The sequence below is a fragment of the Streptomyces sp. SAS_270 genome, from assembly GCF_052543295.1.
Genome location: NZ_JBMNDS010000049.1, coordinates 23,590 through 76,456, shown reverse-complemented (window position 1 = coordinate 76,456; position 52,867 = coordinate 23,590). Strand labels below are relative to the sequence as shown.

At 70.1% G+C, this 52,867-nt stretch carries 45 protein-coding genes; 28 read left to right on the top strand and 17 right to left on the bottom strand.

Annotation, left to right across the window (positions count from 1 at the left end; translation table 11 throughout):
* Positions 1 to 1,267, bottom strand: a 1,267-nt coding sequence (locus ACN6LB_RS28390; RefSeq protein ID WP_445028364.1) for a hydrolase, incomplete at its 3' end; no start/stop codon positions are given.
* A gap of 232 nt (positions 1,268 to 1,499) precedes the next feature.
* Here ACN6LB_RS28390 and ACN6LB_RS28385 point away from each other — a divergent pair.
* Entirely contained in the window at positions 1,500 to 1,763 is a 264-nt protein-coding gene (locus ACN6LB_RS28385; protein WP_356135466.1) for a GlsB/YeaQ/YmgE family stress response membrane protein, read from the top strand.
* Positions 1,764 to 2,068: 305 nt separating this feature from the next.
* Positions 2,069 to 2,950 (top strand): GNAT family N-acetyltransferase, encoded by an 882-nt coding sequence (locus ACN6LB_RS28380; protein WP_445028363.1) that lies wholly within the window; start codon positions 2,069 to 2,071, stop codon positions 2,948 to 2,950.
* Positions 2,951 to 3,407: 457 nt separating this feature from the next.
* Here the strand turns inward: ACN6LB_RS28380 and ACN6LB_RS28375 are convergent, their stop codons facing one another.
* From ACN6LB_RS28375 to ACN6LB_RS28350, 6 genes are all read right to left on the bottom strand, one after another.
* Positions 3,408 to 3,881: an HflX-like GTP-binding protein gene (locus ACN6LB_RS28375; RefSeq protein WP_445028362.1), complete on the bottom strand. Its 474-nt coding sequence runs from the start codon at positions 3,879 to 3,881 to the stop codon at positions 3,408 to 3,410.
* Between the two features lie 58 nt (positions 3,882 to 3,939).
* Positions 3,940 to 4,350, bottom strand: a complete 411-nt coding sequence (locus tag ACN6LB_RS28370; protein WP_356135472.1) for a VOC family protein — start codon at positions 4,348 to 4,350, stop codon at positions 3,940 to 3,942.
* A 91-nt stretch (positions 4,351 to 4,441) separates the two neighbouring features.
* Positions 4,442 to 4,801, bottom strand: a complete 360-nt coding sequence (locus ACN6LB_RS28365; protein ID WP_356135474.1) for a helix-turn-helix transcriptional regulator — start codon at positions 4,799 to 4,801, stop codon at positions 4,442 to 4,444.
* 84 nt (positions 4,802 to 4,885) lie between these two features.
* Positions 4,886 to 5,797, bottom strand: a complete 912-nt coding sequence (locus ACN6LB_RS28360; RefSeq protein WP_445028361.1) for an NAD-dependent epimerase/dehydratase family protein — start codon at positions 5,795 to 5,797, stop codon at positions 4,886 to 4,888.
* An 82-nt stretch (positions 5,798 to 5,879) separates the two neighbouring features.
* On the bottom strand, positions 5,880 to 6,665 hold the full coding sequence (locus ACN6LB_RS28355; RefSeq protein ID WP_445028360.1) for a GNAT family N-acetyltransferase: 786 nt from the start codon (positions 6,663 to 6,665) through the stop codon (positions 5,880 to 5,882).
* 103 nt (positions 6,666 to 6,768) lie between these two features.
* Positions 6,769 to 8,775 carry an RICIN domain-containing protein gene (locus tag ACN6LB_RS28350; RefSeq protein ID WP_445028359.1) on the bottom strand — a complete coding sequence of 669 codons (2,007 nt, stop codon included), beginning with the start codon at positions 8,773 to 8,775 and terminating at the stop codon, positions 6,769 to 6,771.
* A 286-nt stretch (positions 8,776 to 9,061) separates the two neighbouring features.
* Between ACN6LB_RS28350 and ACN6LB_RS28345 the strand changes: the two genes are divergently transcribed.
* Positions 9,062 to 9,811, top strand: coding sequence for an MBL fold metallo-hydrolase (locus tag ACN6LB_RS28345; RefSeq protein WP_445028358.1), 750 nt, complete (start codon positions 9,062 to 9,064; stop codon positions 9,809 to 9,811).
* Here the strand turns inward: ACN6LB_RS28345 and ACN6LB_RS28340 are convergent.
* The gene (locus ACN6LB_RS28340) at positions 9,804 to 10,193 is read right to left on the bottom strand and encodes a MerR family transcriptional regulator (RefSeq protein WP_356135484.1); all 390 of its coding nucleotides are present in this window, start codon (positions 10,191 to 10,193) and stop codon (positions 9,804 to 9,806) included. The two genes, ACN6LB_RS28345 and ACN6LB_RS28340, sit on opposite strands and share 8 nt — an antisense overlap.
* A gap of 77 nt (positions 10,194 to 10,270) precedes the next feature.
* Between ACN6LB_RS28340 and ACN6LB_RS28335 the strand changes: the two genes are divergently transcribed.
* The 5 genes from ACN6LB_RS28335 to ACN6LB_RS28315 all read left to right on the top strand — a co-directional run bounded on the left by ACN6LB_RS28335 (position 10,271) and on the right by ACN6LB_RS28315 (position 18,214).
* Positions 10,271 to 11,590, top strand: coding sequence for an MFS transporter (locus tag ACN6LB_RS28335; RefSeq protein WP_445028357.1), 1,320 nt, complete (start codon positions 10,271 to 10,273; stop codon positions 11,588 to 11,590).
* Positions 11,591 to 11,646: 56 nt separating this feature from the next.
* Positions 11,647 to 11,886, top strand: coding sequence for a hypothetical protein (locus ACN6LB_RS28330; RefSeq protein ID WP_445028356.1), 240 nt, complete (start codon positions 11,647 to 11,649; stop codon positions 11,884 to 11,886).
* A gap of 14 nt (positions 11,887 to 11,900) precedes the next feature.
* Positions 11,901 to 12,986, top strand: coding sequence for a UDP-glucose 4-epimerase GalE (gene galE, locus ACN6LB_RS28325; protein WP_445028355.1), 1,086 nt, complete (start codon positions 11,901 to 11,903; stop codon positions 12,984 to 12,986).
* A gap of 139 nt (positions 12,987 to 13,125) precedes the next feature.
* Positions 13,126 to 17,463, top strand: coding sequence for an aminotransferase class I/II-fold pyridoxal phosphate-dependent enzyme (locus ACN6LB_RS28320; RefSeq protein ID WP_445028366.1), 4,338 nt, complete (start codon positions 13,126 to 13,128; stop codon positions 17,461 to 17,463).
* Positions 17,464 to 17,470: 7 nt separating this feature from the next.
* Complete coding sequence (locus tag ACN6LB_RS28315) at positions 17,471 to 18,214, top strand: class I SAM-dependent methyltransferase (RefSeq protein WP_445028354.1); 744 nt, start codon at positions 17,471 to 17,473, stop codon at positions 18,212 to 18,214.
* On the opposite strand, the gene ACN6LB_RS28310 is transcribed toward ACN6LB_RS28315, so the two are convergent.
* Both ACN6LB_RS28310 and ACN6LB_RS28305 read right to left on the bottom strand, forming a co-directional pair.
* On the bottom strand, positions 18,180 to 19,955 hold the full coding sequence (locus ACN6LB_RS28310) for a glycoside hydrolase family 15 protein (protein ID WP_445028353.1): 1,776 nt from the start codon (positions 19,953 to 19,955) through the stop codon (positions 18,180 to 18,182). The two genes, ACN6LB_RS28315 and ACN6LB_RS28310, sit on opposite strands and share 35 nt — an antisense overlap.
* Positions 19,956 to 20,084: 129 nt before the next feature.
* Positions 20,085 to 20,819 (bottom strand): TetR/AcrR family transcriptional regulator, encoded by a 735-nt coding sequence (locus ACN6LB_RS28305; protein WP_445028352.1) that lies wholly within the window; start codon positions 20,817 to 20,819, stop codon positions 20,085 to 20,087.
* 189 nt (positions 20,820 to 21,008) lie between these two features.
* Between ACN6LB_RS28305 and ACN6LB_RS28300 the strand changes: the two genes are divergently transcribed.
* The 4 genes from ACN6LB_RS28300 (at position 21,009) to ACN6LB_RS28285 (ending at position 27,442) form a co-directional block, all read left to right on the top strand.
* Entirely contained in the window at positions 21,009 to 23,681 is a 2,673-nt protein-coding gene (locus ACN6LB_RS28300; RefSeq protein WP_445028351.1) for a polysaccharide biosynthesis protein, read from the top strand.
* A gap of 74 nt (positions 23,682 to 23,755) precedes the next feature.
* Positions 23,756 to 24,715, top strand: coding sequence for an LCP family protein (locus ACN6LB_RS28295; protein ID WP_445028350.1), 960 nt, complete (start codon positions 23,756 to 23,758; stop codon positions 24,713 to 24,715).
* Positions 24,712 to 25,935 (top strand): hypothetical protein, encoded by a 1,224-nt coding sequence (locus ACN6LB_RS28290; RefSeq protein ID WP_445028349.1) that lies wholly within the window; start codon positions 24,712 to 24,714, stop codon positions 25,933 to 25,935. The genes ACN6LB_RS28295 and ACN6LB_RS28290 overlap by 4 nt, the downstream gene beginning before the upstream one ends.
* A gap of 1 nt (position 25,936) precedes the next feature.
* Entirely contained in the window at positions 25,937 to 27,442 is a 1,506-nt protein-coding gene (locus tag ACN6LB_RS28285) for an oligosaccharide flippase family protein (protein ID WP_445028348.1), read from the top strand.
* Here the strand turns inward: ACN6LB_RS28285 and ACN6LB_RS28280 are convergent.
* On the bottom strand, positions 27,394 to 28,491 hold the full coding sequence (locus ACN6LB_RS28280; protein ID WP_445028347.1) for a glycosyltransferase: 1,098 nt from the start codon (positions 28,489 to 28,491) through the stop codon (positions 27,394 to 27,396). The two genes, ACN6LB_RS28285 and ACN6LB_RS28280, sit on opposite strands and share 49 nt — an antisense overlap.
* Positions 28,492 to 28,841: 350 nt before the next feature.
* Between ACN6LB_RS28280 and ACN6LB_RS28275 the strand changes: the two genes are divergently transcribed.
* The 3 genes from ACN6LB_RS28275 to ACN6LB_RS28265 all read left to right on the top strand — a co-directional run bounded on the left by ACN6LB_RS28275 (position 28,842) and on the right by ACN6LB_RS28265 (position 31,794).
* A complete protein-coding gene (locus ACN6LB_RS28275) occupies positions 28,842 to 30,284 on the top strand; it encodes an O-antigen ligase family protein (protein WP_445028346.1) in 1,443 nt (480 codons plus the stop codon).
* A gap of 144 nt (positions 30,285 to 30,428) precedes the next feature.
* Positions 30,429 to 31,157 (top strand): ATP-binding cassette domain-containing protein, encoded by a 729-nt coding sequence (locus ACN6LB_RS28270; protein ID WP_445028345.1) that lies wholly within the window; start codon positions 30,429 to 30,431, stop codon positions 31,155 to 31,157.
* A gap of 124 nt (positions 31,158 to 31,281) precedes the next feature.
* Entirely contained in the window at positions 31,282 to 31,794 is a 513-nt protein-coding gene (locus ACN6LB_RS28265) for an ABC transporter permease (RefSeq protein WP_445028344.1), read from the top strand.
* A gap of 109 nt (positions 31,795 to 31,903) precedes the next feature.
* Here ACN6LB_RS28265 and ACN6LB_RS28260 read toward each other — a convergent pair whose 3' ends face one another.
* Positions 31,904 to 33,322 carry a Wzz/FepE/Etk N-terminal domain-containing protein gene (locus ACN6LB_RS28260; protein WP_445028343.1) on the bottom strand — a complete coding sequence of 473 codons (1,419 nt, stop codon included), beginning with the start codon at positions 33,320 to 33,322 and terminating at the stop codon, positions 31,904 to 31,906.
* A gap of 114 nt (positions 33,323 to 33,436) precedes the next feature.
* On the opposite strand from ACN6LB_RS28260, the gene ACN6LB_RS28255 reads away from it, so the two are divergent.
* From ACN6LB_RS28255 to ACN6LB_RS28240, 4 genes are read left to right on the top strand one after another with little or no spacing between them, the layout of a single operon-like run.
* Complete coding sequence (locus ACN6LB_RS28255; protein WP_445028342.1) at positions 33,437 to 34,498, top strand: glycosyltransferase family 4 protein; 1,062 nt, start codon at positions 33,437 to 33,439, stop codon at positions 34,496 to 34,498.
* A complete protein-coding gene (locus ACN6LB_RS28250) occupies positions 34,498 to 35,667 on the top strand; it encodes a glycosyltransferase family 2 protein (RefSeq protein ID WP_445028341.1) in 1,170 nt (389 codons plus the stop codon). The genes ACN6LB_RS28255 and ACN6LB_RS28250 overlap by 1 nt, the downstream gene beginning before the upstream one ends.
* A complete protein-coding gene (locus ACN6LB_RS28245) occupies positions 35,585 to 36,166 on the top strand; it encodes a sugar transferase (RefSeq protein WP_445028340.1) in 582 nt (193 codons plus the stop codon). The genes ACN6LB_RS28250 and ACN6LB_RS28245 overlap by 83 nt, the downstream gene beginning before the upstream one ends.
* The gene (locus tag ACN6LB_RS28240; protein ID WP_445028339.1) at positions 36,154 to 37,101 is read left to right on the top strand and encodes an NAD-dependent epimerase/dehydratase family protein; all 948 of its coding nucleotides are present in this window, start codon (positions 36,154 to 36,156) and stop codon (positions 37,099 to 37,101) included. Before ACN6LB_RS28245 ends, ACN6LB_RS28240 begins: the two co-directional genes overlap by 13 nt.
* Positions 37,102 to 37,118: 17 nt before the next feature.
* Here the strand turns inward: ACN6LB_RS28240 and ACN6LB_RS28235 are convergent, their stop codons facing one another.
* Positions 37,119 to 38,093 carry a methyltransferase domain-containing protein gene (locus tag ACN6LB_RS28235; RefSeq protein WP_445028338.1) on the bottom strand — a complete coding sequence of 325 codons (975 nt, stop codon included), beginning with the start codon at positions 38,091 to 38,093 and terminating at the stop codon, positions 37,119 to 37,121.
* Positions 38,094 to 38,201: 108 nt separating this feature from the next.
* Between ACN6LB_RS28235 and ACN6LB_RS28230 the strand changes: the two genes are divergently transcribed.
* The 4 genes from ACN6LB_RS28230 to ACN6LB_RS28215 are packed head-to-tail and all read left to right on the top strand — an operon-like array spanning position 38,202 to position 42,871.
* Positions 38,202 to 39,482, top strand: coding sequence for a glycosyltransferase family 4 protein (locus ACN6LB_RS28230; protein WP_445028337.1), 1,281 nt, complete (start codon positions 38,202 to 38,204; stop codon positions 39,480 to 39,482).
* The gene (locus ACN6LB_RS28225) at positions 39,473 to 40,816 is read left to right on the top strand and encodes a UDP-glucose dehydrogenase family protein (RefSeq protein WP_445028336.1); all 1,344 of its coding nucleotides are present in this window, start codon (positions 39,473 to 39,475) and stop codon (positions 40,814 to 40,816) included. The genes ACN6LB_RS28230 and ACN6LB_RS28225 overlap by 10 nt, the downstream gene beginning before the upstream one ends.
* A gap of 13 nt (positions 40,817 to 40,829) precedes the next feature.
* Positions 40,830 to 41,807 carry a UDP-glucuronic acid decarboxylase family protein gene (locus ACN6LB_RS28220; protein ID WP_445028335.1) on the top strand — a complete coding sequence of 326 codons (978 nt, stop codon included), beginning with the start codon at positions 40,830 to 40,832 and terminating at the stop codon, positions 41,805 to 41,807.
* Complete coding sequence (locus ACN6LB_RS28215) at positions 41,804 to 42,871, top strand: glucose-1-phosphate thymidylyltransferase (RefSeq protein WP_445028334.1); 1,068 nt, start codon at positions 41,804 to 41,806, stop codon at positions 42,869 to 42,871. The genes ACN6LB_RS28220 and ACN6LB_RS28215 overlap by 4 nt, the downstream gene beginning before the upstream one ends.
* 171 nt (positions 42,872 to 43,042) lie before the next feature.
* Here ACN6LB_RS28215 and ACN6LB_RS28210 read toward each other — a convergent pair whose 3' ends face one another.
* Complete coding sequence (locus tag ACN6LB_RS28210) at positions 43,043 to 43,897, bottom strand: GNAT family N-acetyltransferase (protein ID WP_445028333.1); 855 nt, start codon at positions 43,895 to 43,897, stop codon at positions 43,043 to 43,045.
* Positions 43,898 to 44,070: 173 nt separating this feature from the next.
* On the opposite strand from ACN6LB_RS28210, the gene ACN6LB_RS28205 reads away from it, so the two are divergent.
* The 3 genes from ACN6LB_RS28205 to ACN6LB_RS28195 are packed head-to-tail and all read left to right on the top strand — an operon-like array spanning position 44,071 to position 46,208.
* Complete coding sequence (locus ACN6LB_RS28205; protein WP_356135532.1) at positions 44,071 to 44,616, top strand: GNAT family N-acetyltransferase; 546 nt, start codon at positions 44,071 to 44,073, stop codon at positions 44,614 to 44,616.
* Positions 44,617 to 44,655: 39 nt separating this feature from the next.
* Entirely contained in the window at positions 44,656 to 45,594 is a 939-nt protein-coding gene (locus ACN6LB_RS28200) for a sigma-70 family RNA polymerase sigma factor (protein ID WP_445028332.1), read from the top strand.
* 56 nt (positions 45,595 to 45,650) lie between these two features.
* Positions 45,651 to 46,208: a dihydrofolate reductase family protein gene (locus ACN6LB_RS28195; RefSeq protein ID WP_445028331.1), complete on the top strand. Its 558-nt coding sequence runs from the start codon at positions 45,651 to 45,653 to the stop codon at positions 46,206 to 46,208.
* A 19-nt stretch (positions 46,209 to 46,227) separates the two neighbouring features.
* On the opposite strand, the gene ACN6LB_RS28190 is transcribed toward ACN6LB_RS28195, so the two are convergent.
* From ACN6LB_RS28190 to ACN6LB_RS28180, 3 genes are all read right to left on the bottom strand, one after another.
* Positions 46,228 to 48,315: a SpoIIE family protein phosphatase gene (locus tag ACN6LB_RS28190; RefSeq protein WP_356135538.1), complete on the bottom strand. Its 2,088-nt coding sequence runs from the start codon at positions 48,313 to 48,315 to the stop codon at positions 46,228 to 46,230.
* A 418-nt stretch (positions 48,316 to 48,733) separates the two neighbouring features.
* Positions 48,734 to 48,946: a hypothetical protein gene (locus ACN6LB_RS28185; RefSeq protein ID WP_445028330.1), complete on the bottom strand. Its 213-nt coding sequence runs from the start codon at positions 48,944 to 48,946 to the stop codon at positions 48,734 to 48,736.
* A gap of 399 nt (positions 48,947 to 49,345) precedes the next feature.
* Positions 49,346 to 50,035, bottom strand: a complete 690-nt coding sequence (locus tag ACN6LB_RS28180; protein ID WP_445028365.1) for a FadR/GntR family transcriptional regulator — start codon at positions 50,033 to 50,035, stop codon at positions 49,346 to 49,348.
* A 184-nt stretch (positions 50,036 to 50,219) separates the two neighbouring features.
* On the opposite strand from ACN6LB_RS28180, the gene leuA reads away from it, so the two are divergent.
* Both leuA and ACN6LB_RS28170 read left to right on the top strand, forming a co-directional pair.
* A complete protein-coding gene (leuA, locus tag ACN6LB_RS28175; protein ID WP_445028329.1) occupies positions 50,220 to 52,016 on the top strand; it encodes a 2-isopropylmalate synthase in 1,797 nt (598 codons plus the stop codon).
* Position 52,017: 1 nt separating this feature from the next.
* On the top strand, positions 52,018 to 52,827 hold the full coding sequence (locus ACN6LB_RS28170) for an ABC transporter ATP-binding protein (RefSeq protein WP_445028328.1): 810 nt from the start codon (positions 52,018 to 52,020) through the stop codon (positions 52,825 to 52,827).
* Positions 52,828 to 52,867 lie beyond the last annotated feature (40 nt).

Genomic DNA, 52,867 nt, shown 5'->3' with positions numbered 1-52,867 from the left:
CGCTGCTGTTGAGTACCTGCGCCTTCAAGGTGTCGTACGCCGTACTCGTGGTCGTCTCGGCCGTGTCGACGTGGAGATAGAAGGTGAGGGCGGCGCTCGTGCAACCGGCCGGGATGGTCACCGACTGGGCGACGGTGTCGGTGTGGGCGGAACCGTAGCCGTTCAGCCAGGCCTTGTAGGCGCCGGTGCGGGCGGCCTCGCCGGTGTCGTTGGTGATGACACCACTGGTCGTGGTCCACGAGGTGCTGCCCGACTCGAAGCCGGGGTTGGCGAGGAGCTGGGCCGCGGTGCAGGTGCCGCCGCCGCCCCCTCCGCCATCACTGCCGCCTGCGCCCGCGAGCCACTCGGTGGCATTGAGGGCGAGGGCGGCATTGGTGGCACCGGTGTCGTTCCAGCCGTCGTAGAGCGTGTTGCCGGACTGGCCCGTGCCGTCGTCGATCGGCGAACTGTCGCCCCAGAACGCCACCCGGCCGCTGCCGAAGGTGCTGGTGGCGAAGAACGCCCCCGTGTTGCCCGAGTAACCGCTGCGGTAGAGCAGGCCCTTGACCGCCGAGTTGTCGGCGGGCTTCAGCGTGGCCGTGGTGCCACTGGCGATCAGGCTCTTGGTGACCGTGCCGAACGAACCGTGCAACACCGCGTTCGTACTGTCCGAGATCGCCGCGGGGTATCCCGAACTGATGCTGAGCGAGTCGATGGAGAACCCGAACGGATCGCTGCTGTCGACGCTGTTGTTCGACATCAGGTCGTTGAGGATCTCGACCGCGTCCTCGCCGTCGTTGTTGCGGTCGGCACCGGTGTGATCGGAGATCATGAACAGGCCGCCGCCGTTCTTCACGAACGTCATGATGGCCGTCTTCTCGGCCGTCGTGAACAGCGTGTTCGGCTCCGGAAGCACCAGCGTGTCGAAGTTCGACAGATCCGTCGCCGTCGAGCCGCCATAGGCCAGACTTGAACCCGAAGGCAGCGTCTTGAGGCTGTAATCGCCTGTCTTCTGCAGGGCCACACCCCACGAGGACAGCGCACCGGTCCAGTCCGTCTCCGCGGACGGCGAGGAGTCCTGACCCAGCGGATCGGGCTGACTCGTGGAGACGATCCAGTCCGCGTTGCCCGCCGTCTCGGCATGCGCGTTGTCGAACAGGACACGATGCGTGGCCGCCGCACGCGCCGGAGCCGCAGCGGCCCCCTGAACGGCAGCGCCCGTGGCGAGCAGACCGAACACAGCCAGAGCGGTGGAGAGTCTGTGGCGGGATCTTCTGAATCCGTGCATCCGACGTACCTCCGTGAGGGGTGGGGAGAGGTCTTGCGGGCGCCAAGTCTCCGCGCGTAGAACGACAGTTGGCCGTCCTCAGGGCGACAGATTGTTGAACTGTACATGGCAGAACGAGCCCTGAACAGGAGCTGAACGCGCCCCATACCGAACCGTGGAAGGCGCAACGGACTGGCTTCGCGCCACGGGGGCACCCTCTTAGCTGCGGGGAACCTGACGAAGAGGGGTGGAAATGGAGATCTCGGGCATCATCAGTGCCATCGTCATCGGCATCATCATCGGTGTCCTCGGCCGACTCGTCGTGCCGGGGCGTCAGCGCATCGGCATCCTCTGGACGATCGTCGTAGGCATCGTGGCCGCGTTCATCGGCGCGGGCATCGCGGCCGCGTTCGGCGTGGCCGACACCAAGGGCATCGACTGGATCGAGTGGCTCATCCAGATCGGCCTGGCCGCACTGGGTGTCGCCGCCCTGGACCGCTCGAAGGCGCGCCGCTGACGGGCGGGGCCTGACCTGACGGATTGTGTCACCGACGAGCCGGGACGGAGGGGTGCGCCGCTGGTGGGGCGGTGCGGGACGGCACAGGACGCAAAACGAGTCGGCACGGCGGACCGGATGGGCTGGGTCTCGGGTCGGACGGAGGTGGGTGCGCCGCGCGAGGGGCGGTGCGCCGTGCGCGTCGGTGCACCGTCCTCGGTGGTGCGGCACCCGGGGTGGTGCGGCGTTAATTCTCTTGCCGGTCGTACGGCGATGCCGCTAGGTTCTGCGGGTTTCGCCCCGCAGCCCAGCCACTCGGAGACACCTTGCCACTGCGCATCACACCGCTGACCGATCCCGACGCCGCACCCTCCAGCCGCCGCCTGGCATGGCTGGCGTCCGGCACGGAGGGCGTTCCCGTCGGCTCCGCCTTTCTGCGGTTGTTCATGAAGGAAGGGCAGGAGCATCTCGCCGAGGTGGAAATCGCCGTACACCCGGCCGAACGACGGCAGGGCGTGGGCGGCCGGCTTCTGGACGCGGCCGTCGCCGTAGCCCGCGACGAGGCTCGGCGATCACTCGTCGCGCAGGCCGAAAAGGACTCCCCCGGCGATCTGTTCCTGGCTGCGCGCGGCTTTCGCAGGGTGCTGGCGCTGACGTACAGCCGCCTGCCGCTGCCCGAGGCCGATCTCGCCCGGATCGAGCAGATCGCCGAACACCCGCACCCCGGCTACGCGTTGACGCAGTGGGACGGCACCGTGCCGCCCGAACTCGCGCAGACCTTCGCCGACTCACGTCGCGCCATGGACGACATGCCGATGGAGGGGACCGACTACGGGACGGTCGTGTGGGACGTGGAGCGTGTCGTGTCGGCAGCCGAAGCCGTCGCGAAGCGCGGGGAGTTGCTTCACGTCATCGCCGCCGTGGACACCTCCGACGGCTCGATCGTGGGTTTCTCCGAGCTCGTCGTGCCGGGCGACGGCAAGGGCGACGGTCAGCACTACGGCACCGGGGTGCTGCCCGAGCACCGCGGCCACGGCCTGGGGCTGTGGATGAAGGCGGAGTCCATCCGCCGCGCCCGGCAGCAGCACCCCGAACTCGGCGGCCTGCTCACCGACACCGCCGACAGCAACGCCCCCATGCGCGGCATCAACGACACGCTCGGCTATCTGCCCACGTACAACGCGGTGGAGTACCAGCTCGACCTGTGACCCGGGCGAAGGCCCCGGTGCCGCACTGGCTGTAGGCGGAGCCGGCATTCCGCCTACAGCCTCCGGTCCTGTCGTGGAGGCTGCCCCCCGTTCAGGCCCGCCGACGCGGCTCCCCTCGGCAATCGGCGGGCCTGCCGCCTCCTCCGTGCGCCGGGCGCGGGAGTAACTGGCGCGACGGGAGGCAGTCCCCCTGGGGTGGCTTGTGCTGATGACCTCAGCATGACAGCACGCCACCCCGCGGAGCGGGGGCCGACCGGCCCACAACCGCGGCCCGTTCGGCCCCGGTTGGGGGCGAGCCGCAGGACGGCAACAGCCCGGCCGCCCTACCAATGGTGGCCAGGCGGCCGCCTGCGGCAAGCGCCGCGGTTCCGGCAACCCACTTGGACCCCCAAGCGACGGGTACCCGACTCAGGGGCCGGTCGGCGTCCGCCGCGCCCGCAGTCGAGTCGGCGGCTCCTCAGACGCGGCCATCACCTTGGCCGATGGACGATCCCGTATCCGCAGGGCAGATCTCCGTCAGACTCCAAACGGGCCGCCCGAAGTCCTCTGCCAGTAACCGATGTTGACGTTCCGTCAGGTCGATCAGGAAGACCACGGCGTCGGCGCCGGTCTCTTCGCATGTCGCGGCGACTTCCCGGACCTTTCCGCGGCTCAGGACTGTCCGCGAGGAGTACGGCAGGTGCATCTTCTTCGCCCCGCCGTTGGAGACACCTCGGCGCTGCACCACTCGTGCCAGTACCCGGGCACCACGCGCCGCCAGCAGGACGGCGGCCGCGTCCATGAGCGCGCCGAAGTCCTTCTGCTTGGCGGAGAAGTAGCCCACGACCACCACCCCGGCACCCGCGATCTCCACGGCCGCGGCGGACTGTTCGGCGCGCACCACGGGTGCGCGCCGGGTGGGCCGGCGCTCCCGTCTGCGGTTCCGGTGCATGCCGACACCGTAGACGTGCCGCTCCGGCGGTCACAGCTGTTTACCTGTGCGGCAGGGCTCAGGTCTTCGGCTGGGTGAAGCGGATGCTGTTGCCGAAGGGATCGCGCAGACCGCAGTCGATTCCGTACGGGCGCTCGGTGGGCTCCTCGGTGAACTCGACGCCCCGGCCCAGCAGGGTCTCGTACGTCTTGCGGCAGTCGTCCGTGCTGAAGATGAGCGAGCCGCCCGTGGCACCCTTGGTCACCAGCTCGCGGACCTGCTGTGCCGTCTCCTCCGACATCGCCGGAGGGCCCGGCTTCTCCAGCAGGATCTGGCGCTCCGGGTGTCCCGGGATGCTGATGGTGAGCCAGCGCATGAAGCCCATGTCGACGTCGGCGCTGACCTCCAGGCCGAGCTTGCCGACATAGAAGTCGAGGGCTTCGTCCTGGTCGAGGACGTAGATCTGTGAGTGTGTGATGGCGTTGAACATGTGCCTCACGCTACTGGCCGGACCGGACGAAAACTTATCCAAAACTGCTCAGCCGACGCATGTCGACGGGCGATGGCCGAGGCGCGGATGGTCAGGCTCTCGGTCGCATCCACGCCATCGTGAAGCACGTCGGGACGTCCGCGGCCGCCGCTTGCCTGCGGTATGTCCTCGGCGACCGGCCGACGATGTCGCGGAAGGTGCGGCTGAAGGTCCCCGGACTGCCGAAGCCCACCTCGTAGCAGATGTCCGTCACACTGCGGTCGGTCTCCCGCAGGAGGAACATCGCCCGCTCGACGCGCCTGCGCTGCAAGTAGCGGTGCGGTGTCTCGCCGAACGTGGACCGGAACGTGCGAGCGAAGTGCGCCGCCGACACATGGGCGATCCGCGCGAGCGCCGGAACGTCCAGCGGCTCCCGGTAGGCGCGATCCATCACGTCCCGTGCCCGAAGCATGCGGCGATTGGTCTCTTCCACGGCGCGGCTCACAGCGCCATCACACCACGGTTCCCCGCCCGTCGCGGCCCGCCCGGAACCCTCTCACCGATCGCCGGCCATCGCGGCCAGGCCGTCGTACGTGGACGGATACGCCGGGGACCAGCCCAGCTCGCGTTCGGCCTTCGCCGAGGAGACGCGCATGGTCGTGGTCATCATGGTGTGGGCGTACGACATGGGTTTCGTCAGCCACAGGGGGACGGTCATCGGCTTGGGCTGGCCGAACTGCCGGGCCACGGCGTGGACATGGGCGGCGAAACCCAGGGGTGTGCGGTCGGTGACGTTGTACGCCTGACCGGGGCGACCGTGGTCGACGGCGGCGGCCACCGCGCGCGCCGCGTCGGTGAGGTCGATCCACGGCAGGACGCGGCCGCGGTCGGCAGGCGCGGGGAGCTGCCGCTTGCGCAGCATCGGCAGGAGGGCGTCGGTGCCGCCCGGACCGTAGAAGAGGCCGAAGCGCAGCGCGATTCCTTCCAGTCCTTCGGCTGAGAAGGTGAGCTCCTCTTTGATGCGCATGCCCTCGATGTGCCGTTCGAGTTCGGCCGTGGTGCCGTGCGGGCCGAAGGCGTCGGTCTCCGTGAGGACGTGGTCACCGTGATCGCCGTATCCGTAGCCGAAGACCATCGACTCCGCGACGAAGCGTCGTGCGCCGGTGGCGCGGGCTGCCTCGATGAGGTGGGCGGTGCCCTCGATGCGCAGGACGTTGGTGGCGTGCATGTCGCGGTGGCGCATGGGCGCCTTGCGCAGGGCGGTGGCCGCGTGGATGACCGTGTCGAAGTGCTGCCCGTCGACGGCGCGCAGAGTTGCGTCGCGGTCCATCAGGTCGGCCTGGACGCCGTTGCCCGGGCCCCGGCCGAGACCGGTGACCTTGTGGCCCGCTTCGGTCAGGGCGTGGGTGATGTGGGTGCCGAGGACGCCGGTCGCGCCCGCGAGGAGGATGCTCTGGTTCGTCGTCATACCTGTGCGACGGAACGAGCGGCACGGGATGTGACATCGGGTCGCGCAAAGGTGCGCACAGATCCACCGACAGTGCAGCCGCCTAGGGGGCTTCGGGCGTGCGTACGTACGGCGTCGTGGTCGTCAGGGGTGCGAAGCCCAGGCGGGCCAGGATCGGGCGGCTCTGGTGGGAGGCGTCGACCTGGACGTAGCGGTAGCCGCGGTCCACGGCGACGCGGGCGCGGTGGGCGACGAGGGCGCGGTAGATGCCGCGGCCGCGCCAGGCTTCGACGGTTCCGCCGCCCCACAGACCGGCGAAGCGGGTGCCGGGTACGAGTTCCATGCGGGCCGCGCTGACCGGTGTGTCACCGGCGAGGGCCACGACGGCGACTACGTTGTCATCGTCGCCGGTGAGCTGGGCGAGCAGCTGGTGGCGCAGCCGGGTGCTGTCCGTGCCGAAGGCTTTCTCGTGGACGTCGGCCACGAGGTCGACGCCCGCGCGGTCGGTGACGGGCAGGAGGCTCACGCCGTCCGGCGGTTCGACGTCAAGTGTCAGGTCGCCCACCTCGGCGACCATCACCGTCTCCTCCGGTTCGGCGGTGAACCCGGCCGCCCGCAGGCGCCGCCCGAGGTCCTCCGGCTGGTCGTGCCCGTACAGCTTCCATTCGAACTCACGCCCGAGGTCGGCGTAGTACCGGATCTGCTCGGCGATCGCCGCGTCGGCGCCCGCCTCGTCCAGGTCGGACCAGACCACCCCGTTCCAGCCGTGCTCGGCGCCGACCTGGCGCACCACCTTGTCGACCCGCTCGATCCGGGCACCGGGCCCGTCGGGCCGGGCACCTTCTCGCATGTCCCGATCGAACAGAGCCAGTACCGCTACGTGATCCATGCGCTCACTCCACCATCAGTGGACGCGCACGGCAATGGCATTGCGCCGGGGCGGTGCCGCCCGACCGGCCCCGCCCCCTGCGTCACCCCAGGTCAGGAGCGGGTCAGTTGCGGGTCCACTGCTGGTTGGATCCGCCGTTGCACGACCACAGGTCGATCGCCGTTCCGTTCGCCGTGCCGTGGTTCACGGCGTCCAGGCACAGCCCGGAGATGTTGTTGGTGATGGTCCCGTTGGTGTTGACGGTCCACTTCTGGTTGGTGCCGCCGTTGCAGTCCCACAGGACCGCCTTGGTGCCGTTGGCGGTGCCGCTGTTGTAGGCGTCCAGGCACTTGTTGCCGTAGACGACCAGTTCACCGCGCGCGGTGGAGGTGAAGGTCTGGTTCTGGCCGCCGCCGCAGTCCCAGAGTTCGGCCTGGGTGTTGTTGGTGATGGTGTTCTGGAAGAAGTCGAGGCAGCGCCCCGAGCCGGTGCCGACGATCGCCGTCCCGTTGGTGCCCGGGACGGCACGGACGGCCACCGCGTCGATGTCGGGCGCGGTGCCGGTCGCGGTCCCGAAGGTCACCGTGTTCGCCCCCTTGGCGAGATGGGCGAGGACGGAGACGGTGCGGTACGTGCTCGACGAACCCGTGGGCGGGAAGGCGAGCGTCTGCGTGTACTGGCCGTTGACCTTGAGTGTCGCCTGGCGGGCGGACGTGCCTGCGTTGGCGTAGGTGATGTCGAGGAGCTTCGTCCCCGCGGCGGAGGCGGAGACGCCGGTGAACGTCGGCGTCGTCGCGGTGGTGGTGTCCTCGTACGTCGTCCCGGAGCCCTCGGTGCCGGAGACGGTGAGCAGCACGCCTTCACCGGCGGGCACGGCGGCGGTGTAACTCGTCGCGTAGGAGCCGACGTTGGAGGCGGACCAGAGGTTGCGCACGGCGGCGGAAGCGGTGGTCAGCCCCATGTCCTGCCAGCGGGCGGTGATGTTGGCGGCGGCGGAGGTGCGGTTGAGCAGCAGGACCGCGCGTTTGCCGGTACCGGAGAGGATCTTGCTGTAGACCTGCAGGCCTCTGCTGTCCTCGGCGACCTTGACGCCCTGCAGTCCGCGCGCGTCCTGGTCGACGGCGATGACCTCGGAGTTGGTGAGGATCGAGGCGGTCGACGCGCTCATGGTGGCGAGGTTGTTGCCGGCGAGCAGCGGGGCGCCGGAGATGGCCCACAGGCCCATGTGGGTGCGGTTCTGGGCGGCACTGAGCCCGCTCATGCCGACGGTCATCATGTCCGGGTCGTTGTAGTAGCCGGTGTGCTGGGCGGCCGGGTGCAGCGCCTTGTCGAAGTTGGCCAGGATGTTGGACATCGTGGGGTTGCTGGGCCAGTAGACGATGTCGGTGCTCGTGCGCCACATGGCGCCTGTGCCCGCGGCCCAGTTCCACGGCTTGCCCGTGCCCCACTCGCACAGCGACAGGACGAGCGGACGTCCGGTGACGGCGGTCGCGGCGGTGTTGGCGTCGCGGATCGCCTTGTACGTCGACTCCTGGTCGAGGCCTTCGGCGTCGCCGCCGCACCAGTCGATCTTGAGGAAGTCGAAGCCCCAGTTCTGGAAGGTCTGCAGGTCCTGCTGGTTGTGGCCCTCCATCCCGGTGTTGGGCGCGGCGGGCGTGCCCTCCGGGGTCGGGTAGTAGTAGCCGCAGCCGTTCTTGCCGGCGTCGGTGTAGATGCCGGCCTTGAGTCCCTTGCTGTGGATGTAGTCGGCGATGGCCTTCATGCCGCCGGGCCACTTGGCGGTGTCGACGCTGATGTTGCCGCTGCTGTCGCGGGCGCCCTCCCACCAGCCCTCGTCGATGTTGACGTACTTGTAGCCCGCGGCGGCCATGCCGGAGGAGGCGAGGGCGTCGGCCTGGGCCTTGATGGTGTTGTAGTCGATGTCGCTGGCGAAGCTGTTCCAGGAGGCCCAGCCCATCGGGGCCGGGGCGACCGCGGTCTGGCTGGTGCTCACCGCGGCCGGCTCGATGCCGAGTGGGGCGGTGGTGCGGCCGAGACCTGTCAGTCCTGCGAGGGCGAGGCCGAGGACGGCGCACCGGACGGCGGCACGGCGCAGGAGGCGTCTGAGGCGGGGGGTGTTCCGGGGGGACATGCGGCTCTCCCTTGAGCGGCTTTGTTCGCAGACTCGAACAAAAGTCAACGAGACTCGCCACATAGCAGCGCTCCCATGAGAATCCGTCAAGTCCCGCTTCCATAAAGGGCGTTCGGCTTCGGTCACCTCTCGGCGCACATCCACGCATACGTCTCCGCGCATCCATACGCACACCTCCGCACGCATCCGTCCCCGCAGCTGCGCAGGGGCCCGGTCACCGCGTGCCGTCGGGGATCAACTACCTTCCTGAAGGCACGTACACAGGTTCCGGGAAGAGGGAGAGGACATGCGGGAAGAGGCCATCGTCCAGGCCGCGGAAGGCGTCCATCTCGTGCACGGCAGCAACACGAACTGGATCGTCCTGTCCGAGGGCGGCGCCGTCACCCTGATCGACACGGGCTACCCCGGCGACCGCGCCGAGGTCCTCGCGTCGCTGAAGGCTCTCGGCCACGCGCCCGAAGCCCTGGCGGGCGTGCTGATCACGCATGCGCACAACGACCACCTCGGTTCGGCCGAGTACCTCAGCAGCACCTACGGCGTCCCCGTCCATCTCCACGAGGAGGAACTCCCGCACGCGCGCCGCGAGTTCCTGCACCAGGTCACCGTCGGCCGGGTGCTGCGCGAGGCCTGGCGGCCCGGAGTGCTGCCGTGGGCGGTGCACGCGCTGCGGTCGGGCGGCAAGACGGACGTCCGCATGACACGTCCCGCGCCCTTTCCCGCCCCCGGGCCGCTCGATCTGCCCGGCCGACCGGTGCCGGTGCACACGCCGGGGCACACGGCGGGCCACTGCGTCTACCACCTGCCGGACGCCGGCATCGTGATCTCCGGGGACGCCCTGGTCAGCGGCCACCCCACCGCACGCACCCGCGGACCGCAACTGCTGCCGGCCATGTTCGACACCGAGCGCGCGGCCGCCCTCGCGTCACTCGCCCGTATCGAGTCCCTCGCCGCGGACGTGCTGCTGCCGGGGCACGGCGCGGTGCACCGCGGTTCGGTGCGCGAGGCCGCCCAGCGCGCGCGGGAACTGGCTAGCTGACCGCCCCGACTCCCCCGGCGCCCGGCTGGACCGCCGCGAGATAGGAGCGCAGCGCGTCCCGGTTGCGGGCCAGGCAGTCGATGCGGCTCTGGATGCGGTCGATTTCCTCGCGCAGCAACGCGGCGGTCTCCGGGGTGAGGCACTCGGGATGGAGATGGATCTCGCCGGGGTCCGACAGGAACGGCAGAATGGCGCGGATGATCTCGGTGGTCAGGCCGGAGTCGAGCAGTCCGCGCAGCTGCCGTACGCACCCGACCGCCGACTCGCCGTACTCCCGGTAGCCGTTCTCGGCGCGCTCGGGGTGCAGGAGGTTCTGTTCCTCGTAGTAGCGCAGCATCCTGGTGGGGACGCCTGTGCGGCGCGACAGTTCACCGATCTTCATGGCTCTCCACGGGCTTGCGGTGGCGTTCCGGGATGCTGCTTGCCTTCACACTGATGTGAAGGTTCCAGCATGGTGCCATGTCCACCGCACCTACGGCCAAGGGCACCGCCTTGCGCCACACCTCCGCACTGCCGTGGCCCGGGCTGCTCGCCCTGTCCACGGCGGCCTTCACGGCCGTCATGACAGAACTGCTCCCGGCGGGACTGCTGCCGCGGATGGCGCCGGCCCTGGGCGTCTCCGAGGGGCGCGTCGGGTTTCTCGTGACCGGTTACGCGCTTGCCTCCTTCCTCGCCGCGGTGCCGCTCACGGCCGTGCTGCGCGGACTGCCGCGCCGCCGGGTGCTGATCGGCACTCTTGTGGGCTTCGCCTGCTGCAACGCCGTCACGGCGCTCTCCACGTCGTACGCGCTGACCTTCGCCGCCCGGCTCGCGGCCGGCGTCATGGGCGGCACGCTGTGGGCGATGCTCGTCGGCTACGCGGCCCGCATGGTGCCCGCCGAGCGGCGCGGCCGGGCGATCGCCGTCGTCCTCGCGGGCATCACCCTCGCCCTGTCCCTGGGCGTTCCCGCCGGCACCGTGCTCGCCGGCGCCCTGGGCTGGCGCGCCGCGTTCGCCCTGCCGGCCGTGCTCGCCGCCCTGCTCGTGGTCTGGGTGCGGTGGCAGGTCCCGGACTTCCCCGGCGAGTCGGCCGGCACGCGCGTACCGCTGCGCCGTGTCGCCGCCCTCCCCGGCATCGCACCCATCCTGTCGGTCACACTCTTTCTGCTGCTGGGCCATCAGGTGATGTACACGTACGTGGGCCCGTTCGCGAAGCATGTGGGGTTCGACCACACCGGTCTCGTCCTTGTGGTGTTTGGGCTCGCCACCGTCGTCGGGATCTGGATCGTCGGCATCCTGGTCGACGCGCATCTGCGGCCCACCCTGCTGGCGACGCTCGCGGTGATCGCCGGGGCAATGCTCACGCTCGGTCTCGCCGCGCGCAGTCCCGCCGTCCTGCTGGGCGCGGTCGCCCTGTGGGGCGCGGCCTTCGGCGGGGCGCCGACCCTGATCCAGACCGCCCTGATCGACGCCTCCGGTCCCGTCCACGCGGACCTGGCGACCTCGCTGCAGACCACGGTCTACAACACGGGCATCGCGGCGGGGTCGTTCGCGGGCGGCCTCGTCCTGGAGGGGGCGGGGGCGGCGGGTCTCCCCTGGACGGCGCTGCCGCTGGTCGCGGGCACGCTGGGTGTCGTGCTCGCCGGGCGTCGTCGGGCGTTTCCGGCGCGCCGCCCCGTCGAGGATCAGGCGCCGGACGCGCCCTCGGCGGACATTCCCGCACCCTCCCTTCCAAGCGGGTACATGCCTCCACTTGACGCAGGAGGGCCAGAGGAGCACAGTCGTACATATACGTCGTAAACATACAACGTCAGCACCACGGTTCACGCAGTGACTCACGAGGGGAGCCTCGTCCCATGACGCACGGGGATGCGGCCTCTGTCTCCACCGATCCGACTCCGGTGGAGCGCCACCCCTCGCTGCTCACCAGCGTGCCCACCACGACCTTCATCCTCGCTCCGAGGCTGCGCCGGGTCGGCCCGGCGTCGGCGATCTCCTTGCTGCCGGTCCCCGACGCCACCACCCGCGCACCCTCGGAGCCCCGGGTCACGGTCGCTGCCCACGCGGCCGAACGTCCCGTTCTGCCGCCGTCCTGAGCGGGGTGGCCACCGTGAATGCGAAGTCGTCCCGTGCACGGACCGTCAAGGGTCCGTCGACGGTCCTCGTCACCGGCGGAGCGGGCTTCATCGGCAGTCACGCGTGCGTCGAACTCCTCGACCACGGATACGAGGTGATCGTGGTCGACGACTACTCCAACGGCACACCGCAGGTCTACGCCAGGGTGGAGCGGGTAGCCGGACGCTTCGTCGGTGCCGTCTACGAGCTGGACATCCGTGATCGGCGCGCCCTATCGGCCGTCTTCGACCGACACTCAGTGGACGCCGTCGTGCACTTCGCCGCGCACAAGGCCGTGGGCGAGTCGACACGGATGCCCGTCGAGTACTACGACACGAACGTCGGGGGCACCATCGCCCTGCTGTCCGTCATGCACGCCCATCAGGTGCACCAACTGGTGTTCTCGTCCTCCTGTTCCATCTACGGGGACGCGGGTCGCGGGGCACTCGACGAGGCGACGCCCGCCCGCCCCACCAATCCGTACGCGATGTCCAAGTGGCTCTGCGAACTGATCCTCACCGACGTCTGCCGCCGCTGCCCGGAGTTCGCCGTGCTCTGCCTGCGCTACTTCAACCCGGCCGGCGCCCACCCCAGCGGGCTGCTGGGTGAGGACCCGCGGGGCACGCCCGACAATCTGATGCCGTACGTGGCACAGGTGGCCATCGGCCGCCGGGAGCGGCTGAGCGTGTTCGGCGGCGACTACCCGACGCCCGACGGAACGGCGATCCGCGACTACCTCCACGTCGTGGACACCGTCGAGGCACACCGACTGGCCCTGGACCACCTCGCCGACGGGCCGGGCCTGCGGGTGTTCAACCTCGGCGCGGGCAGGGGCAGTTCGGTACTCGAGGTCATCGACGCCTTCGGTGACGCGTGCGGCAGACCCCTGCCGTACGAGGTCGTCGGGCGCCGCCCGGGCGACGTGGCCGAACTCGTCGCCGACGCGAGCGCCATCGCCCGCGCCTGGGGCTGGCGTCCCGCCCGTGACCTCGCCGCCATATGCCGGGACTCCTGGCGCTTCCAGCAGCTCAACCCCGAGGGCTACGCCGGCTCCGCCCGGCGCCCGAACCCCAAGGAGTGACCGGGCCCCGCCTGCCACGAGATGCAGGCGTCCACCGCCGGTGCCTACGATCTACGAAGGGCCGGACCGAGCGGACGGCCCGGTGTCCTCCGACACGGGGAGGCGCGTGCCATTGCTGCGGGTGCACCGGCTGACGGCCATGTACGTCGTGCTGGTCTCGGTCGCCACGATCGTCTACATGACCGTCCCCACGGCCCGCGCGCCCCTGTGGGCCGTCATAGGACTTTCCGGCGTCCTCGCCCTGTCGACCGGCGTCGTCCTGCACCGCCCCGCGCACACATGGCCCTGGTGGCTGCTCGCGGGCGGACTGCTCACGTTCGCCGCGGGAGACACGTACTACAACGTCATGGAGCAGTACTTCAACGCGGCCAACCCCTTCCCGTCCCCGGCCGACGCGCTCTACCTCTCGACCTACCCACTCCTCGCCGCCGGGCTCTTCGGCCTCATCCGGTACCGATGGGTGGGCCGCGACCTGCCGAGCCTGCTGGACGCGTTGATCTTCACCGCCGGTCTCGCCCTGCCGGTGTGGGTGTTCCTCGTACAACCGCTCACGCAGGTGGAAGGCATGACCTGGCAGCAGCGCGCCATCAGCATCGCCTACCCGCTGGGCGACGTACTGGTGCTCGCGCTCCTGGCCTGTCTGCTCGCGCCCAGCCCCACACCCGGGCACATTCCCGCCGTGCACCTCCTCGTCCTCGGCACCGTGACGCTGCTCGGCTTCGACATCGCGTACGGGATTCTGCAGCTCAACGGGTCCTGGCAGGCCGGGACGCTGGTCGACTCAGGCTGGATCGTCTTCTACACGGCCTGGGGACTTGCCGCCCTGCATCCGTCGATGGTCGAGCTGACCGCCTCCGCACACCGGCGGCAGTCCCTGCTGCCACCACCACGCAGGCTGCTGCGGCTCACGGCGGCCACCCTGATCGCGCCGGGCATTCTGCTGTACGAGGGTCTGCAGGGCTCTGCCCAGGACGCGGCGGTCATCGCGATCTTCTCCGGTGTGCTCTTCCTGCTGGTGATCCTCCGCCTCACGGGCATGGTCGTGGCCCACCGCAAGGCCATGGCACGGGAACGGGCACTGAACACGGCGGCCGCCTCCCTCGTGTCAGCGATGCAGCTGGAGGAGATCGCCGAGACCTGCCATCGGGCGGTCGGCGCCCTGCTCGGGCCCAAGGTCCCGCACGGCACACTCCTGCTCCCGCCCGACCACGCATCCGGCCCGGCAACGAACCGATCACGCCTGGTGGCCTCCACCGAACTCGAACCAGCAATCGCCGCCCGGCTCGGCGACCCGCCGACCGCCCTCGTGTGCTCCATGAGCCCGACCGACCGTCCCTCGGGCGAAATACCGGGTCTGCTGCTGGCGGCGGGTCCCGAGAAGCAACTCGCCGAGACGCGCGGCACGCTGGAGATCCTGGCCTCACACGCGGGCCTGGCCATGGAGCGCATCGCACTGCGCCAGGAGATCATCCGGCAGGAGAGCGAGGCGTACTTCCGCACGCTGGTGCGCGACACCTCTGATGTCATCCTCATCGTCGAGGACGACAACACGGTGCGGTACGCCAGCCCGTCCGCGCAGGCCATGTTCGGTGCGGCGCAGCTCATCAACGCGCTCCTGCCGGATCTGGTGGACCCCCGCGATCGCGAGCGGGCGGCGCGCGCACTCGCGGCCATGCGAAGCGGAGGACAGCCCGAGACGCACGACCACTGGTGGATGCTGCGGGACGGCGTGCGCATCGAGGTCGAGGTGCGCTGCAGCAACCTGCGCGACGAGCGCACCGTGGGCGGGCTTGTCGTCACCCTGCGGGACGTGACCGAACAGCGCCGCCTGGAACAGGAACTGACACAGCGTGCCTTCCACGACTCGCTGACCGGTCTGCCCAACCGGACGCTGCTCCTGGAGCGAATCGAGCGCGCGCTGCTGCGCGGCCTGCGCGAATCGACACTCACCTGTCTGCTCTTCATCGACCTGGACGACTTCAAGCTGGTCAACGACACGTTGGGGCACTCGGCCGGCGACCACCTGCTGATCTCCGTCGGCGAACGGCTCTCGGAGACCCTGCGGCGCAGCGACACGGCGGCCCGCCTCGGCGGGGACGAGTTCGCCGTGCTGATGGAGGACGCGAAGGAACCGCTCGACGCCGAGCTGCTGGCGGCCCAGGTCATCCAGACCCTGAGCAGGCCGTTCAATCTGCCCGAGGAATCCGTGAGCGTCTACGCCAGCGTGGGCGTCGCCACGGCCCGGGACAGCACGGACGCGGAGGAACTGCTCAGCCATGCCGACCTCGCCCTCTACGCGGCGAAGGCGGCGGGCAAGCGCCAGTGGCGCCGCTTCCAGCCCCGGCTGCGGGTGCAGATGGTGGAGCGCCACGATCTGCAGGCCCGCCTCAACAGCGCCATCGCCGGCGAGGAGTTCGCGTTGCGCTACCAGCCGGTCGTGGACATCACCGCGGGCGAGGTCGTCGGCTTCGAGGCGCTGGCCCGCTGGCCGCGTGCCGCCCGGGACCCGGTCCCGCCGGAACAGTTCATCGCGCTCGCCGAGGAGACCGGGCACATCACCTCGCTGGGCGCCTGGGTCCTGGAGAACGCCACCGCCGACATCGTGGACCTGCAACGCCTGACCGAACCAGCCGCTTCGCCGTACATCAGTGTCAATGTGTCCGCCCGGCAGTTCCGGGACACCGGCTTCCTGGACCAGGTGCGCAAGGCGCTGGAGACGCCCGGTCTCGCCCCGGGGTCGCTGCAGCTGGAGCTCACCGAGACGGTGATGATGGGCCGGGACGCGCAGATCCAGGCGGTGCTGGCCTCGCTGAAGGACCTTGGGGTCCACATCGCGGTCGACGACTTCGGCACCGGCTTCTCCTCGCTGGGCTATCTGCGGGAGTTCCCCGTCGACGTACTGAAGATCGACCGTTCGTTCATCAGCGACATCACCCAGGACAGCCGGCAGGGCGCGCTCGTCGAGGGGATCGTCAACATCGCCGACTCGTTGGGCCTGGAGGTGATCGCAGAGGGGATCGAGGACTCCGCCCAACGGGATCTGCTGGCCGACATGGGTTGCAGGTTCGGGCAGGGCTATCTTTTCGCGCGGCCCATGACGGTGGAGCAGAGCGAGTTCCTGCTGCGGCAGCGCGACGGCACGCAGTTCGCGTCGGCGGCGGACGGGGCACCAGGCATCGCGGGGGCGAGAGGATCGCCCGGCGCCCGGCGGCGGGAGAGGATCTCGGTGGTCTCGGGCGGGGCCCGGCCCCCGGGCGCCCGCGGCGACCCGCGCTCGGGCGAGCTGGAACACCTGCGGCGGACCAGCCCCATGAGCGACGCGGTCCTCGACGAGGTGCGCGGCCGTCACATCCGCAGCGCGGACCACTGGCTGATCGACTTCGCCTCGTGCAACTACCTCGGATTCGACTGGGATCCGGAGGTCATCGAGGCGATCGAGCCCGCCGTGCGCACGTGGGGCACGCATCCGAGCTGGTCACGGCTGATCGGCAGTCCGCGCCTGTACCCCGACATCGAGGAGCGGCTCGCCGCTCTCCTCGGTGCACAGGACACCCTTCTGCTGCCCACCGCGACCCTCATCCACGCCTCCGTGATCCCTGTGCTGGCGGAACGCGGACATGTCTTCGTCGAGGCGACGGCTCATCGGACCGTGTACGACGGCGCGCTCGCCGCCCGGACACGGGGCGCGACGCTGCAGCGCTTCCACGCGGAACGGCCCGACGAGCTGGACGCGATGCTGCGCTCCCTGCCCCGGTCCTCGCCGCGTCTGGTGTGTCTGGACGGTGTCAACAGCATGAGCGGGAACATCCCCGACCTGCCACGACTGGCCGACATCTGCCGGGGCCGGGGCGCCACGCTGTACATCGACGACACGCACGGCTTCGGCGTCATCGGCCAGCGCGGGCCGCACGAGTTGTCTCCGTACGGAATGCGCGGCAACAGTGTCGTCCGGCACACGGGCGAGACCTACGACGGCATCGTGCTCGTCGGCGGCTTCTCCAAGGCGTACTCGTCGCTGCTGGCCTTTCTCGCCCTGCCACCCGCTCTCAAGGACCGCCTCAAAACGGCCGCGGCGCCCTACCTCTACTCGGGCCCCTCGCCCACGGCGTCCCTGGCCACGGCACTGGCCGGGCTGGATGTCAACGACCGTCGTGGGGACGTCATCCGGGCCGAGCTGCACCGCAAGACCGCCCGGGTGCTCGGACACCTGCACACGCTCGGAGTGGACACCCTCAACACGGACGGACTGCCGATCATCGAGATCCCCCTGGCGAAGGCGTCCGATCTCGACGCGGTCGCCCGGTTCCTGTGGGACGAGGGCATCTACGTGACCTTGGCCGCCCACCCGCTCGTGCCTCGCGACCGGGTCGGCTTCCGCGTCCAGATCACGGCCCTCAACTCCGAGGAGGACATCGACCGGCTCACCGTCACGCTCACCCGGCTCTCCGAACGCTTCGCGCTGCGGCCGGGGAGCTGACTTCGGTATGCCGACCCTCAACGACGACGTGGACTGGGACAGTTGGCCGGTCGCGGACTATCTCGCGGAGAACTACCGCGAGCTGCACCCCTGCGACGCCGCCGTCATCGCCCACCACTCCGCGTTCTACCGCCGTCTCGCCCCGGACAGCATCGAGCGCTCCGTCGAGTTCGGCGCCGGGCCGAACCTGTACCCGCTGATGCTCGCCGCTGCCGCGAGCCGCCGCATCGACGCCGTCGAGGCCGGCGCCGCGAACGTCGCCTATCTGCAAAGGCAGTTGAACCGGGCCCCCGAGGCGAGCTGGCTCCCGTTCTACACGCACTGCCGAAACCTCAACCCGGATCTGCCGACGACGCTGGCACGAGCACTGTCACGCGTCCTCGTCGTCCACCAGGACGTCCGGGCTCTGCCGTCCGGCGGATACGGTCTCGCCTCCATGCACTTCGTCGCCGAAGGCGTCACCGAGGACTTCGCGGAGTTCACGGAGTTCTGCCGGCGCTTCGCCCGCTCCGTCGTACCGGGCGGGCACCTGGTCGCCGCCTTCATGGAGAACATGCCCACCTACCGAATCGGCCCGGCATCGAAGTGGCCGGGCTGCCCGGTGAACCCGGACGTCATCACCGAGGTGTTCACCCCCCTCACGCAGCAGCTCGCGGTGACCCGCATCGACGCCGACCCGACCCTGCCGGACTACGGCGACTCCGGCATGGTGCTGCTCACCGCGGTCTCGGCGTCGCCTTCTGCAGGGTGAGCGCCGTCTCGACGAGCGCGATGTGACTGAACGCCTGTGGTGCGTTGCCCAGTTGACGGCCCTCGACCGGATCCCACTGCTCCGAGAGCAGTCCGACGTCGTTGCGGATCGACAGAACCCGCTCGAACACGTCGTACGCCTCATCCACGTCACCGATCGCGGCCAGTGCCCGCGCGTACCACAGCGAACACGCCACGAACGCGCCTTCCCGGCCGGGGGCACTGTCGTCGCACGCGAACCGGTGCATGAACCCGTCGCGCCGCAGCGCCCCCATGGCACGCACCGTGTCCCGCACCCGTGGGTCGGCGGCCGGCAGGAAGCCGAGGCTGGGCATGAGCAGGGCCGCGGCGTCAAGGGCGGACGAGTCATAGGCCTGGACGAACGACCGCTGCCCGGCGTCCCAGCCTCGCAGGCACACCTCCCGCCCCACCTCGTCGCGCATGGAGTGCCAGGTGCCCGGCACCTCGGCTCCGAGCCGTTCCCCCAGCGCGAGCGCACGGTCTGCGGCCACCCACACCATGACCTTCGAGTGGACGAACTGCCGTGCGGGACCGCGTACTTGCCACAGTCCCTGATCGGGGTCCTGCCAGTGCATCTGGAGGAAGCACATCAGGTCCTTCACCAGGCACCACACATGTTCGGGCAGCGGGATGCCCGACCGCTGCGACAGCCAGAGCGCGTCCAGCACCTCGCCGTACACATCCAGCTGGAACTGGCCCATCGCGGCGTTCCCGAACCGCACCGGGCGTGATCCCTCGTAGCCGGGCAGCCAGGGGGCTTCCGTCTCCGGCAGCAGCCGCTGGCCCGCCACGCCGTACACGGCCTGGAGTTCGGCGGGATCACCGGCGATGGCGCGGACGAGCCAGTCGAGCCAGGCCGCCGCCTCCTCCCGATAGCCACTGCGCAGGAGGCAGGAGAGGGTGAGGGTGGAATCACGCAGCCAGCAGAAGCGGTGGTCCCAGTTGCACTCTCCTCCGATACGTGCGGGAAGCGAGCTGGTGGGAGCCGCGATGATGCCGCCTGTGGGTGCGTAGGTGAGCGCCTTGAGGGTGATCAGGGAGCGCACCACCGACTCTCGCCACGGGCCCTGGTAGCGGCACTGTGCGGTCCAGTGCCGCCAGAAGTCCCCGGTCTCCTTCAGCGCCGTGTCCGGGGGTACGCAGAAGGGGGCGGGCAACTCCGTCAGATGCGAGGGCGCCCAGACCAGCGTGAGGGCCAGCCGGCGCCCGGCGGTGACGGTGAAGTCGTACACCGTGGACTCCTCGTCGCCGGCTTCCTCTACCGGGCCGTCGGCGCCCAGCCAGACCGAGTCGGGTCCGGCGACGGCGACGGTGCAGTTGTCGGTGACGCGGGTCCAGGGAGCCACCCGGCCCTGGTGGAAGCGCAGCCGCAGGGTGCTGCGCATGGGTACGGCACCGGTGAGTCCCTCGACCACCCGTACCAGGCAGGGCAGTTGGGTACGCGGGGGCATGAAGTCCGTCACCCGCACCGTCCCCGACGCGGTCTCCCACTCCGAGTCCAGGACGAGCGTGTCCGAGCGGTAGGAGCGGCGCGTGCACACGGTGCCGCCCGCGGGGGAAACCCGCCAGAAGCCGTTGTCCGGCGCGCCGAGCAGCGCGGCCAGACAGGCCGGCGAGTCGAAGCGCGGCAGGCACAGCCAGTCGACGGACCCGTCCCTGCCGATCATGGCAGCGGTTTCCAGGTCGCTGAGGAGGGCGTAATCCTCGATGGGTCTACTCATGATCGGATTACGCCGTCGTGCACTTGGCCGCTTCTCCACGGTACGCCCGTTTCGGGTGCCTGGCGCTGACGGTTCGGAGCGACTGCGCGGTCGGCCTGCGGGCCCTTGGGAAACTCGTCGCCGGGCCCGCTAGGCGAAGCGGTCGAGGAGGGCGTCCAGACCGGCGGCCAGACCCTCCGGGCCGCCGTGCTCGGCGAGGGCCGGGGCGGCCTCGCGGAGCCGGGGGAAGTCCTGCGACGGCATGCGGTGCAGGCCGAGGCGGAAGGCGGGCTCGGACTCCTCGGGGTTGTCCACCATGGCGCGCAGCTCCACCGACACGTAACCGAGGAGCCAGGCGGTGAAGGCCCGGAAGACGGCCGCGGCGCGGTTCTCGTCGAGGCCGGCCTCTTCGAGCAGAGCCAGGACGCGTTCATGGTCGCGCAGGACGGCCTCGGGGCGCCGTGCCAGCGGAACGGCGAGCATGCGGGTGGCGAGCAGCGGCACGACCTCGGGGTGGGCGAGGGCGACTTCGTAGGTCGCGAGCGCGATGCGCTGCAGCCCGGTGCGCCATTCGGGGGCCGCCGCCGTGGGGCGCGCGGTCCGGGGCGAGGGCTCGCCGGGCGCGGAGTCCAGACGGTCCTCCAGTTCGAGGTAGAGGGCCTCGACGAGACCGTCGAGCAGGGCGTCCTTGCTGGGGGCGTACCGGTACAGGGCCATCGCCTCCACGCCGAGCTCCGCCCCCAGGCGGCGCATGCTCAGCGCCGACAGCCCCTCGCGGTCGACCAGCTCCAGCGCGGCCGCCAGTACGCGTTCGCGACTCAGCCGGCCGTATCGGCCGCGGTCGCTGGCGCGTCGGGCCGGACCGGAACCCTGCTCCTTCGCCATGTCTCGCCTCCAGAAATGAGTCTGGGCCACATCACCGCGGGCGGGGCCCTTTGTCCCGGACGTGTTCCCCGCCGCTTGACTGCATGCGGCAACCGGGGCAAGGTGTACGTATACGGTGTAAATATACAGCAATAGAGGACGACACCGTCGGGACACCCCCAACCGCTCCGGAAGCGGGGGAGCACTGAGATGACAGTCCATCGGTCCCACATCCCGCGCGTGCCCTTCGCCGTGACCGAGATCAGCCCGGAAGCCCGGCGGGCAGCCGAGCGCGTTCTCGCCTCGGGATGGGTGACCACCGGACACGAGACGGAACTCTTCGAGCAGGAGTTCGCCTCCTATGTCCGGGCCGGTCATGCCGTCGGGGTGAGTTCCTGCACAGCGGCACTCGAACTGGCGCTGCGCGCTCTGCGGCTGCCGGCCGGCGGCCGCGTGCTGATCCCGACGGTGACGTTCTGCGGCGCGGCCCAGGCGATCCTGCACGCCGGGCTTCGTCCGGTGCTGGTGGACGTCGATCCGCGCACGGGGATGCCCACCGCGGCCACGGTCGCCGAGGCGTCCCGGGCCTGCGGATGCGCCAACGCGATGATCGTCCTGCACTTCGCGGGGGCTCCGGCGCCGGTCGCCGAGCTGGCCGAGGCCGCCCGGCTCCCGCTGTCGCTGGTCATCGAGGACGCCGCGCACGCCCTCGGGACGTCGGTGGGCGACCACCCCGTCGGCGCTCTCTCCGCGGCGGCCTGCTTCAGCTTCTACGCCACCAAGAACCTGCCCATCGGCGAGGGCGGCATGGTGACCACGGACGACGAGAGCATCGCCGGACGCATCCGCCGCGCACGCCTGCACGGTATGTCCGCCGACGCCTGGCGCCGCGACCTGCCGGGCGCCGACTGGCGCTACACGGTCGAGGACGCTGGCCTGAAGGCCAACATGACGGACGTGCAGGCCGCCATCGGGCGCGCCCAGCTGCCCCACGTCGCCGACTGGCAGGGGCGGCGCCACGCGGCAGCCGACCGGTACGCGGTCGGTCTGGACGGCATCCCCGGGATCGAACCCCTCGACGTCCCCACCCGCGGCACACATGCCCGGCACCTCTATCCGGTGCGGGTCCTGGAGGAGTACGGGACCGGGCGCGACGAACTGATCGAGCGGCTCGCGGAGTGCGGGATCGGCACGTCCGTCCACTTCATCCCGCTGCACCGCATGCCGTACTTCCGCCGGTCCACGACCCTGCCGCCGGGAGGTCTGCCCGGAGCCGACGAACTGTTCCCCCAACTGCTCTCGCTGCCTTTGTACCAGGGCCTCACCGCGGACATGGTCGACCAGGTCTGCTCCGAGCTTGCCCGGCTCGCCCGACCACACCGCAGTGCACCGTCCGCTCCGAACCCGCGGCGGCCCGAGGAACTGCGCACCCTCGTGATCGGCGCCGGGGAGGCGGGGCAGGCACTCGCCCGCGACCTGGCGCGGACCCCCGAGTTCGGGCTGGCCCCGGTGGGTTACCTCGACGACGACCCGGTCAAGCAGAGCGCCGGGAGCATCGGGGACCTGCCCGTCCTGGGGAACCTGGAAGACACCAAGGCGGCCGCGCTCGAACACCGGATCGACGCGGTGGTCGTGGCCATCCCCGGGTTGAGCCCGGAGCGGTTCCGGGAGGTGGCCGAGGCCGCCGAGGCCACGGGGGCGAGCGTGCGCTACCTCCCGTCCTTCATCGCCGCCCTGCGCCGGGACGTGGCGGGCAGCGACATGCGCGCGCTGGACGTGCACCAGCTGATCGGCCGCAACGAGATCCATGTGGTCAGCCCCGAGGCCCGCTCCACGGTCGCCGGACGCCGGGTCCTGGTGACCGGGGCCGGGGGGTCCATCGGAAGCGAACTGTGCCGGCAGGTCCGTGCCTTCGGCCCGAGCCGGCTCTTCCTGCTCGACCACGACGAGTCGAACCTGCACCGGTTGCAACTGGAGCTGTACGGCGACGCGCTGCTCAGCGACGACATCGTGATCTCGGACATCCGTGACCGGCCCCGCATCGACCAGATCTTCCGCGAGCTGCGACCCGAGGTCGTCTTCCACGCGGCCGCCCACAAGCACCTCCCGCTGCTCGAACGCCATCCCTGCGAAGGCGTGAAGTCGAACGTGATGGGGACACAGCACCTGGTCCGCGCCGCGGCGGCGTGCGGCACCGAGCGGTTCGTGCTCATCTCCACGGACAAGGCGGCCGATCCCGTCTCGGTGCTCGGCGCGACGAAACGCCTGGCCGAACTCATCGTGCAGGAAGCCCAGCAAAGCGCCCCCGCCGGGACGGTGTTCACCGCCGTCCGCTTCGGCAATGTGCTGGGCAGCCGCGGCTCGTTGCTGTCCGTCGTGGCCGAACAGCTGGGCTCGGGCGGCCCGGTGACGGTCACCCACCCGGACGTGACGCGGTTCTTCATGACCATCGAGGAGGCCGTCGGTCTTGTCCTGGAGGCGGCCCGGATGGCCGAGGGCGGTGAGGTGTTCGTCCTGGACATGCACGATCCGGTACGGATCGTGGACCTGGTCCGCAAGTTCGCCCAGTCGGTCAACGTGCCGGACGTGGACATCCGCTTCACCGGCCTGCGCCAGGGCGAGAAACTCAACGAGACGCTGTTCTCCCGGCACGAGAGCCACACCCGCACGTCGCATCCGCAGATCCTCGCTGCGACGCCCTCCCGACGCCGCAACGGCCGCGGGGCCCTGTCGGAGCGGCTCCCGGGCCTCTACGCCACGGCGCAGCACAACGACGCCACTGCCGTACGCCGGGAGCTGGCCGGCCTTCTCCCGGGCTTCCCGGCATCAGCCGCGTCGCCGCCGCACACCGCCATGACCGCCCCTTACCCGGACGGCTTCTGATGTCCGCGCGGCGCTCGTGGCCCGCGTGGCCGCCACGGCCGAGGCCGGCGACACCTCGGAGGCGGCGCCACGTCGTGCGCACCCTGATCGTCTGCGGGCTGACGGCCGTGCTCGCCCTGGCCGGACTGGTCGTCGGCGGAGTCTGGTGGGGAACGGACCACTACGGCGACCAGGTCGCCAGGATTCCGCACGCCTTCCCCAGCGGCCCTCGCCCGCACAAGCCGCCGGGCAACACCGGAGGCACCACCTTCCTGCTCGCGGGTGTCGACCGCCGCTCGGACAAGCCGACCACCGGCCGTGATGCCCAGACGGCACTGTGGCAGTACGGCGCACAGCGCAGCGACACGCTGATGCTGGTGCACTTCAGCGCCGACGAGCGCCGGGCCGACATCGTGTCGATACCGCGCGACAGCTGGGTTCCCATCCCCGGCCACGGATCCGCGAAGATCAACGCCTCCTTCTCGTGGGGCGGACCGGCCCTCCTCGTGCAGACCGTCGAGCAGCTCACCGGCGCCCGTATCGACCACTTCGGCATCGTCGACTGGTACGGCTTCAAGTCCCTCACCGACGCGGTCGGCGGCGTACCGATCACCGTCCACGAGAACTCGTACGACTCCGAGCAGCATCTCGGCTTCAAGACCGGCACCCACACCATGAACGGCACGGAGGCCCTGTCGTACGTGCGACAGCGCCACGGTCTGCCCGGCGGTGAGCTGGACCGCATCCGACGCCAGCAGCAGTTCCTGCGCAGCCTGGTGGGCGAGATGCGCGGCGAGATCAGCGTCACCAATCCGCTCGGCATCGCCAGAATGCTGGACACGATCACCCGCACGGTGAGCGTCGACGACAACATGTCCAACGCCGATCTGCGCGACCTCGTCCTCGGCCTGCGCCATCTCAACACCTCCGACGCCCACTTCGGCATCGCGCCGATCGTGCATCCGCAGATGATCCGGGGGCAGTACGCGCTGATCCTCAACCGGGAGAAGCTGCGGGCGCATTGGCGTGCGGTCGAGACGGGAGACCTGTCATGAACGGGCGTCGGCCGATGTCCGGTGACTCCACGGCACTCTCTGCGGGCTCCGAGGAGTTCGTCGTCGGCCCGCAGTCACGCAGGCGTGTCCTGGTCATCGGTCAGCTGGACGGTTTCGGCAACAGCCTCAAGCCCGTCGCGATCGCGCGGTTCCTGCGGGAACGCGGGCATGAGGTGCGGTTGGTGGACACATCAGGACTCAGCAGGGCCTCCACCTCGGCCGGGTTCCGCGGAAAGCTGCCGGCCCCCGACGCCGGGAAGATCGCCCTGTACGTGAACGAGGTGCTGTCGATGCTGATCAGGCGCTACGGAGGTCGGAGCAGACACTTCCTCTCGTACTACACCCTCGTCGCGGACCAGCGCATTCGCCGCGCCGTTCTGCGGCGCGCGCTGCCCCTCGACGATTTCGACCTGGTCATCTGCGAGACCCCGAACAACGCCTGGGTGCTGACAGCCGCCACCAAGAGCCACACGATGTACGACTGCCCCACGCCCTGGGCGGACGACGTCCACCTCCAGGGCAAGGTGACCGAGCGGCAGCACGTCCGGCTCCGTCAACGGGAGATCCGTCTCTGCGAGAGCGTCGACCATCTGGCGTTCCACTGGGAGTCGTACGCCCGATACGCGAGGGAGCAGTACGGTCTCAGCGGCCGGAACCTGATGACACTGAACTTCGGCTGCACACCTGCCGACCCCTCCCTGCGGGCCAGGTTCGAGGATCCGCCGCGCATCGTCTACCTCGGCCACCTGGGCCTTCGCTTCATCGACCTTCCCCTCCTGGCACGGCTCTCCGCGCTGTACCCGATCGACGTGTACGGAGGTCCGCCGCCCGATCCGAAGCTGGGGCTGCGGTACCTCGGCTACGGCACACCCGACAGCCTGCGGAACTACCAGATGGGCCTGATCACCTGCAGTCAGGATCTGTTGATGAAGGAGGGGTTCTCGGCCAAGCACCTGACGTACCTGGCGCATGGGCTGCCCGTCCTCGTCCCGGCATGGCGGCGCAATGTCGACGTCCTGCGCGGCACGGTGACCTACACCGAGGCGACCTTCCGCCAAGTGGTCGACGGGCTCGGTGACAGGGCACTGTGGCAGGCGAAGAGCGACGAAGCGTACGAGCAGGCACATCACCTGTCCTGGGACCGGACGCTTCTCCCCCTGGACTCCTTGTTGCAGCGCGTGCCTCGCGTCGATCGACCGCCCTGCCCGGTCGGCGGATGACATGAGGGAGAGCACGGATGACTCCCCCACGGACGACGGCACGCTGTCCCCCGGCGAACTGAAGCACCGCGCGGCTTCGGGCGTCTTCATCGTCGCGACGCGCGGCGTGGTCATCATGGCCCTGGGGCTCATCGGCAATGTCGTGGTCGCCCGGGTGCTCGCTCCTGACGACTTCGGTGTCGTCGCCATCGGCATGTCCGTGGTCTTCTTCTCCCAGCTGATCTCCGATGGCGGCCTGGCCGCGGGGCTCATCCGCCGTGCCGAGCCGCCGACTTCGGCGGAACTCGGAGCCTTCAGCGCGTTCCAGCTCTCGGTCACCGGCGTGGTCGCTGTGACCGCAGTGGCCGTGGCCCTCGTCTGTCCCTTCGGTGAAGTCGCCTGGGTCACCGCGGTCATGGTGGCTTCCATGCCCTTCGTCGCCCTGCAGTTCCCAGGGCGGATCCTGCTGGAGAGGGATTTGCGCTACCGGCGCCTCGCGGCGGTCGAACTCCTCCAGTCCCTCTGTTTCCAGGCCTGGGCCGTGGGCACCGTGGTGGCCGGGTTCGGCGTGTGGGGACTGGCGACGGCGACCGTCGTCCGTGCCGTGGTCGGCGCGATCGCGATGGGCTTCGCGTGCCGGGAGGGGTTGGTGCGGCCCCGGTTCTCCATGCATCTCATCAGGCCTCTCGTCGGCTTCGGCCTGCGCTTCCAGGCCGTCAACGCCGCCTGGATCGTGGGAGAGCAGTCGCTCAACGTATCCGTGGGCGTGATCGGCGGCAGTGCCGCGCTGGGCCTGTGGGTTCTCGGCAGAAGGGTGCTGGAGGTTCCTTACCTGCTCATCACCACCTTGTGGCGCGTGTCGTTCCCCACCATGTCCAAACTGACCGCCGCGAAGGCAGAGGTGGGCCCGCTCATGGAACGCTCCGTGGGCATGGCCGCGGTGGGCATCGGATTCGTGCTGACCGGGATCGCGGGCGGCGCTCCCGGGCTGATCCCAGGGCTCTTCGGGCAGCAGTGGCGCGACACGAGCGCCATCCTTCCCGGTGCCTGTCTGGCGGTGGCCATCAGCGGGTCCGTCTCGGTGGCAACCCAGGGATACCTCTATGCGGTGGGCGACGTCAGCGCGGTCCTGCGAGCCGAGATCACGCAGTGGCTCACGTTGTCCCTCGTCGCGCTGCCCCTGCTCCGGGCGATCGGCGTCGCCTCCATCGGAGTCGGCTGGTTCATCGCCGCGGTGCTGCAGTCCACCGTGCTCGGCCGGGCGACCACGCGACGCGTCCCCACCAGGTTCCTGCGCCCGCTGCTCCCCCCGATCCTGGTCGGTCTGTGCTCTTCGTCGTTCGGGTGGGCGATCACCGTGAAGGCCGGCGAGGATCTGACGGGCGGTGCGGCAGGCGCGGCCTCCGCAGTGGCGATCTTCGCGGCCGGCCTGGCCGTGGTCGACCGTCGCCTGCTGGAGGAGACGTCCCGCCTCGCCCGCTACGCGATGCGGGCAGCGCTGCCGCGCGGAGCACGGGCCTCCGCTTGAGGGCTCTCCAGGAGCGTCCTCAGTGGCTCCAGGGTCCGGTTCCAGTCGAGGCGCAGCGCTTGTTCGTACGCTTCGTCACTGACCGCCTGCCACTGGGCCCGCTGACTCAGCCTGCCCAGGACGTCACCGAAGTCCGCCTCGGTGTACGGCACCGACCCGCGCAACAGATCGAGGTGGCGTCGCCAGGCGGGAACCAGGACGGGCAGCCCGTGCGCAAGATAGTGCAGGTGTTTCGCCGAGAAGCCCTCCTGGCGGATCGGGTCCCGGGTGCAGGTGATCAGCCCCAACTGGTACTGCTGCAGGACGTCAGGTGTGGCGTAGCCCCGGTAGTTGAGGCCGAGAGACGGATCAGGCGGTGGGCCTCCGTAGACATCGATGGAGGGGTACTGCCGGCTCAGGCGTGCGAGCATCGGCAGGTTGACGAACCGGGAACTGAGCGATCCGAGATAGGCCACGCGCGGCGGGTCGGAGAAGCAGGCTCGTTGTGCCGAGGGAGTGCATCCCCAGTTGAGCTGCAGAAAATTCCGTCCGCTGATGCCGTAATGGGCCATCGCGTAGCGGCCGTACGATTCCCAGCTGAAGGACAGACGGTCCATGGACTCCAGGAACTCTGTCTCCCAGCGACGGAACTTCCGGTGTTGTCGCCGGGTGAGCCGGCCCTCGTGAAAGACCTCGTCCGCCCAGGGGTTGGGGCAGTCGTAGAGGGTTTCCGCGGAGACACCGGTCGTCAACAGCCCAGCGTCGTAAGGCGTCTCGACTATGACGAGGTCGAACCGATCAGGTTCGAGTTCCTTCTTGAGAATGCGACGGCGCAGATGGTGATCCGCCAGGAGAACGTAGTACGACAGATGCCGGCGCCCAAAACTCCACCGGCGGGTCAGCACCTTCGAGGCGACATCGTTCGCGTACAGCGCCAACCGCTCGGGCCTCACGGAACCGGGAAGCATTCTCCCGAGGGAACCCTGCTCGCCGGACGCGCGCGCGAGACAGCTGGTGTCCTTCAGGTGTACTTCGTGACCGCACTCCCGGAGAAACTTCTCGATGGCCATGGGCTTGACGCTGTTTGCGTATCCATCCAACTGCGCCACGATCAAAACACGCTTGGACCGCATGACACTGGACCTTTCGTTCCCGTGGCAATGGGGCCTCCTCCCTCCCGAGGAGGAGCTCGTTCCAGCTTCGGTCGGCATCCCTCAGCAATGCATGTTTACATTGTAAATATACAGTCCAAGGCTGGACCCGACCAGGCGGACACCTATACCGAAGACAGTCGACAACGGGGAGCATCCCGTCGGCTCGGAGTGTACGCTTACAGTGTAAACGGAGACGAAATGCGGCCCTCAGGAACCCACCCGGGCAACGGCATCCAGTAACCGGACCAGCATGCGAAGGACCCAGCATGTCGTGGCAGGCACAGCACTCGACGGCACTTCTCCTGGGCATCGTCACCCTGGTGGCGCTGATCCCCATCCTGATTGCGGCCCGCAGAGCTCATACCTTCGGCGACTGGGATCTCACGTCGACCTATGTGTTCGCCGTCGGGGTCACAGGCACCCTGCCCGTCGCCCTCCTGATTGCGCGATCCGGCCAGCCGGAACGCCTCGACCTCCGGGGGAACATTGTCGTAGCGATCCCCGGGTGGGTCTCGCTCGCCGGACATTCACTCGAAGCGCTGCTCGCCGCCGTGTCCATTGCCTTTCTGGTCACCAGGCTTCTGCGCGGGGCCCAGCCCAATTTCGCGCCCTGTATCGCGATCGTGCTGGTCACGGTGCTCGCCTTCTCCGACGGACTCAACGGACGCCAGGTCTTCGGATCACAGCAGCTCGTCCTGATTGCGGTCCTCCTGGCCGCCACCGTCGCACGACACGGACGGTCCGCCTTTCTCGGGGCGGCGGCCTGCTCACTGCTGCTCGCCGTGCTGAGCGGGATCGAGGCACTGGTGCGGTCGAGCAGCGTCCTGCATGAATGCCGGGAAGACAAGTGCGGCCTCTTCGGTGTTCTCTTCAGAGGGGTCTTCACCAACGAGAACACGTTCGGCCTGCTCATGGCCCTGTCCATACCCTTTGTCTGGCTCGCGCTGCGAGGACGGGCCAGGGTCGTGATCTGTTTCTACATCGCGTTCATGTCGGTTGCGACCGGCAGCAGGACCGCGGCAGCCGCCGCGGCGGTCGCCCTCTTCTTCCTCGTGCTTCTCCGCCCGAGTCTGCCCGATGACAAGAACATCGACAGTGGCTCGGGAACACCTGATACCGACCAAGCCACCGCCGAAAAGCCCACAGGAAAGATCATTCTGGCTGCGTTCGGGATAACCGGCGTAACACTGATCGGCCTTGCTCTACCGCTCCTGCCGCACGATCAGAGATCGATACCCCAGCGGGCATACCTTTGGGAGCTCGCCCAGGAACGTCTTCCTCAATCCCCCCTCTTCGGCTTCGGCGCCAAGGCGTGGCAACAGTTCCACAGCGACGGAGAAGCTCCCGTCTCGTTCTCCGCACACAATCAGTGGATCGACACCGCATACGCCGGCGGACTGATCGGCCTCGGACTGCTCGCGACACTGATCGGATACATACTGCTCCGCGGCGGCGCCAGGATGTTCCTCACCGCCTCCTGCGTACTTGCTCCCATCCTCATGGCCTCGGCCACGGAGGTCCCCTGGGCATTCAGCGGCTACAACTGGCTGAGCTTCATCCTCGTCGCCGCACTCCTGATGCCTGTCCCGGCACGCCGGCGAGTGCGCCCGGCACCGCGTGCACGCACACATGGCAGTTCCAACGCCGGTCAGCCACCGGCGGTGTCACCTGTTCAGCATCAGTCGAGGGCGGGCAGCGGCACGCGCTAGCGACGGGTCTGCCCGCCGCAGAGGTGCAGTGCGGTCTCCAGGCACAGCGCCTCCGCCTCCTGAGCCGTAAGGCGCCCGCTCGCGATCTGGGCCGCGGCGGCGTGTGAAGCCCGAAGACGGCGGCGGCGAGCCAGTCGGGGGCCGGTGAAGGGCCAGTTCGCGTCCCTCGACGAGGACCTGACCGGATACGAGAACCTGCTGATCCTCGGCCGACTGCACGGCTTGTCCCGGGCCGCCGGCAAGGTCCGCGCCGACGACCTGCTGGACGCGTTCGACCTGACCGGTGCGGCCGACCGGCCGGCGGGTCACTACTCGGGAGGCATGCGCCGCCGACTCGACATGGGCGCCGGCCTGATCGTGACCCCCGACCTGATGTTCCTCGACGAGCCCACGACCGGTCTTGACCCGCGCAGCCGCAACCAGGTGTGGGACGGGTCCGTCGGGTCGCCGCCGCCGGCACCACGTCGAGGAGGCCGACCACCTCGCCGAGTGGATCGCGGTCATCGACAACGGCCGGATCGTGGCCGCAGGCCCCAGCGACCAGCTCAAGTCCCGGGTCGGCTCGGGCTCCCTGCACCTGCGGCTCATCGACGCCGAGCAGTGTCCGCAGGCGCTGCAGATCCTGGCCGGCGCCTTGCAGGGGACGGTTCAGCCCGCCGCCGCTCGCTCGCCCTGTCCATGCTGCTCGCCGGCCCGCCCGACGCGACGGACACAGGCCGGCTGGTGGGACGGGCCATGACCCAGCTCGCCGAGGCCGGGGTGGCCATCGCCGATCTCTCCCTCGGCCGGCCCAGCCCGGACGAGGCCTTCCTCACCCTGACCGGCCGACGGACCGGTCAGGCCACCATCGACCACGAGGGAGCGAACGCATGAGCACTCCCCCCGTCTCCACGCGCCCGCTGCGGCGGAGGACCCGATCGACGCGCTGCTCGCCGCGGGCCGCGTAAGCCGCCGCGCCGGAGCACTCGCCGCCTCGACCGTCCTCGGCAGGCGCGCCATGCTCAAGATCCGGCACGATCCCAGGCAGCTCGTGGACTCGGCCGCGATCCCGATCCTGTTCACCAACCTGTGCGGCGGCGCCATCAGCAGTTCGACCAGCGACTACCTCAGGATCCTGCTGCCCGCTGTGGTCACCATGAGCATCGCCATCGTCACCATGTACGGCGATGCCCGTCTCGCCCAGGACGTGCGCAGCGAAGCCTTTGACCGCTTCCGTGGCCTGCCGGTCTGGCGTGGTGCCTTCGTGCTCGGCGGCCTGCTCAGCGACGCCGGGCGTGCTCGCCGCGGTCGCCCTGGTCATCGCCTTCGGGCTCTCGCTGTCCCTGCTGTGGGCCGTGGTCGCCTGGCTGTCCGCGACCCGGCCGTGGTCATCAGCATCGCCAACTCCGTGCTGATGCCACTGTCGTTCGCGAGCAATGTCTTCGTCCAGCCGAGCACCGTGCCCGGATGGCTCCGAGCCTTCGTCGACGTCAACCCGCTCAGCCACGTCCCGGGCGCGGCTCGCGGCTGAGGGCGGCGCGACCGCCGCCCTCACCTTCGTGTGCACGCCGATCGCGCTCCGTCCCTACGGCAAGCAGGGCTGAGGCCTGCGTGAACGGACCGTGCCGGCGGCAGATGACCTACTCCTGCCGCGCCGGATCACGGCCGATGGCGTGCGCCGCCAGCGGTCGGGACTCGGACGCCACAGGTTCCTGCCGCTCCGCCGCTTCCCGCGGCGGATGCCAGTCGGTGAATCCGCCCGAGGAGGTACCGACGAGCACGGCGCCGAGGACGTGGGCGTCCACGCCCTTCAGACGCGCGAGGGCGCGGCGCGCCTGGTCCCGGCTGGTCTTTCCGGGGCGGACGACAAGGAGCACGCCCTCCGTCTCCGCGGCCAGGGCGGTCGCGTCCGCGAAGGACAGGATCGGCGGGCTGTCGACGATCACGAGGTCGGCTTCCGCCTCCAGAGCGCGCAGCACCTTCCCCATGTCCTGCGAGGCGAGGAGCGCGCCCGGATCCGGGGCCAGCGGCCCGCTGGGCAGCATGCGGATGCGGTCGTCGCCCCAGCTCTGGAGGGCGTCGCCGAGCGCGATGCGGCCGGCGAGGACGTCCGTGAGGCCTGCGGTGGTGCCCCGGCCGCGCTCGCGTGCGGGGCGTGGCCGGCGGAGATCGGCCTCGACGAGTACGACTCGCCGACCGGTGTGGGCGACGCTCGTCGCGAGCCCGATCGCGGTCTCGGACCGGCCCTCGCCGGGCAGGGCCCCGGCGACGAGGACGGACTTCGGCATACGCCCGCCGGCGGCGAACCGCAGATGGATGCGGAGCTGGCTGAACGCCTCGGTCCGCTGCGTCGTGCCGGCACCGGGCCCGGCGTCCCGGCGGCCCCGGTGATTCGCGTCGGGGATGGCACCCATCGTCGCGAGACCCAGATGAGTGTCGATGTCCTCCGCCGAACGGAGACTGGTGTCGAGAGAGTTGCGCAGCGCGGCGCATCCGATGCCGAGGACGGTCCCGAGGAACAGCCCGATGGCCAGATTCAGTTCGGGGCGCGGGCTCGTCGGTGAGGTCGGCTGCTCGGAGCCACCGACCACGTCGGCCTTGACCAGGGCCGGGGAAGTCGGCGAAGTCTTCTCGATCTCCTCGATGTACGTCGAGAGCTGGGCGGCGGCCTCGTCGGCGATGGCCTGTGCGCGCGCGGCCGATGAACCCTGCACCTGGATGTCGACCAGGGTCGTGTCCAGCGGGACCCGGGCGCTGATCTTTCCGGCGAGCTGGTCGGGGGTCTCGTTCAGGTTGAGCTTGTCGATGACCCGTCCCAGGACCGCGGGACTGGTGGCGATCCGCGTGTACGACTTGACCCGTTGCTGGGTGAACAGGCTTCCCTCGTAAGCGCTGGCACTGTTGCCGTCGCTGGTCGCGACGAACAACTGCGCCTTCGCCGTGTAGGTGCGTGGCATGAGAGCCGTCACGGCGAGGGCCGCCACCGCCCCCAGCAGGATGCATCCCGCGATGATCCGCCACCGGCGGCGCAGGACATCGATGTAGTCGTGGAGATCCATGGACGGCCTCCGTGCGGGGGTTCCGATCGCGCTTGACCTGGTAGAACACTGGGGGCAAAATGTACGTTTACGCAGTAAATATACGGTATCAGCATTTGTAGGGAATGCGAAGCCATGGATCGTCGTCTGGACCGTTGCGCGGTCACTCCTTACGGCCGGGAGGCCGGGAGTTCGCGGGTGCGCGTCTTCGAGTGGCTCGACCGCCTCGGTGTGGACTTCACCGTCGGCAGCTATCTGTCGTTCCCCGACGCAGCCCCCTCACGGCTCGCCCGGCACCCGGTGTCCGTGGCCAGGGCGGAACTGCGACTGCGGGACATCGCCGGCGCCAGGCCGCGCCGGCTGCTGCTGCACCGCGAGGCCTCGCCGCTCAGCCGCGGCTGGTGGGAGCGGCGGCTGCTGACGAGTGCGGAGTTCGCCGTGTACGACTTCGACGACGCCCTCCAGTGGGACTTCGGTGCCGGGGGTCTGGCGCGCCGGCTGGCCCCCAAGGCGGAGAAGGCGCGGACCGCCGTACTCCACGCCGACCGGGTCATCGCGGGCAACGCGGTACTCGCGGACTGGGCCTCGCACCACCACCGGGATGTCGTCGTGATCCCCAGTTGCGTGGCGCCGGAGGACTACGTCCCGAAGACCTTCTACGGACTGCACGACCCGCCGCGGCTCGGCTGGATCGGCTCGCCCGACAACGAACCCCACCTGCTGCTCATCGGCCGGGCCCTCGCGGAGGTCCATCGCCGCACCGGCGCCCGGTTGACGCTCGTCGGCACGACGACGCGGACACTCGGCGGTATCGAGGCCTTCATCGACCGTGTCGCATGGAGCCCGGACACCCAGCGCACGGCGCTGGCCGAGATGGACCTCGGTCTGATGCCACTGCCCACGACCTCGTACAGCCTCGGCAAGTGCGGATACAAGCTCCTGCAGTACGCCGCCGCCGGAGTGCCAGCCGTGGCCACGCCGCTCGGCGTCAACGCCGAACTGCTGTCCTCGTTCGGCTTTCCGGCACCCCGCCGTCCCGACGACTGGGCCCCGGCGATCCTCGGGCTCCTCGACTCGCCCACCGCTGCCCGCGAACAACTCGGCACCAGCGCCCGGGAGATCATCGCCCGCCGCTACTCCTACGACGCGTGGCTCCCCCGCTGGGCGGCAGCCCTCGAACTCGGACCGGTGGCGTGATGAGCTCGCCTGCGCGGATCCCGCCGGCCGCCGACGTCGTGATCGTCAACTGGAACACCGGCCGCCATCTGCGCGACTGTCTGCGTGCTGTCGGCCGGGCGGACCGGTCGGAGCTGCGAGTGGCGCAGATCGTCGTCGTCGACAACGCGTCGAGCGACGATTCCCTCAGCGGTCTGGACACCGCCGGAATCCCGCTCCAAGTCGTGCGCAACACCGCCAACCGCGGATTCGCCGCCGCCTGCAACCAAGGCGCCGCCCGCTGCGGCTCGGCCCTCATCCTCTTCCTCAATCCGGACACCGAGCCGTATCCCGACGCACTGCGCGCCGTCGGCCGATTCCTCCGCAGCCCGGCCGCCGACACCATCGGCATCTGCGGCGGACGCATGGTCGACGAGCACGGACGGCCGGGAATCTCCTGCTCCCGCTTCCCCAGCCTGCGCATCTTCGTGGGCAAGACGACCGGCCTCGACCGACTGCTGCCGAGCGTCTTCCCGCCCCATCACCTCCGCCCGGCGGAGACCACGGCGTCGCGACGCGTCGACCAGGTCATCGGCGCCTTCTTCCTCGTACGCCGATCACTCTTCACGGAACTGGACGGTTTCGACGAGCGCTACTTCCTCTACTTCGAGGAGACCGACCTCGCCCTGCGGGCCCTGCAGATCGGCTGGGGTTCGTACTACGTCCAGCAGGCCCGGGTCCACCACATCGGTGGGGTGAGCTCCTCGCAACTGGGCGGTGAACGGTTGCGCCTTTCCCTGTGCAGCCGCTGCCTGTACGCCTTCCGACACTGGCCGCCCGGCCGGGCCTGGTCACTGGTGGCCCTCACCCTGACGGTCGAGCCGGCCGCACGGCTCACCAGAGCCGCGCTCCGGCGCAGCCCCACCGAATTCCGGGACGCCCTCAGTGGCTACTGGGGATTTTTGCACTGGCTCCTCGAACAAGGACTCCCCCATGGACACCGACACCGTCCATCTGCATCCTCCACGGGTTCCGTCGGCGACGGCTCCGATACGCCCCTCGCTCCCCTGCCGGATCCTGGACGTCGCCCTCGCCACGGCGCTGCTTCTCCTCCTGTCTCCGATACTGGTGTTCGTGGCTCTCCTGGTGCGCGCCACCAATGGGCCACCGACGGTGTTCCGCCAGCGCCGGGTGGGAGAAGGAGAACGTGAGTTCACCCTCTACAAGTTCCGCACCATGCGGTGCGACTGCCGGGGGCCCGAAGTCACCGGGGGCGCAGATGCACGGGTGACCGGCACGGGCCGGCTGCTCAGGCGTTTCAGCCTCGACGAACTCCCGCAGCTGTGGAACGTTCTGCGCGGCGACATGACACTCGTCGGCCCACGCCCCGAAGTCCCGCACCTGGCCCACCGCTACCCCCCCAACTGCCGCTGGGTCCTGCGACACCGGCCCGGCCTGACGGGCCCGTGCCAGCTGCGGTCCCGGTCGGACGCCACTCTGCTGGACGGCCGGCCCGACCCGGAGGAGTACTACCTCACGGTTCTGGTCCCCCACCGTGTCGCGCTGGACGCCCAGTTCCTGGCCCACGCCACGCTGCCCGACGTCGTACGCCTCATCGCCCGCACGTTCTGGTACGTGCTGTCGGCCGTCCGGCGCGACGCGCGCACCGCGCACACCGTCGAAGGAGGCCGGTCCCGATGCGCTCCGTAGTGACCGGCGCGGCCGGATTCATCGGATCCCATCTCTGCGAGCACCTGTTGTCGTGCGGGGACGAGGTACTGGGTGTCGACGCCCTCACGGATTTCTACGAGCCCGCGCGCAAACGCGAGAACCTCTCGCGGTTGCTGGGCAGTGAGCGCTTCACCCTTCTGCGGGCCGATCTGCTGAAGGTCCCCCTGGAGACGGTGTTCGCCGGCACGGACGCGGTCTATCACCTGGCCGGCCAGCCCGGTGTCCGCGGTTCCTGGGGCACGGAGTTCGGTGTCTATCTCGAGCGCAATGTCCTGGTCACCCAGCGCGTACTGGAAACCGCACGGGACATCGGGCTGCGCCGGCTCGTCTTCGCCTCCAGCTCGTCCGTCTACGGGAACGCAGAGACGTATCCGACCGTCGAGACGGTGCGCCCCTCCCCCGTCTCCCCGTACGGCGTGACCAAGCTCGCCGCGGAGCACCTGTGCGAGACCTATCGCACCGCCTTCGGTGTCCCGGTGGTCTCCCTGCGGCTCTTCAGCGTGTACGGCCCCCGACAGCGCCCCGACATGGCCTTCGCCCGACTGGTCGCGGCCGCGTTCACCCATCGCCCCTTCCCCCTGTACGGAGACGGTGAGCAGAGCCGTGACTTCACCTATGTCGGCGACGTGGTGACCGCAATGCGCCAAGCCGCACTGTCGCCGTGGAGCGGTGTCGCCAACCTGGGCGGCGGCTCCGAGGTGACGATGAATCAAGTCATCGCACTGCTCGGCCGGTTGGCCACCCCTCCGCGCATCGTGCGGGGCCCCAGCCGCCCCGGCGATGCCCAACGCACCGCGGCCGACATCACCCTGGCCCAGGAGTCCTTCGGCTACCGGCCCGGCACGGACCTTCGGACCGGTCTCGGCGCGATGGTGGAGACCCAGCGCACCGCCCGGATGACGTCGGCTGTGTGAACGGCCGCGACACCCGCCTACTGAGCTCCGCGGTAATACGCGACGATCTCCTTCGGTGTCATCTCGCGTTCCCGTTTGCGCCCCAGGAAGTAGAGAGCGGAGGCATTGTCCGTCGCGTAGTCCGGCGGGATCACGCGGTCGATGCCGCGCAGCCAGGACAGCAGTCCCCGGGTCAGGCGCCCTGCCAGTGCCGAGCGGGTCAGGCCGCGGACCAGGTGGTCGGTGGTCCAGAGCAGTTGCGTTCCCGGTCCGGCGACGGTTCCGGCGGCGACCTCGTCGAAGCGCCGGAACAGATAGCGGTGGCCGCTCGCGGTGAAGCGCGTGAAGTCGTACGGCCCCGCATGCACTTGCTGAAGGAACGGCGTCTCCGCGTAGACGAGCCCGTCGTCCTTGAGAACCCGGTGGATCTCGCTGACGACCTGGGGCGGATCGAGTACGTGCTCCAGCACGGCCTGCGCCAGCACCGCGTCGACGCTGCCTGTGGGGAGCGGAATCTGATGTGCGTCGGCGACGAACTGCGTCACGGGGCTGCGGACGATGTCGAATGCGATGACCTGAACGCGTGGGTCGCTGTACACCTCCGCCACGCCATTGCCCACGGTGGCGCCGCCGACGACGAGCAGGGTCGGCGCCGGACCGGGAAGGCGGCGCAGCAGCAGGTCGATCTGTCGGGCGGCGACCCGGTTGGGGGGTTTCCAGATGCGACGCAGGGCCGTGGGGAGCCGATCGGCGCGGGATCCGGTGACCACGCCCGCGGCATGCGGCCCCGTGTCCGCACCGTCGTTCCCCGCTGCCGGTTCCGTCCGGTCCACGACGCTCCGCTCGAAGTCGACGAGGACCGGCCAGCGCCCGGTCACGGGAAAGCCCGGGGAGTCGCCGTAGGGGCAGTCCGGCGAGGTGCACCAGAGGTTGCCGGGGCCTGCGGTCAGGGGCGAGCGGCATCGCGGACAGACCAGCAGGTGTCTGACCAGTTCCGGTTCCGCCAGGGTCATGCGCACTCCCACGGCCGATGCCTGTCTGATTGACCTGGCCCACAGATGGGGCGAAGATGTACGTATACGTCGTAAATATACATCTTCAACCGCGGCGGTGATCGGCAGATGGTGCACCAGACGCTCGCCCCCGGCCCACCGGACCTCACGTCGGTGGACTGGCCGGCCCCGCCCCCGCGGGTGGTGCCGAGTGAGGCTCTGCCGCCGCAGCCGGCGCTGCCGAAGGTGAAGGTCCTCCATGTGATCACCCGCTTCTGGGCGGGTGCCGGCGGCAACACGCTGCTGTCGGCCGTCGGAATGGACACCGCCCGGTACGAGGTGTGGGTCGCGGGAATGCCGGGCGGCGATCTGTGGGACCGGGCGCGCGCCTCAGGGGTTCGCACCGTCGAGATCCCGGGATACCGCCACACCCTCACCCCCGTGGATCTCCTTGTCCTGTGGCGGCTCGTACGTCTCATCCGGCGCGAGCGGTTCACCGTCGTGCACACCCACTCGGCGAAGGGCGGCTTCCTCGGCCGCACCGCCGCCCGGCTGTGCCGCACGCCCGTGGTGGTGCACACCTTCCACGGCCTCAGCTTCCACACCCGGATGTCGCCGGGCAGGCGTGCCGTGTACCGCGCCCTGGAGCGGGCGACCAGACGGTTCACCCACCGCTTCCTGGCCGTCGCGCCGCGCGTCGCTCAAGAAGTCGTCGAGCAACGGCTGGCGCCCCCCGGCACCGTTCACGTGGTGCCGTCGGCAGTGGATCTGGGCCGCATCCCCCTCGACTTCGACCCGGCGGCCCGGCTCGCGCTCGGCGTCCCCGCCGGCACCGCCCTGGTCGGAACCGTGGGGCGCATCGACACCCAGAAGGCTCCCCTGGACTTCGTACGGATGGCAGCGCTGGTCCGGGCCGCTCGCCCGGACACGACGTTCGTGATGCTCGGCGACGGCCCGCTGGCCCCAGACGTCCGGCGGCTCGCCACGGAGCTGGGCGTCGAGGTGGCCCTCACCGGCCACCGGGCGGATGCGGCCGAACTCGTGGCAGGCCTGGACGTCTTCGTCATCACCTCCCTGTACGAGGGACTCGGCCGCGCCCTGACCGAGGCGCTCGCCGCCGCCCGCCCCGTCGTCGCCACCTCCGTCAACGGCGTGCCCGATCTGGTGGAGCCCGGCGCCACCGGCCTGCTGGCACCGGCGGCCGACCCGGCGGGACTGGCACGGGGGGTGCTGTGGCTGCTCGACCACCCCGAGGAGGCGGCCGCCATGGGGCGCCAGGGCCGCGAGCGTGTGCGTGCGGCCTTCGCACCGCAGGCCATGTGTGCGGCCATCGACGACTGCTATCGCGGCCTGCTGGGCCTTCCTCTTGCAGCAGGCCGCGGCCCGGAACGGAGTTCGCCATGCGACTGACCGTCATCGGCACCGGATACGTGGGAGCCGTGCACGCCGCCTGCATGGCGGACATCGGGCACGACGTCCTCGGCGTCGACCTCGACGAGGAACGGATCGCCGCTCTCGGCCGGGGCCACCCGCCGTTGTACGAGCCCGGCCTGTCCGAGATCCTCGTGAGGACCGTGGATTCGGGCCGGCTGCGCTTCACCGCCTCGCTCGACGAGGCCGCCCGGTTCGGCGACACCCACTTCGTGTGCGTCGGCACGCCACAGGATCCCGTCTCGGGCGCCGCCGACCTGCGCTACGTCGATGCGGCCGTGGACGGACTGGCAGTGCGGTTGCGCAAGGGCGACCTGGTCGTCGGCAAGTCCACCGTGCCGGTCGGCACGGCGGCCCGGCTCGCCGGCCGGCTGAGCGCGACCGCTCCGGACGCCGACCTCGCCTGGAACCCGGAGTTCCTGCGGGAGGGCTGCGCGGTCCAGGACACCCTGCGGCCGGAGCGACTGGTCGCGGGCGTCCGTTCACCCGCCGCCGACGCGCGGCTGCGAGCCGTCTACGCGCCGATGGTGCGCGCGGGCGTGCCCTTCATCAGCACCGACCTGGCCACCGCCGAGCTGGTCAAGATGGCGTCGAACTCCTTCCTCGCCGCCAAGATCTCGTTCATCAACGCCATGGCCGAGATCTGCGACGCGACCGGTGCCGATGTGCTCACCCTGGCCGACGCCATCGGCCGGGACTCCCGCATCGGTCCGCGCTTCCTCGCCCCAGGACTCGGATTCGGCGGCAGCTGCCTGCCCAAGGACATCCGGGCCTTCACCGCCCGCGCCGAGGAACTCGGCCTCGGCGAGTCGGTGGCGTTCCTGAGGCAGGTCGACGAGATCAACACACGGCAGCGCCGGCGTGCCGTCGCCGCCGCTCGGCGCCTGCTCGGCGGGTCCTTCGAGGACCGTAACGTCGCGGTGCTCGGGGCGGCCTTCAAGCCGCTCAGCGACGACATCCGTGACTCGCCGGCACTGGCCGTCGCGGACGAGGTGCAACGGCTGGGGGCACAGGTCCGCGTGCACGACCCGGAGGCGGTCGACAACGCCCGGACGGCCTTCCCCTCGCTCCAGTTCGCGCTGGAGGTGACCAAGGCCTGCGAACAGGCCGACGTCGTACTGCACCTGACCGAGTGGCCGCAGTATCGCGAGATCGACCCCGGCGCCCTCTCCACGGTGGTGCGCACGCCGAACGTCCTCGACGCACGCAACGCCCTCGATCCGGCGGTGTGGCAGGCCGCGGGATGGACGCTGCGCGCCCTCGGCCGTCCGGGCCTCGGCCGTCCGGGCCCCGGGCTTCCGGCTCTCGACTGACGGGGTGGAGTCCATGCACGTGGTGGTGTCCGGCGGCAGCGGCTTTCTGGGATCGCATGTGTGCGAAGTCCTGGTCCACAGAGGGGACATGGTCTCCTGCCTGGACAACTTCTCCTCGGGCAGGCCGCAGAACACCGCCCACCTGCTGCGCGAGCCGCTGTTCCGGTGCATCCCGTGCGACATCACGGAGGGGGTCGAGGTCTCCGGGAAGGTCGACGCCGTCGTGCATCTGGCCAGCCCCGCATCGCCGTTCGACTACGGCCGGCACCCACTGGAGACACTGACCGTGGGCAGCCGTGGCACCGAGAACATGCTGCAACTCGCCGTACGGCACGGCGCACGCTTCGTCCTCGCCTCGACCAGCGAGATCTACGGCGACCCGCTGGTGCACCCGCAGAGCGAGGACTACTGGGGGCACGTCAACCCCATCGGACCGCGGAGTGTCTACGACGAGGCCAAGCGCTTCTCCGAGGCACTCGCGATGGCCTACCGGCGCCACCTCGGCGCCGACGTCGGCATCGTCCGGATCTTCAACACCTACGGTCCCCGTATGCGCCCGCACGACGGCCGGGTGGTCTCCAGCTTCATTCGCCAGGCGCTGGACGGCGAAGAGCTGACCGTCTTCGGCGACGGAAGCCAGACCCGCAGTTTCTGCTACGTCGACGATCTGGTCCGCGGCCTCGTGGCACTGCTGGACTCGCAGCACACCGGCCCGTTCAACCTGGGCAACCCGAAGGAACGGACGGTACGCGAACTCGCCGAACTGGTCCGGCTCGTGACGGGTTCGCGCAGCGAACTCCGCTTCCTCCCGCTGCCCGTCGACGACCCGGCCCGCCGACGCCCGGTGATCACCCGTGCTCAGGAGAGTCTTGGTTGGCACCCCCGGGTGCCCCTGGAAGAAGGACTGCGGCACACCGTGGACTGGTTCATGTCGCAGCCGCACGCACTCGTCAGGCCGCCCGAGCGGTCCGCTGTGGGGCGAACATCATGAAGGCACTCGTACTCTGCGGCGGAGCGGGCACCCGACTCCGCCCGATCACACACACATCCGCCAAGCAACTGGTCCCGGTCGCCAACAAGCCGGTGCTCTTCTACGGCCTTGAGGCCATCGCCGAGGCCGGAGTCACCGAGACCGGGATCGTGGTCGGGGACACCGAGAAGGAGATCCGTGCGGCGGTCGGCGACGGCTCGGCATTCGGGCTGAACGTCACCTACATTCCGCAGGACGCTCCCCGCGGGCTCGCCCATGCGGTTCTCATCGCCCGGGACTTCCTCGGCAACGACGACTTCGTGATGTACCTCGGCGACAACTTCATCGTCGGAGGCATCACCGGCCTGGTCGACGGCTTCCGCGCCGAACGGCCGGACGCCCGGATCCTGCTGACCCGGGTGCCCGAACCCACGGCGTTCGGAATCGCCGAACTCGACGACGCGGGCCGGGTGATGAGACTGGAGGAGAAGCCGCAGATGCCCAAGAGCGATCTCGCGCTGGTCGGCGTGTACCTCTTCTCCCCCGCCGTCCACGAGGCCGTACGCTCCATCGGCCCCTCCCGACGCGGGGAGTTGGAGATCACCGACGCCATCCAGTGGCTGATCGACCAGGGCCGCGACGTAAGGGCCACGACGATCTCCGGATACTGGAAGGACACCGGCAACGTCACGGACATGCTGGAGGTGAACCGTTCCGTTCTGGAGACGCTCGAATCGCGGATCGACGGCAGCGTGGACGCGTACAGCGAACTCATCGGCCGGGTCCGGATCGAGGACGGCGCCAAGGTCTTCCGCAGCCGCGTGGTCGGCCCTGCCGTCATCGGTGCCGGAACCGTGGTCTCCGACTCCTTCATCGGCCCGTTCTCCTCGATCGCCGAGGACTGCCGCATCGAGAGCAGCGAGATCGAGTACTCGATCGTGCTGCACAGGGCGACCGTCATCGGGATCGGCCGGATCGAGGAGTCGCTCATCGGTCACAACGTCGAGGTCACCCCGGCTCCGAGCATCCCCTCCGTGCACCGGCTCATCCTCGGCGACCACAGCAAGGTACAGATCTCGTCGTGACGCGCACCCGCATCCTGGTCACCGGCGCCGCCGGCTTCATCGGTTCCCAACGTCCGTACGCTGCTCGGCCCGGACGACCCGCCCGATGTGACGGTCACCGTGCTCGACAAGCCCCAGGCCCTCGGCCAGGTCCTTGCGTGGTCAGCCGTTGAAGGAGCGCGCGCCCGCCGCCTAGCCCAGTTCGAGCGTGGTGACTCCGTAGATGCGCTCCCCGGCGAACGGCCTGACCGGTCCGGTGTACATGCGGGCCGTCTCGAATGACGGTGTGAGGCCGAACTCCTCCGCCAGGGCGATCCCCGCCGTGGTCGTCCGTGGGATGTCGATGGCGACCTCGCTCCCGGCGGCGTCGGCGGTCAGCGCGAGGAAGAGGGCCCGGGCGTCCTCCGCGGTGTCGGCGAACAGCGGGCCGATGCGCAGGGCGTCGCGGGCCGGCCGGATCACACCGTAGCCCGTGAGGCGCCCGTCGACATGGCGGACGACGGTGCGATGGCCGGGGGTGGCCAGCCAACGCTGCACGAAGAGCGGCCGGTCCGCGGGGTAGCAGGCGCTGTCGTACGCCGTGATCGCCTCGAAGTCCGCCGCCTCGGCAGGCCGGACTCCCGGTGCCGTCTCCCCCACAGGGGCGGTTCCGCTGAAACGGGCGGTGCGGTAGGCGAGTTCGAAGCCGGACTGGCGGTAGTTGTCCTGCTGCGCGACCACTCCGTCGAGGCCGACGGTCCGGCCTTCGGCGTGCGCGAGGCCCGTCTTCCAGGTGGCGATGCCATAGCCGCGGCCGCGCAGGTCGGGGCGGACGAGATAGCAGCCCAGGAAGGCGTAGTCGGCCCCGTAGTTGACGACGGAGATCGCCGAGACGGGTTCCCCGCCGATCCGGCCGAGGAAGAAGCCCTCGGGGTCCTGGGTGAAGAAGCTCGGGCCGTCCGACAGCCCGGGGTTCCACCCCTCGTCCGCCGCCCAACCGCTGATCACCGGCCAGTCGTCGAGCGAGGCCTGGGTGACGACGAGGTCCTCGGGACCCGCAGAGGTCATCTGTGCGCTCCATTCCACAGGGAGGTGTCCGGTGCGGTGATCGGCCGCACCGCACCGCATCCTTCCCGATCGGCGTGCCGTACGCCACGTCGCGATCATGCGGACGGCCGCCCAACCAGCCATCTGGCCAACGGTGTTGGGTGCCGCGGGCGGACGATCTAGGCTTGCACCGTATGAGCGTCGAGAGTGTGAGCCTGCGTCCGGTGTCCGAGCAGGACCTGTCCGTCATGGACCGCTTCCGGATGGAGCCGGAGGTCGCCGGTGCCTTCCAGTGGTTCGGCTGGTGGGACACCGACCGCTGGCATCGCATGTGGGCGGAGAACGGCCTGATCACCGACGATTCAGGCCACTTGATGGTGGTACGCGACGGCGAACAGCTCGGTTTCGTCGGCTGGCGGAAGGTCGTGGTCACCCGCAGCACGTTCTACTGGAACATCGGCGTCGGCCTGCTGCCACAGGCGCGCGGCAAGGGCGCGGGCACCGAGGCACAACGGCAGCTGGTCCACTACCTGTTCGCCCACACCCTGGTGCGGCGTATCGAGGCGGACACCGAGGTCGACAACATCGCCGAGCAACGCGCCCTGGAGAAGGCCGGATTCACCCGGGAGGGCGTACTGCGCAGCGTCGTCTTCCGCGACGGGCAGTGGCGCGACCTCATGCGCTACAGCATCCTGCGAGGCGACTTCGCACCGCCCGGTCGCGGTGACGGCCTCGGGTGATCCGCTGCCCCGAATCCCCCCTTGCGCCATCATGGGCGGGTGGACTTCGAGCCGTACCGAGGTGAGCTGGTGGCGTACTGCTACCGGATGCTGGGCTCGTTCCACGAGGCCGAGGACCTGGTGCAGGAGACGATGCTGCGCGCATGGAAGGCGCGCGCCCGGTACGACGCCACGCGGGCTTCCGTACGGACCTGGCTGTACCGGATCGCGACCAACGTGTGTCTGACCGCGCTGGAGGGGCGGGCGCGGCGGCCGTTGCCGTCCGGGCTGGGTGCGCCGAGCGCGGATCCCGAGGCGCCCCTCACACCGGCTCTCGACATCCCCTGGCTGCAGCCGTTTCCGGACGCCCGGTTCGACACGGGGGTGCGGGCCGACCTGCGGCTCGCGCTGGTGGCGGCGATGCAGGTCCTGCCGCCGCGGCAGCGGGCCGTGCTCGTCCTGCGGGAGGTGCTGGAGTTCAGCGCCGCCGAGGTCGCCGCGCAGCTCGGGACGACGGCCGCAGCGGTCAACAGCGCTTTGCAGCGGGCCCGCGCCGCCCTCGCGGACGTGGGCGGTCTCGACGAGGTCGCGGAGCCGGACGATCCCGAGGTGCGCGCGGTGGTCCAGCGGTATCTGCGGGCTTTCGAGGCGGCCGACGTCCCGGCGCTGGTGCGGCTCCTGACCGACGAAGCGGTGCTGGAAATGCCGCCGGTGCCCTTGTGGTACCGCGGCAGCCGCGACTACGGCCTGTTCATGGAGCGGGTGTTCCGGATGCGCGGGACGGGCTGGGGCATGCGGTCTCTCACCGCCGGCGGGCAACCCGCGCTCGCCGCCTACGCTCCCGAGCCCGGCGGCGGCCACCGGCTGCACACGCTCCAGGTCCTCACCGTCACCGACGGGCGCGTCACACACAACGTCGTGTTCACCGATCCACGCGTCTTCGCCGCCTTCGACCTGCCACGGCGAATTTCTTCCGACGAATTTCGCCGGCCGCGATGAGTGGGGCCGATGCCGCCGGTATGTACGGCTGAGCATCGATCGAAGGGAACCCCGCCATGAGCGTCATCGTCATTCAGTTCATCACCTTGGACGGCTTCGTGTCCGACCCCGACGGAGCCGGGGGCACGCCGACCGGCGGCTGGATGTTCCGGCACGGACCCGAAGCGGTCGCCGGGGACAAGTTCCGGCTGGGCGGCACGCTGGACGACGGCGTCCTGCTGTTGGGACGTACGACCTGGCAGCTGTTCTCGCGGCTGTGGCCGGGACGCGAGGACTCGTTCTCGGCGCGGATGAACGCCGCGGCGAAACTGGTCGCCACGCGGACGTTGACCGACACGTCGGCCTGGCAGAACTCGCGGATCGTCGACGGCGACCTCGTCGACGCGGTCAAGCGCGAGCAGCGCGACGTGATCGTCGCGGGCAGCCTGAGCGTCGTGCACGCGCTGATGGCCGAGGACCTGGTCGACGAGTACCGGCTGCTGACCTTCCCCAGCATCCTCGGTACCGGCGAGCGGCTCTTCCCCGTCGGCAGCCCGCCCGCGGACCTGGAGTGCCTGTCGGCCGAGGCGTCCGGCGCCGCCGTCCTCGCGCGCTACCGCAAGGCAGCGCGCTGACCCGAGGCTTTCGTCTCGCCTACGCCCCTGCCGACCAGTCCCGCGCCCGGGCGACCAGGAGGGCCACGTCGTCGTGGTTGTCCGGGCGGCGCAGGGTGCGCAGGAGCCGGTCGCAGAGGGCTTCCAGGGGGCGGCTCGGGTCGTCGAGGAGGCCGAGGAAGGTGGCGAGGCGCTCGTCGATGGAGTGCTGCCGGGTTTCCACCAGCCCATCGGTGTACAGGACGAGCTGGTCTCCCGGTTCGAAGGCCACCGTGGTGGTGGAGAAGGCGACGCCGCCCACGCCCAGGGGCACGCCGGTGGGCAGGTCGAGCAGCTCCGAGGGGCCTTCGGCGCGGACCAGGGCGGGCGGCAGGTGTCCGGCGTTCGCTATCTGCACCTGCCGCAGGTGGGGGTCGTAGACCGCGTAGATACAGGTGGCGATGTAGTGGTCCAGGCCCGCGGTGATCTTGTCGAGGTGTTCGAGGAGCCGGGCCGGTTCGAGCTGGAGGGAGGCCAGGGTGCTGGTCGCGGTGCGCAGGCGTCCCATGGTGGCGGCGGCGTTGATGCCGCTGCCCATGACGTCGCCCACGACGAGCGCGGTCCGGTCGCCCTCCAGGGAGATGAGGTCGAACCAGTCGCCGCCCACCTCGCTCGCGGCGTCGGCCGGCTGGTAGCGGGAGGCGACCTCCAGGCCCACGGTGGACGGCGGGCTGGCGGGCAGCAGGCTGCGCTGCAGGGTGACGGCGGTGGTACGCGCGCTCTGGTACCAGCGGGCGTTGTCGATCTGCACTGCCGCGCGGGCGGCCAGCTCACGCGCCAGAACGACGTCGTCGTCGCTGAACGGCAGCGGGTTGCGGGTGCGCTTGAGGTCGAGAGCGCCGATCACCTCCCCGCGGGCGGTCAGCGGCACGGCGAGATACGAGTGGACACCCGCCCTGGACAGCAGCGTGGCCGCCTCGTCGTCGCGGGCTATGCGCGGCAGGTCCTGGTCCTCGACGTGGCGCACCATGACGGGCCGGCCCGTGTGCACGCACTGGGTGACGAGCCGGTCGGCCGCGTAGCGCGCGACATGCCCGGGCGGGTCGGCGGCACGCAGCGCCTCGGTGGGCCGGTCGGCCTTGACGGCGAGGGCCCGGATGACGACCGGGCCGGTGGGCAGCACATGGGCGCGCCGCCCCTGCAGGACGTCGTCGAGCAGGTCGACGGCCGCGATGTCCGCCAGTTCGGGAACGGCGACATCGGCCAACTCGCGTGCTGTCTGATCCAGTTCGAGAGTGGTGCCGATGCGGGCGGAGGCGTCGGCGATCAGCGCCAGCCTGCGCCGGGCGCGATCGGCCTCGATGCCAGCGAGATACCGCTCGGTGACGTCCACCACCGAGATGGCCACGCCCAGCACGGTGCCGACGGCGTCCTCCAGCCGGTGCATGGAGACCGACCAGGCACGGTCGTGGTCCGGATCGGCCGGGGTGCGGCCGACAGCCTGCTGGTCGACGAGCGGGGTTCCGGTGTCCAGCACCCGGCGCAGGGAACCCTCGATGGCGTCGACGTCGAGGAACGGCAGGACCTCCCGGCTCGATCGGCCCAGATGCTCCGCGGCGGACACGCCATTGATGCGTTCCAGCGCCGGGTTGACGGTCACGTACCGCAGATCGGTGTCGAGGACCGCGAGGCCGATCGGGGACTGCGAGACCATCTGCGCCGAGAGCGCGAGCCCGCGCTCCACCTGCCGCACGGTGCCGCGGTCCGTGGCCAGGCTCAGGGCGTGACGAGCCCCGCTGTCGTCCACGAGCGGTGTGTTGCGGAACTCCACCAGCCGTGTGGTGCCGTCCTTGTGCCGGATGGGGAACGCTCCGGCCCAGCCCTCGCCGACCTCCATCACCCGTTCGAACAGCTTGACGACCAGGCCGCGGTGCTGTTCGTGGACCATCAGACGGCCCGCGTACTGGCCGAGTGCCTCGGGTGCGGCGTAACCGAACAGTTCCTCGGCCTGCGAACTCCACAGCACGATGCGTCCGTCGGCGTCGAGCACGACCGCCGCCATGCCGAGCACGTCCAGCAGCCCGCTCGGCCTGGACGTCCCGGGCTCCGGCTCGTCGGAATCGGTCCGCAAGGATCCGGCTGTGCTCATCAGAGGACCGCCTCCGCCCGTTCCGTTCGCTGTGCCGTCCCGGACCGGCTTCGGCCCGCATCACTCATCCAGTGTCCCCGCTGCTTCCATGGTCCCCCCGGGACCGGCGGTCGGCGCAGTCGTCACCGACTGGCCAGATCATCACAGAAAGTAGCCGAAACGTGCAGCCAGATCCGGCGAACCGCCGGTTCTCCTCTTTCCCTCCCGGGACACGCTGACAGAAATCATCGCCCGCCACCCCCGTAGTGCAGGCGCTCCGCCGTCCGCACCAGATCCGCCAGCGGATCCGGCGCGCCGGGCCGCCGCCACCGGCGCGGGGCCGAGGCCAGGGCCGAAACGGCCGCTCTGCCGGTCCGTGCCCAGCGAGTCAGCAGGTCACGGGCGTGCGAGAGAACCGGGGTGTCGCTGCTGGACCTGCTCAGCACGGCCACGGTTCACCCCCGAGGGCGAGCTCCACCGGCCACGGGTCCGTCTGGCCGGGAACGGTTCGGCCGCTGGCCCGCCAGTCGGCGACCAGACCGAGATAGATCGGGGTGTCCGGCCTGCTCGACGCCGTGGGACGAGGGTGCGGCGGGTGATCCCCCGCGTGCACCAGGCTGACGTATCCCGACGTGATGGATGTGCCGTTCATGCCGCTGTGCAACGCGCGGTCCGCCCCGGCGGCACGGCGGCAGCCGCGCGTACACCGGATCGCGTGAGCGCACGCCCCCGTTCGGGGCCATGCGCTCATCCGATGAACAGACGGCGTAGGCGGCGCACACCGGCCCTGCCTCACCGGCTCCGCCGCGCCGGTCCGCCGCCGACGCGCCGCATCGTCCGAGGTCGGTGCGGCCATCGGCGTGGGTACCCACTACCTACACGTCGTACTACAAGGGCGCGGCGCCGCAGAGCACGGCTGCTTCGTCGCTGACCGGTAGCAACCGGGCCGTGCCGAGGCCGGACCTCGCGCCACTGCAGGTGACGGCCACGAAGTAGTCCTTGCATCCCGGTGGGCGCGTCCGGCACATGGCCGGGCGTGCCCACCGTGTTTTCATCTGGAGTGGAGCTGGGCGAGGGTCCGCTGCAGCTCGTCGCGCAGGATGCTTCCGGCGGCCTCCGCGTCCGCCCGCGTGACGGCGTCCACCAGTGCGGCGTGCCCGTCGTCGCCGTGGTTCGGGGTGCCGGAGCGCAGATCGAGCAGTTCCACCAGGTCGATCAGCCCGCGTCGCAGCACCGGGACGAACTCGGTGAACAGGCCCTCGAGTACCGGGTTGTGCGCGGCGGCCACCACAGCGGCGTGCAGGGCGATGTCGGCGTCGACGAACTCGGCGTCACCGGCGCCCGCGGCGTCGCGGCGCCCGGCCAGGGCTTCGCCGAGGGCGGTGATGTCGTCGTCGGTCCGGCGTCGCGCGGCCAGTTGCGCCGCTTCGACCTCGACGAGCATGCGGACTTCGTAGACGTCGGTGATGGCCGCCTGGCGCAGCCGGGTGGACCAGTCCTCGTGGGGCCTGGTCGCGATGACGAAGACGCCGGAGCCCTGGCGTGCCTGCACCAGGCCTGCTCCGGCCAGGGCTCGGAGTGCCTCGCGGACGGTCGAGCGCCCCACGCCGAGGGATGCGGCCAGGGTGGTCTCACCGGGGATCTTCGTTCCCACGGGCCAGCTTCCGCCGGTGATCTGTTCACGCAGGCGCTCGGTGGCCTGCTCGACCAAGGGGGATGGCCGCAAGGCGTCCAGTGACACGTTCACCCTTTCCGCTACCTCTCAGGTTGTCTGAGGACCTGAGTTGTCGTTAGTGTACCCGGCATGCCGCTGCGCGAGCTCCTTCTCCTCGTCCGCCGCTGCAGGGCCTGACACGACCGGCTCCCCGCAGCGGGTGTCGGGCTGCGCCGGTCACTGGACGGCCGACCGAAAGAAGTTCCGCACCATGCCAGCCTCCCTCCGGACCACGGCGTTCCCCACCCTGCGCACTCCCTCGGGCGACATCCCCGCGGACGCACCACGATGGAACCCGCAACGCCCGAGCGCGATGCCCCACCACCGCTACGAGCCCGCACAGGCGCGGGTCGCCCTCCCCCTGACGGACCGGACCTGGCCCTCACGTCACCTCGAACGGGCACCGCTGTGGGTACCGGTCGACCTGCGCGACGGCAACCAGGCACTCGCCGAGCCGATGGACACCGCACGCAAGCGCCGCATGTTCGACCTCCTCGTCACCATGGGCTTCAAGGAGATCGAGGTCGGCTACCCCTCCGCCAGCCGGACCGACTTCGACTTCGTACGCCACCTGGCACACAGCGGCGCGGTCCCCGACGACGTGACCATCTCGGTGTTCACCCCGGCCCGGCGCGACCTCATCGACCGGACCCTCGCCTCCGTCGAAGGACTCCCCCGCACCCTCGTCCACCTCTACACCGCCACCGCGCCCACCTGGCGCGACGTGGTGCTGGGACGCTCCCGCACCGAAGTCCACCAGATGGTCAGCGATGCCGCCGCCCATCTGCTGCGAGGCGCCGAGGCGCAGCGCGGCGGCAGCGACATCCGGTTCGAGTTCTCCCCCGAGGTCTTCAACCTGACGGAACCCGACTTCGTCCTGGAGGTGTGCGACAGCCTCACCGAGCTGTGGGACGCGAGCCCGGACCGGCCCGTGATCCACAACCTGCCGGCGACCGTGGAGATCGCCACCCCCAACGTCTACGCGGACCAGATCGAGTACATGCACCGCCATCTGGCGCGCCGTGACTCCGTGATCCTCTCGGTCCACCCGCACAACGACCGCGGCACCGGCGTCGCATGCGCCGAACTCGCCGTCCTGGCCGGGGCGCAGCGCGTGGAGGGCTGTCTGTTCGGCAACGGTGAGCGCACCGGGAACGTCGACCTGGTGACCCTGGCCCTCAACCTGTACGCACAGGGCGTGAACCCGATGGTCGACTTCTCCGACATCGACGCGGTGCGCGAGGTGGTGGAGCACTGCAACCGGCTGCCGGTGCACCCCCGTCACCCCTACGGGGGCGAGCTCGTGCACACGGCCTTCTCCGGTACCCACCAGGACGCCATCGCCAAGGGCATGGCCCATCACGCCGCGCAGGCCGCCGAGAAGGGCCTCCCCGTCGAGGTGGCTCCGTGGGCGGTGCCGTATCTGCCCATCGACCCGGGCGACATAGGCCGGACGTACGAGGAGGTCATCCGCATCAACTCCCAGTCCGGCAAGGGAGGTATCGCGCACCTCCTGCGGACGCACCACGGCCTGGACCTGCCTCAGGCACTGCGTCCGGACTTCTCCCGAACGGTGCAGCACGTCACGGACACGACCGGCCAGGAACTCTCCGCCAAGGAACTGGGGGAACTCTTCCGCACCACCTACATCACGCCCGCTCTGGAGGGCCCGGTCGCGCTGGTCTCCTGGAGCACCACGGAGACCGCCCCCGGTGAGCACCGCTTCACCGGGACGCTGCGCACCGCCGGACGGGAGCGCGCCTGCCATGGCTCCGGCAACGGACCGCTGTCCGCCCTCGCCGACGCCCTGCGTACGGCGGGGATCACCGTCGACATCCTCGGCTACAGCGAGCACTCCACCGCGACCGGAGAGGGCAGTCCCGCCGTGGCCTACACGGAGTGCCGCGTCGGCGACGTCGTCTGCTGGGGGGCGGGCCGGGACACCTCCGTCCTGACCGCATCGGTCCACGCCGTCCTGGCCGCCGTCAACCGCTCCGGGCAGGCCTGACATGAACGCACCCGCGGTACTCCACGCCCAGGACGTGGAAGTCGTCCGCGACGGCCGTCCCATCCTGCGCGAGGTGTCGCTGACCGTGCGGGCAGGCGAGCACTGGGCACTGCTGGGAGCCAACGGGGCAGGCAAGAGCACCCTGCTCGGTCTTCTCGGCGCACTCGGCCACCCCACTCGCGGGACCGTCGACGTGCTGGGCCGGCGGGTGGGCCGGGTCGACCTGCGCGAGCTTCGCTCCTACGTCGGCCACGTCGACCCACGGCATCCGCTGAACTCACCCCTCAAGGTCCACGACGTCGTCCTGACCGGACTGACGAACACCGTCGAGCGCGTACCCCGCCAGGCACCCACCTCCGAGCAACTCGCCCTGGCCGACCGCCTCATCGGTCTGCTCGGACTCGGCGACCGACGCGCGGCACGGTGGCCGACCCTCTCCCAGGGCGAGCGGGGACGCGCACTGATCGCCCGGGCTCTCATGCCCAGTCCCCGGCTGCTGCTGCTCGACGAGCCCGCGACCGGCCTGGACGTCGCCGGACGCGAACAGCTCATCGAGCGGCTCGACACCCTCCAGCGCACCTGTCCGGATCTCGCGTCCGTCCTCGTCACCCACCACCTGGAGGAACTCCCTCCCGGAACCACCCATGTGATGCTGCTGCGCGACGGGCGCTGTCTTGCGTCCGGCCCCGCCGACGCGGTGCTGACCAGCGATCAGGTCAGCAAATGCTTCGGCCATCCCATCCGCCTGACCCGTGTCGACGGACGCTGGAACGTACGGTCCGGTCGCCCGGCGGGAGCAGGCATCGGCTGAGGACGTCGGGGGGGGGGGGGGGGGGGGGGGGGGGGGGGGG

Excerpts from the sequence above, each read along its gene's own strand:
- ACN6LB_RS28385 (WP_356135466.1), top strand. The coding sequence starts at position 1,500 with ATGGAGATCTCGGGCATCATCAGTGCCATCGTCATCGGCATCATCATC.
- ACN6LB_RS28375 (WP_445028362.1), bottom strand. The coding sequence starts at position 3,881 with ATGCACCGGAACCGCAGACGGGAGCGCCGGCCCACCCGGCGCGCACCC.
- ACN6LB_RS28370 (WP_356135472.1), bottom strand. The coding sequence starts at position 4,350 with ATGTTCAACGCCATCACACACTCACAGATCTACGTCCTCGACCAGGAC.
- ACN6LB_RS28365 (WP_356135474.1), bottom strand. The coding sequence starts at position 4,801 with ATGCTTCGGGCACGGGACGTGATGGATCGCGCCTACCGGGAGCCGCTG.
- ACN6LB_RS28360 (WP_445028361.1), bottom strand. The coding sequence starts at position 5,797 with ATGACGACGAACCAGAGCATCCTCCTCGCGGGCGCGACCGGCGTCCTC.
- ACN6LB_RS28355 (WP_445028360.1), bottom strand. The coding sequence starts at position 6,665 with ATGGATCACGTAGCGGTACTGGCTCTGTTCGATCGGGACATGCGAGAA.
- ACN6LB_RS28350 (WP_445028359.1), bottom strand. The coding sequence starts at position 8,775 with ATGTCCCCCCGGAACACCCCCCGCCTCAGACGCCTCCTGCGCCGTGCC.
- ACN6LB_RS28345 (WP_445028358.1), top strand. The coding sequence starts at position 9,062 with ATGCGGGAAGAGGCCATCGTCCAGGCCGCGGAAGGCGTCCATCTCGTG.
- ACN6LB_RS28340 (WP_356135484.1), bottom strand. The coding sequence starts at position 10,193 with ATGAAGATCGGTGAACTGTCGCGCCGCACAGGCGTCCCCACCAGGATG.
- ACN6LB_RS28335 (WP_445028357.1), top strand. The coding sequence starts at position 10,271 with ATGTCCACCGCACCTACGGCCAAGGGCACCGCCTTGCGCCACACCTCC.
- ACN6LB_RS28330 (WP_445028356.1), top strand. The coding sequence starts at position 11,647 with ATGACGCACGGGGATGCGGCCTCTGTCTCCACCGATCCGACTCCGGTG.
- ACN6LB_RS28320 (WP_445028366.1), top strand. The coding sequence starts at position 13,126 with ATGTACGTCGTGCTGGTCTCGGTCGCCACGATCGTCTACATGACCGTC.
- ACN6LB_RS28315 (WP_445028354.1), top strand. The coding sequence starts at position 17,471 with ATGCCGACCCTCAACGACGACGTGGACTGGGACAGTTGGCCGGTCGCG.
- ACN6LB_RS28310 (WP_445028353.1), bottom strand. The coding sequence starts at position 19,955 with ATGAGTAGACCCATCGAGGATTACGCCCTCCTCAGCGACCTGGAAACC.
- ACN6LB_RS28305 (WP_445028352.1), bottom strand. The coding sequence starts at position 20,819 with ATGGCGAAGGAGCAGGGTTCCGGTCCGGCCCGACGCGCCAGCGACCGC.
- ACN6LB_RS28300 (WP_445028351.1), top strand. The coding sequence starts at position 21,009 with ATGACAGTCCATCGGTCCCACATCCCGCGCGTGCCCTTCGCCGTGACC.
- ACN6LB_RS28290 (WP_445028349.1), top strand. The coding sequence starts at position 24,712 with ATGAACGGGCGTCGGCCGATGTCCGGTGACTCCACGGCACTCTCTGCG.
- ACN6LB_RS28285 (WP_445028348.1), top strand. The coding sequence starts at position 25,937 with ATGAGGGAGAGCACGGATGACTCCCCCACGGACGACGGCACGCTGTCC.
- ACN6LB_RS28280 (WP_445028347.1), bottom strand. The coding sequence starts at position 28,491 with ATGGCCATCGAGAAGTTTCTCCGGGAGTGCGGTCACGAAGTACACCTG.
- ACN6LB_RS28275 (WP_445028346.1), top strand. The coding sequence starts at position 28,842 with ATGTCGTGGCAGGCACAGCACTCGACGGCACTTCTCCTGGGCATCGTC.
- ACN6LB_RS28265 (WP_445028344.1), top strand. The coding sequence starts at position 31,282 with ATGCTCAAGATCCGGCACGATCCCAGGCAGCTCGTGGACTCGGCCGCG.
- ACN6LB_RS28260 (WP_445028343.1), bottom strand. The coding sequence starts at position 33,322 with ATGGATCTCCACGACTACATCGATGTCCTGCGCCGCCGGTGGCGGATC.
- ACN6LB_RS28255 (WP_445028342.1), top strand. The coding sequence starts at position 33,437 with ATGGATCGTCGTCTGGACCGTTGCGCGGTCACTCCTTACGGCCGGGAG.
- ACN6LB_RS28250 (WP_445028341.1), top strand. The coding sequence starts at position 34,498 with ATGAGCTCGCCTGCGCGGATCCCGCCGGCCGCCGACGTCGTGATCGTC.
- ACN6LB_RS28240 (WP_445028339.1), top strand. The coding sequence starts at position 36,154 with ATGCGCTCCGTAGTGACCGGCGCGGCCGGATTCATCGGATCCCATCTC.
- ACN6LB_RS28235 (WP_445028338.1), bottom strand. The coding sequence starts at position 38,093 with ATGACCCTGGCGGAACCGGAACTGGTCAGACACCTGCTGGTCTGTCCG.
- ACN6LB_RS28230 (WP_445028337.1), top strand. The coding sequence starts at position 38,202 with ATGGTGCACCAGACGCTCGCCCCCGGCCCACCGGACCTCACGTCGGTG.
- ACN6LB_RS28225 (WP_445028336.1), top strand. The coding sequence starts at position 39,473 with ATGCGACTGACCGTCATCGGCACCGGATACGTGGGAGCCGTGCACGCC.
- ACN6LB_RS28220 (WP_445028335.1), top strand. The coding sequence starts at position 40,830 with ATGCACGTGGTGGTGTCCGGCGGCAGCGGCTTTCTGGGATCGCATGTG.
- ACN6LB_RS28215 (WP_445028334.1), top strand. The coding sequence starts at position 41,804 with ATGAAGGCACTCGTACTCTGCGGCGGAGCGGGCACCCGACTCCGCCCG.
- ACN6LB_RS28210 (WP_445028333.1), bottom strand. The coding sequence starts at position 43,897 with ATGACCTCTGCGGGTCCCGAGGACCTCGTCGTCACCCAGGCCTCGCTC.
- ACN6LB_RS28205 (WP_356135532.1), top strand. The coding sequence starts at position 44,071 with ATGAGCGTCGAGAGTGTGAGCCTGCGTCCGGTGTCCGAGCAGGACCTG.
- ACN6LB_RS28195 (WP_445028331.1), top strand. The coding sequence starts at position 45,651 with ATGAGCGTCATCGTCATTCAGTTCATCACCTTGGACGGCTTCGTGTCC.
- ACN6LB_RS28190 (WP_356135538.1), bottom strand. The coding sequence starts at position 48,315 with ATGAGCACAGCCGGATCCTTGCGGACCGATTCCGACGAGCCGGAGCCC.
- ACN6LB_RS28185 (WP_445028330.1), bottom strand. The coding sequence starts at position 48,946 with ATGAACGGCACATCCATCACGTCGGGATACGTCAGCCTGGTGCACGCG.
- leuA (WP_445028329.1), top strand. The coding sequence starts at position 50,220 with ATGCCAGCCTCCCTCCGGACCACGGCGTTCCCCACCCTGCGCACTCCC.
- ACN6LB_RS28170 (WP_445028328.1), top strand. The coding sequence starts at position 52,018 with ATGAACGCACCCGCGGTACTCCACGCCCAGGACGTGGAAGTCGTCCGC.